This window comes from Acinetobacter sp. YH12231 (assembly GCF_013417755.1).
GTDB lineage: Bacteria > Pseudomonadota > Gammaproteobacteria > Pseudomonadales > Moraxellaceae > Acinetobacter > Acinetobacter amyesii.
In genome coordinates this window covers 115,343-173,013 of sequence record NZ_VPDJ01000003.1, presented here as the reverse complement: position 1 = coordinate 173,013, position 57,671 = coordinate 115,343, and the positions used below count along the sequence as shown (strand labels likewise).

Sequence of the window (57,671 nt, the reverse complement as noted above, 5' to 3'; positions counted from 1 at the left end):
ATTGTAAGTTGGAAGATGCATTAAAAAATGCGGAACTAAATTTGGAACATTGCTGTCGAAATGTGATGAGATGTTTGAAATAAAAATCAAGGTAAAATTTATGAATGCATTTAGCGAGTTTTAAGATAATCATAGTTAGAAAATATGATTAATTTGGTTGAGAATCTTTGCAATATTTTTCCATTGGTTTTTGATTTTTTGGAATTATATTTTCAATGTTTTTTATATTTTCTATTGCATTTTCTTTTGCCCGTTTCGCTTTTAATAATTCAGAATTCTCTGAAGCAATTTCATATTGTGCTTTACTCATTTTATAAGTTGCACATAAATTATCGGATATAAGCTTATGATTGCCAGAAATTAGAGCTACAGCTAGATCATCATGGAGTTGAATTCCTTTCTGATTATTTTTACTTATCAAGTGATCAAATTCAGTTTGAGTCAATTTTTTTTGCGTAAGATGGATGATTTGTAAATATTAAAAGTAATAAAACTGGCTGAAGGAAATGGCTAATTAGCTTAAAATTTTTCATAAACTTATCTTTTTCTAGTTGTAATTTTGATCCTACATTAGCATGTATTTTTTTTCAATCTGCTAAACTATACCTATCCATGAAATGATGAGTACATATGAGTTTAGCCAACCTGATTGATGAATTAAATCCTCAACAAAAACAAGCCGCAACAACAGAAGCACAGCATAGCTTGGTTTTGGCAGGAGCAGGTTGTGGTAAAACCAAAACCATCGTAGCGCGTGCAGCTTATTTAATTGATCAAGGCGTGCCTGCCAATCAAATTCAAATTTTGACTTTTACTCGCCGTGCGGCCAGTGAAATTGTCGCTCGTGTGGAGTTGGCTCTAGGTGAGCAAGCCAAAGGGTTACGTGCATCAACCTTTCATACTTTTTGTATGTACCTATTGCGCCGCATTCCAAAAGCCTTTGGCCTAGAACAGTTTTCGATTATTGATCGTGATGATCAACTCATGATGTTCCGCCTGATTCGTGGTCGTGATGATAAGAAAAACCCCAATCACTTGCCCAAGCCGAAAGAACTCTGTGATCTGTATTCCTTTGCGCGGAATACGCGCCAAAAACTCAGCATTGCTATGGAAAAGCAAATGCCTGAGTACTTTGCGTTGAAAGATCAAATCGCGGATATCATGAAAGAATACGAAGCCCGTAAACGTGCGCGTAGTTTTTTAGATTATGACGATATCTTGGCGATTGTGGCGAAAGCCTTGGCGGAATCAGATGGACTGGTCGATTATGTTGCTTCGATTTGTCGCCACATGTTGGTTGATGAAATGCAGGATACCAATCCGCTGCAATGGGCGTTACTTGAGCCACTAAAGGAACGTGTCAGTTTGTTCTGTGTCGGCGATGATGCACAGTCAATCTATGGCTTCCGAGGTGCAGACTTTGAAAATATTCATCATTTCAAAGAGCGGGTACCCGACGCACAGATTTTTAAACTTGAAAAAAATTATCGTTCAACCCAAGAAATTTTAGACCTGTCGAATTGGTTGTTGGATGAAAGCGAAATTAAATATGACAAACGCTTAGATGCCTATCGTGGTGAAGGGATTAAGCCGAAAATGCATATTTTCCCGAATGAGTTTGATGAAGCCAAATGGATTGCCATCGACATCAAAGAGCGTCATTACCTCGAAGGCAGCAAATGGTCGGATCATATGGTGCTTGTGCGTTCAAGCTTTGCTGCTCGTCATATTGAAGCGGCCTGTATTGCCGCAAATGTGCCGTATCGCTTTATCGGCGGCATGAAATTACTTGAAACAGCCCATGTCAAAGACTTGCTCAGTGTGCTGCGTGTAGTGGCCAATCCTTTAGATGATATCGCGTGGATGCGCTTTTTAACCTTGTGGAATGGTGTGGGTGATGTCGGTGCGAGTAAGTTATCGCAGCAGATTTTACTTGAGCCAGAAATGCAAGCCATTGCAACCAAGTTGGAAAAATTTGGCAAAGTGCCTGACCAAGCGATTCTGATGATGAAGCAAATGTCGGTGTTGAAAGATCAGGTCAAAGAATGTGTAAGCTTGGCTGTTCAAGCGATTTCTGAGCAGCTGGAAGAGAACTATAAAAAAGATTGGAATCGCCGTGTCGGTGATTTTGATCTGGTGAAACAATTGGCATCCAAACATACGCAGTTGAGTGAATTCTTAGAAGAATATGTCCTTGATCCAGTTTCCATTTCTGAAATTGAACGCCAATCTGACAGTGATGTCGTGACGTTAATTACTATTCATTCGGCAAAAGGAACGGAGCAAAAAGTCTGTTATGTGGCGAATGTGACACCAGGGCAATACCCGCATGCACGTGCCCAAGGCAATTTCGATGAAGTGGAAGAAGAGCGCCGCGTGTTATATGTGGCGCTGACACGTGCGCAAAATGAATTGATTTTGACTAAGCAAAACTTGAACCACTGGGCGCGTGAAACTGTCGATGAGCAAGGGCGTAAAGTAGAAAGTTACTTTATGAATGATTTAACTCGAAACCTATGTAGTTTGGAAACACATTATAAAACCCGTCAGCAAACCGTAAAAAGTGCGTTAATCGAAAGAAAATCGATTAATTTAGATTTTGGTATCGATCTCGATTAAAATAGATTTTTGACGTGATTTACACGCAAGTTAAAAAGCAAAATAGACAAATGCTTTTTGATGATGCTGTCTATTTGGAAGATTGAATGAAAATTTTAGTACGTAACTTAGAGCGTTCAGTTACTGAAGCAGAATTGGTTGAACTGTTTAAACCATTTGGCGCAGTAGAGTCTGCTGTTGTTGTTATGGATGCAAGCACAGGTAAATCGAAAGGGTTTGGTTTTGTCGAAATGCCAAATGGTCGTGAAGCTGTAAAAGCGATTAAAGGCCTGAATACTTTGAAAGTCAAAGGTGCGGGTATTCGCGTAAAAGCGGCTGAAGATAAGCCTAAAGCATAAATTCAAAAAGGAGCGTAACGCTCCTTTTTTTATCGGTGATCTATGAAAAAATGCTACTCAGCTTTGTCTATTGTTGCGCCATCTGGTTCGAACATTGCGTGTGGGCTTAAAACGCTTGAAGTCCGCTCATGGCAGCCCGAACATTTGCCTTTAAAAGATTTAGTGATCGTGGAAAATCAACGCTACTTACATGAAAGCGGAGATGAAGATATTGGACGTGCAGTGGCGAAGGTCGATGTATATGACGTTCATGCATGGACTGAAACAGAGGTAGAGCAAGCGTAGGCGACATATTGGGCAGCAGGGTACTGGGCTTGGCGTCTGGAAAATATCAGGATGATTGATTGGGATATGCCTGTTCCTGCCAAGCGTGACATTTATTTAATTGAAATCGATCATCCATAATATTTATTGTGAATTTCCTAAAAATCCGTTTAAGCTTATTCATGTAGAAAAACGCCAAAATTTAGGGAATTGTTCATGTCTCGTGTTGCTCGCTTTCATGCTGATCGTACCAATCAAAAGTTATATTTTAGCCGTCTTGCATGTCAGCAAGCCGAGCAGACCGATCATGTTCAACAAGCTCAGGCTTATCGCGAAGCAGCGGTTTTTCATTTGCATGGTGCAGTACTTGCGTTTTTACAAGAGTTGGTGCGTTACTATCGTTTAAATGAGCCTGCGCCCACGTTAAAGTCGATTGAAACGCTGATGGCTGAAAAAGGTCAGGTATCACCTGAAGTGACTGTTATGCAGCAATTGGCAAAGCAGGGCTTTATTGCAGAGCTGAAACGCGCACATCGTATGTGTCAGTATGCACCTGAACCGTCTGCACCAGAGCCAGAAGATGAAACGTCTTCAAATTTAATTATTAAAGTCACTCAAACACCGCAAGCATGGTTGCCAGATACCGCTATTTTGCGTGAATGGCATCGTGATCTAACCCAATTGATTGATGGATTTCGTAACGAGATGGTGGAGTTCTAATTGGACTATTGCTACTTGAAATAAATTTATTTAACCCGATATAAGATTATCTAAGTAATACAAAGTGCAGATGCCTTTATCACCATGTTGCGCATGGAGGGATATATGTCTATAGAACAGTTGAAAGAACTCTTTGGGAACCAGGAAGCAATTTTAGAGCTGGTTCAATTGGAAGGTGGTGAGTTGGCATTGCGTAATGCAGGCTCAGAAAAAGAGCCTTTGGTGACTATCCAATTCAATGAAGAATTACGCAATATTTTGGGCGATCAAATGAGTGTGATCGCTCAGCAAATGATTCAGGCTGCATTGTTTGGTTTGTTAGAAAAACAAGTGGATGAATGGCATGCCGAAGTGGTTGATGAAAAGCCCAAATATATGAGCTAATCATATAGCTGCTGACTTTGCGGATCATGATAATGAAAACGCACCTTTCGGTGCGTTTTTTTATGCCCAAAATGACACTTAGACTGTGCCCAGTTCAGTAGGTGAGATCAGTATCGAACCTAAAAATACAATAAAGACCCCGATGAGCTGTAAGAAAAAAGGATTTTTGGCATCTTGCCAATACAGAATCAGAAAGACGATGGAAATGGGATAAAACAATAGACAGCCCAGTCCCCATAAAATACTGGTTTTAAATGCAGCGATGAGAAAGCCCAGACCGCCAATTAAAATAATGGCAAGGCCTAAATAGAGGATGTACATGTTTTTCTCGTTTCTTGTTTGAAGTATTTAACATGATGCTTCGTTTGATGCTCATTTTATCAATATGTTTTTTAAATTCAATTATTTGTAATTTTAAAATTACTGAATTATATCAATTAAAAAAAGGCGATGCTTTAATGCATCGCCTTTTGGGTTTTGCTCATAAGAACTTAATTAGGCACTTAGTTTAGTGTGTCGGAGTTTGGTGATGGGCAATTTGGATTTGATTTAAAATATGATTGCTCATATTTTTCGCCATTTCCTCTTTGGCATAATAAACCTCACCGATATTGTCACGACGAATGACTTCAGCTTCTTCTTTACTTTCCGCACACACCAATACTTGGATAGAAGGATTCAGCATTTTGGCAATATCGACAATTTTATGAATATCTAAAATATCCATAGGTGAAATGACCAAAAGGCGTGCGTGTTGAATATGGGCCTGAATTAAAACACCCGGTTCTGTTGCTACACCGGATACCGCAGCGATGCCTTTTTCCCGCAAGTTTTCCACGATTTCACGGTTTTCTTCAGCAATAACCACTTTAATGTTTTCATTCATTAATTCACGGGTAATGCGACGACCGACTTCACCATGACCAATCAGTACCACCTGATCACGTAGATAATCCTGTGAGACCTCATCCGGCAACATGGCCAATGGGTCACTACTACGTTCCAGTAAACGGGCCAAATTCGAGCGCTCACGGATGAGTCGCTGCATAGGCTCGATTGCAGAAAATACAAATGAATTCAGCGTAATCGAGATTAATGCACCTGCCAGTATCAGGTTTTGTCCTTCCATAGAAAGGAGGTTTAGAGATACACCCAAGGTCGCCAAAATAAATGAGAACTCACCAATTTGCGCCAAGCTTGCCCCAACGGTTAATGCGGTATTGATGGGGTAGCGGAAGAACAATACTAATGCCATTGCAGCGATGGTCTTACCAATCATGATAATACCGACCACAGCTAAGACGTGAAGCGGTTGTTCAATCAAGATCCGTGGATCAAACAGCATGCCGACGGAGACGAAAAACAGAATCGAAAAAATTTCACGAAGCGGAAGGGTTTCTTCTTCTGCACGGTGACTAAAGTCAGACTCTTTGACCACCATACCGGCAAAAAATGCGCCCAGTGCCATGGATACACCAAATACCTTGTAGGCACCAAAGGCAATAGACACGGCTGCTGCAACCACAGTGAGCGTGAATAATTCACGTGAGCCTAAGCGTGCAACCACTTGCATAATCATTGGCACTAAACGTTTACCAATGATCAGCATGAAGGCAATAAAGCCAGCAACTTTGAGTAAAGTTAGACCTAAGGTCAGCCAAATATTTTCATCAGCACTGCTTTCTGTGAGCGGTTGGCCGCCAAGCAGTACGGCAGTAGCAGGCAGAAGGACCAGGACCAAAACCATCACCAAGTCTTCAACCAAGAGCCAACCCACGGCAATTTTACCATTGACGGAGTTGAGTAAACCGCGATCACCTAAGGCTTTGAGTAGAACGACAGTACTTGCACACGACAAACTTAAGCCAAACACTAAGGCTGAGCCCATGCTCCAGCCCCAAAGCATGGAAATTCCCATACCGAGTAAGGTCGCCACTGCAATTTGTAAAATGGCACCCGGGAGGGCAATACGACGGACTTGCATCAAATCATTGAGTGAAAAGTGCATACCCACGCCAAACATCAGGAACATGACACCGAGTTCGGCCAATTGGTTAGCGAGATGGATATCGCCAACTACCCCAGGTGTGTTTGGGCTAATAATAATACCGGCAATCAGATAGCCGATAAGGGGAGGAAGTCGCAGGCGTGCAGCAATATAGCCAAAAATTAAGGCAAAACCAAAGCCAACAGCAAGTAATATTATGAGTTCTACATCATGAGGCACTAAAAACTCCTTAAGCCTAAGTTAAGGGTAAAAAAGACAAGCACAAAAAGTGCCAAAAAGCATTTTGAAAGTTTAGCAATTCGAATAAAAAAAATGCAAAAAAAAACGACCTAAGTAGGTCGTTTTTTTCAAAAAACTAAAATTATTTGATTTTAGCTTCTTTGAAGATTACGTGTTGACGGATTTTTGGATCAAATTTTTTGATTTCCATTTTTTCCGGCATAGTACGTTTGTTCTTAGTGGTAGTGTAGAAATAACCTGTACCAGCAGAAGAAACTAGGCGAATTTTATCACGCATGTTCGTAGCTCCTTAGATCTTTTGACCTTGAGCACGTAGGTCAGCAACAACCTTTTCGATGCCCAATTTGTCGATAATACGCATACCTTTAGTAGTTAGACGAAGACGTACGAAACGTTTTTCGCTTTCTAACCAAAAACGGTGGTGATGCAGGTTCGGCTCGAACCGGCGTTTAGTTTTGTTGTTGGCGTGTGAGACGTTGTTACCAACGACTGGACGCTTGCCGGTAACTTGGCAAACCTTAGACATGGTGTAACTCCATTGATTTAGCCAACAGCAAATCTGTATGGCCAGTCAAAAAAAACATTGAATTCATTCAAGGGGCGTTTTATATCAAAAATGCGCTTAAAAGACAAGCGATTTTGCATAAAACGAACGATCACCTAGTGTGATCGTTCATGCCTTGATCGTTTATCGAAGAAGTGTCTTCGAAATCAGTTTGTGGATCGGCTTATTGAACGGTGGAAGAATGAATTTCAAACTATAGAGTTTTGGATTCGACATCACCGAGCGTTCATGCGACAAACTGAAGAAACCTTCTGGACCATGATATTTCCCCATACCCGAAGCCCCCACACCGCCAAACGGCAGGTCATCTTGAGCAACATGGGTTAATACCGTGTTTTGTCCGAAATGTCCTGAATGGGTACGTGTTGCGACATAGTCGGCACGTGCCTGATCAAAGTCGAAATAGTATAAAGCAAGTGGACGAGGACGGCTATTAATAAAAGCAATAACCTCGTCAATTTGATCATATTCCATGATCGGAAGGATCGGACCGAAGATTTCATGCTGCATAATTTGCATGTCTGGAGTGACACCCGTTAAAACAGTCGGTGCAATTTTACGTACAGCGTCCACATCTTCATTTTGTGGGTTAAAACTGATGATTTGTGCGCCTTGATCACGCGCATCTTCTAAATAACCTTGTAGGCGGTTGTACTGCTTGTCATTAATAATCGAGGTGTAGTCCTGATTTTGGGCAATACTTGGGTACATGGCTTCAACGCACACTTTATAGTGATCTAAAAATTCAGCTGTTTTACCACGAGGTAAGAACACATAGTCAGGTGCAACACAAGTTTGACCTGCATTCCAAAGTTTACCAACAGCAAGACGCTGTGCGACATCTGCTAGGTCAATAGACGGATGAACCAATACAGGTGACTTTCCGCCTAATTCTAAAATCACCGGAACTAAGTTTTCAGACGCTGCCGCCATGACGGTTTTACCGACATTGGTCGAGCCAGTAAAAATCATTTTGTCGAAGGCAAGGTGACTAAACGCATCTGAAATTGGGCCACCACCGTTGACGACTGCGACCAATTCTTGAGGAAATGCTTCTGCGAGAGCTTTTTCGAGCACATCACCGAATGCCGCAGAGGCACTCGAAATTTTGATCATGGCATGGTTGCCCGCAGCCAAAGCACAAATCAGTGGGCCTATAGAAAGAAGCAGTGGGTAGTTCCATGGCGTAATAATGCCGACGACACCAAGCGGTTGATATTGCACCCATGCTTTTGCAGGTTGATGAATAATTCCGACATGGCGTTTGGATGGTTTCATCCAGTCTGTCAAATGCTTGCTATAATATTTGATGTGTTCAAGACATGTGAGCAACTCACCAATCTTGGTTTCACCAATAGAACGGTTACCATAGTCTTGATTAATTGCATCAGCAAATTGATCTTGATACTTAACTAAGATACGCTTAAGCCGAGCCAAACGGTCTATACGTTCCTTCGCTGTAGGCGATGGGTAACGTAAATACGCTTGTTTCTGCTGTTCCAACATATTGTTGAGATGCTGGTGATCAAAAGAATGTGGTGTCATTGAAGTTGTTTTTGTTTGACTATTCATGTCGCACGACCATATCCAAATTAGCGATTAATTAATTTTTAGAGCAAATACTCTAAATAGTCAAGTTACTTTATGTGTTAGTGTTCTAATGCTTTGAAATAAATGGTTGTTTTAGGATGTCTCACACCAAAACCTTAAAAACGAAAGAACGTATTTTGCAGCTGAGTTTGCAGTTGTTTAATGAGCGTAGCGAGCGTTCAGTGACAACCAATCATATTGCTGCTGAACTGGGAATGAGCCCAGGTAACTTGTATTACCATTTCCGAAATAAAAGTGAAATTATTAAGGAATTAATGGAGCAATATCAGCATGAAACGCTAGAAATGTTAGCGCTTCCTGATGATCGTCAGCTTGATGCCAATGATAAAATTCGCTATTTCCAAGTGTTAAGTAGCCAATTATGGGCTTATCGCTTTTTACATCGTGATGTTTATCACTTGGTCGAAAATAATGAAGATTTCCGCAAAATGTATCCACGTTTTGCCGGTCAAGTCATGCAACAAGGGCAGAAAATTTATCGTGCCTTTGTTGACGCAGGCTTAATGCAGATGACCGATTCTGAAATTGAGGCCTTAACCATTAACTTGTGGATCGTGCTGACCAACTGGACCAACTTCCTTTATATGTCTGGCCATATTACTGACTCAAACACTTTGGAAGAAAAGTGGGTGTGGCAAGCACTACGACAAATGGTGTTCTTAGAAGGTGCATATCTACGTGGTGAAAGCCGTGAAACCTATGAGCGATTGCTCGAAACTTTAGGGCCGTCGGACTTATTTGCAAGTCTTTCAAACGCAAAGCATCAGGTTACTGAATAAGACTATTTAGTCTGGCTTTAAAAAGCGTTAGAATACTCGGCTCTTTTTTCAATTTAACTGATTAGTGATATAAACCAACATGAATATGTCGACCGCTAACACAGCACGCTTACTCATTACCTGTGAAGATAAACCGGGGATTGTGCAAGCTGTATCGAGCTTTTTGTATCATCAGGGAGCAAATATTACCGCACTTGATCAATACGCGACTGAAGCTCAAGGGGGGCGATACTTCATGCGTGTTGAGTTCGAATTGGACAATTTACAAAGCCGTAAAGAAAGTCTAACTCAAACATTTGCGAGCAATGTTGCTGAGCGTTACAACATGCACTGGCGTTTAGCTTTAGTCAGTGATGTGAAGAAAGTCGGTATCTTGGTGTCTAAAGTTGACCATGCATTGCTTGAGCTGTTATGGCGTCATGCACGTGGTGGTTTGCCATGTGAAATCACCAAAGTCGTGTCTAATCACGATGCTTTACGTGAATCTGTAGAAAATTTCGGTATTCCGTTTGAAGTGGTTCCCGTGAACAAAGAAAACAAACGTGAAGCTTATGAGCAAATTGATCAATTGATGCAAGGCAATGATTTATTGGTTCTTGCTCGTTATATGCAAATTTTAGACGAAGAATTTGTTCAAAAATGGGAAATGAAAGTGATCAACATTCACCATTCATTCCTCCCAGCCTTTGTTGGTGCGAACCCATATAAGCAAGCGCATGAAAAAGGTGTGAAGTTGATTGGTGCGACAGCGCATTATGTGACTGCTGATCTTGACCAAGGGCCGATTATTGAGCAAGACGTAGAGCGTGTAAGCCACGACTTTACTGTTGAACAATTGCGTGAGTTAGGTCAGGACGTAGAACGTAATGTGCTCGCACGTGCAGTCAAATGGCATCTTGAAGATCGTATTATTGTCGATGGTAATAAAACTGTTGTATTTCAATAAAACGAGATGAATTTTTGAATAAAAGGGCATACTTTAGGTATGCCTTTTTTATATTATGATTAAAAAAAGTCATTAAAACTGACGAATTAATAGTTGCAAATGAAAACACTTCTCATTTATTATTGCCGTACTTTAATTGTGCTAACCGATGAGCATGATTGTATTTTTGACAAAATAAATGCAATCGCTTCTTCAAGGTAACTGAGTTTAATGAGTCAATCTCCCGCTCCAATGATGCAATCACCTAACCCGATGAAAAAGAAAATCATTACTGCGCTTCTCGCTGTTGTGGTAGGGCATATGGGAGTATTGTGGGCGGTCAGCAATATGAAAGCACCAGAACTTAAACCGATTGAAAAAGATCCGATTAAAGTTCGTTTTGTGAAGATTGTTGAAGAGAAAAAACCTGAACCTCCAAAGCCAAAACCAGAACCGAAGAAAGAGCCACCAAAGCCAAAAGAAGTTAAAATTGTAGATAAGCCTTTACCACCTCCACCGAAGAAAGTGGAAAAAGTGGAACAGGTGAAAAAGAAAGATGCGCCGAAACCAACTGTTGAAGCGGTCAAAAACGTACCACCAACACCTGTTGTTTCAACTGTGGTTTCTGAAACGAAAGTCGTTCGTGTTGAACCAACACCTCCGGCACCTGTTGCACCACCACCTGCGCCTCCAGCACCACCTGCGCCACCGACACCTAAAACAGTCAGCATCGGTAATGGTGTCAGTTGGATTAAGAAACCTAATGTTCAATTTGAAGATGGTGAATTAAAAGCGTCGTGTACAGTTGAAGTTGCGATTGCAGCAAGTGCTGAAGGTAAAGTCGAATCAGCAACGATTAAAAACTCGACTTGTGGCGCTGCTGTGAACCGTAAAGTGACTGCAGCAGTGAAGCGTGCGCGTTTATCCAAATATATTGATAATGGTGTTGCAACTCCGACGCGAGTTGATCAACCATTTAACTTTAAACTTAATTAAGATTCCGGCTAACCCATTAGGAGTTCGAATATGAACTTTTCAGTTTATTGGCAACATGCAGATGCAGTCAGCAAAACACTGTATTTCGTGTTACTTGCAATGTCGATTGCGACTTGGACGATCTTCGTTCTTCGTATTATGGGCACACGTCAGCTCAAACAAGTGGCGTATAACCACCTTGCAGATGCACTAAGCAAACTGAAAGCGAAATTTGCTCCTTTGGCTTTTGAACAACGTAAGGCTGTGGCTGAACAAGCATTACTACGTCAAATTTCGGTAGAAAAAGCTAATGCTGAAAAAGGCGTATCTGTATTGGGTACGATTGCTTCAATTGCACCGTTCGTAGGTTTGTTCGGTACAGTGTGGGGTATTTTCCATGCCCTTGTAGCAGTGGGTAAAAGCGGTCAAGCGGGTTTAGCGCAAGTGGCAACTCCAGTCGGTGAAGCTTTGATCATGACCGGTCTTGGTTTGGCTGTGGCGATTCCTGCGGTATTGGCTTATAACATCTGTGTTCGTTTTAACCGTACACTGTCGAATGAATTGCAAGATCAAGCGCATGGTTTATTGATTGATACTATGTTGCAACAAGAATCTGCAGCGAAGAAAGAAGACGTGAAAACTGCACAGCAAAGTTTAGCTGGAGGTCAAGCTTAATGGCTTTTCAATTGGGTGAAGACAACGATGCTGGCATGAATGAGATGAACCTCATTCCGCTCATCGATATTATGTTGGTATTGATGATCATCTTCTTGGTGACTGCGACTGTTGCCAACCCATCAATTCCATTAACCTTGCCACAAACGACTGCAGAAGTGATTGATCTGCCGCCTGAAAGCGTAACCATCAGTATTAACTCAGCGGGTGATATCGCTTGGAATGGTGATATTGTGACGCTCGAAGATTTAGAAAGTCGTCTAAATACAGCTGGTCAGCAAGAACGTAAGCCTGCATTGGTCTTAAAAGCCGATAAAGAATCACGTTATGACACAGTTGCACAAGTGATGTCGCGTGCGAGTGGAGCCGGACTCAGCGATATCGCCTTTGCCAGTGATAACTAAGCACTGAGCAAAGATAACTAAAAAAAGCGACTGAAATGTCGCTTTTTTTATGTCTCTATTTTGAAAAGACGTCGTACAAATAGATCACTCAGATTTGAGTAGGTCTTGAAATTTGCTACGTAATTTCATGAGTTTAGGTGGTATTGAGAAATTACAATAGCCTTGGTTTGGGTTACGTGCAAAGAAGTTCTGATGATATTCTTCGGCAGGGTAGAAGGTCGGCATTGGACTCAGTTCAGTCACGATATTGATGCCTTCAGCTTTTAATTCTTCAATACGTTGTTCAGCGATTTGCTTTTGTGATTCGTCTTGATAGAAAATCACTGAGCGATACTGTGTACCGACATCATTGCCTTGACGGTTCAGCGTAGTGGGATCGTGGGTTGCGAAAAATACATCCAGCAATTGGCTAAAACTGATTTGGCTGTCATCAAAATTGATCTGAATGACTTCTGCATGTTGGGTATTTCCCTCACAGATTTGCTCATAGCTTGGATGCTGAGTAATTCCCCCTGCATAACCACTGACAACTGTTTGCACGCCCTGAAGTTGTAGAAAAACTGCTTCTACACACCAAAAGCATCCACCACCAAATACCGCTTGTTGCATAGTGAAATCCTATCTTGTTCCCTGATGTTTAATATGGGGTTATAGCTAAAAACTGCAATGTACGTCTGTATATTAATCACAAGTTTATGTGCATTAAATGTCTCTGGCATGACTGAACAGTGAATAAAAAAGTCTGCCGAAGCAGACTTTTAAAATGATTTAACGCGGTTGAACGGCGCTTTCATATTGAATTAATAAATTGCCATGACGGTCTAGTAATTTCAAAGTTTTTCCAAAAACTTGATAATGCGTTACCTTTTCGAGTGCTGCATGGTACTGTCGGTCTAGCCCATTGTTATTGAGACAAGCCATCTGTGTCGCTGCAATCGGGCCAAACGTTATGGTGTCTTTGCCAGCATTATAGCCGCCCATTATACGATTACAGCCGTCTGCACCTGAGACACGTTTTGAAGCCGCATCGAATTGAATGCTTGGAATATTATGCGCATTGGGTGATGTTTTAATTGGGGTGTTACCAATTTGAGTGGCAATCCAAGTACGGTTTTGTAATAGGTTTAAATTTTCAGTTATGGTGTTGTCTTGTGCAGGCATTGTTTCACAGCCTGTCACCACTAAAGTTGAAACCAAAGTTGCAGCAACAAATATTTGTTTTAGCATCGGAATTTCCCCGTGGAGGCATTTCAACTATCTAAGCAAATATCGCACAGATAAGCTAGCCATATTTGTATCAATATTTAAGAATTACAATTGATTGGCGCTTGGATTAGACTGTGAATGCGGCAAACCTTGTCGGATTAACTTCGAATATTGTTCACTGCTCAGTTGCTTAATTTGAGAGACGCGGGGGTTAACATGGGCTTTTTGATACCATGTTTTCATATCCCAATTTTGGTCTATGGCATGAAGGTCATGCAAATAATTCGGCAAATAACCCGATGCGAATAAGCGGTAATCGGTTGGAAGCTGATGTTTGGAAACCGCTTGAATCATGTCAAACACCAGTGTTGTACAATTACTGGTGAGCGTGTTGTACCATTTGGGTTGAGTCTGTAGTTCATCGGCTTTATGCAGATATTCAATAAACAGCGCCTGCATTTCAGATTTTGGCATGTTTACGGGGAAGAAATAGACCTGTTCACCGCGTGTGTTGCTGCGGGTATAGATGATATCTTTTTCATCTGATGCAATGAGGCTCAGTTCATATTTACGGAAAAAACCACCAATCGCAGAGAATTCTTCATTTTTCTCTTTGCGAATTTCAATCGAAAACGTCAGCGGTGGTCGGTCAGCAAAATCAAAACTGACCAGTGTATGTGCAATTTTCGGCCCCATCCAATACGAGGTAATGATGTTGACGCCATTGATTTGACTTAGGTCATATTGGCGGGTTTCCCAACGCGGGGTATAGCTGCCATCGGCATGCCAGTCGAAATTACGCACATTGTGTAAGGTGACCAGATTGCCTTGCTTTTCATAATGCAGAATTTCTGCCACTTCAGGATTCCATTCACGATCTTGGCGTGCCTCCATGCCAAAATACCAAAATAGACCACAGATAAAGCCCACAATATAAATCAAGACATCTTTACGACGGCTAAAAAAGTGTTGGGTAATATAGATGCCTAAAATGCTCAGGGCAAAAGCGATCCAGATCCCAATGATAATGCGGCTGCCTAACCAGCCTGCCGGTTGCTGTATCCACAGGGCGGCACAGAGCCAAATCGAAGAACAGAGGACAAACACACTAAATAGAGAATGAAGAATACTTCGCCCTATTTTTTTGAAGATTGCTTGTTGGTCACTCTGTTGCATATTTTTCTTTTAGCTTAAGATTTTTCTTTATTTTCGGTAAGTTGCGAACTCAAAAGCAATCCCAGTTTTGTCGTCGATATGTTGTTCTGACGCCACTTTTTGAAAGTCCGCAGGAATTTCAGGATAATGCGCATCACCTTGAACATCCAGTTCAACATGCGTGAGTTCTAAACGGTCTGCGATCCCGATGGTTTGCTTAAAAATTTCACCACCACCAATAATAAACAAACTCGTTGGTTTTTCTGAACTCGCGACATCAGCAACAGCTTGCGTTAACGCCTCGTCGATACTATATGCGACTTTGGTGCCTTCAAATGACCAAGTGTTATCTCGTGTAATTACCCAATTGACACGCTTCGGAAGGGTACGTCCCATAGACTCTAAGGTTTTGCGTCCCATGACCACTACACCGCCTTGAGTGATGGCTTTAAAGTGCTGTAAATCGGCAGATATATGCCACGGCAAATCATTACCTTTACCAATGCAGCGCTGCTGATCCATAGCGACAACGTGCACGATTTCTAAATTTTGAAATGCCATAGTTTGAACTCAAATAGCCGAAATATTTGCCGTCTATTAGAATGCAAAATCCCGCTTGAGGTAAAGCGGGATTTTGCTTTTCACTTGGGATTTCTAAAAATTAAACCGCAACAGGGGCTTTAATCGCAGGATGTGATTCATAACCTACGATTTCAATATCTTCAAATTTAAAATCGAAAAGATCGGTAATTTCAGGATTGAGTTTTAATTGGCACAGACCCATTGGTTCACGGGTCAATTGCAACTGCGCTTGTTCGAAATGGTTGGCATATAAATGTGTATCCCCACCGGTCCAAACGAAGTCGCCTACACCTAGACCACAAACTTGCGCAATCATGTGTGTTAACAGGGCATAGCTGGCAATGTTAAACGGCACACCCAAAAAAACGTCAGCACTGCGTTGATATAATTGGCAAGATAATTTTCCGTTTTGAACAAAAAATTGAAACAAGGTATGGCATGGTGGCAATGCAACATTACCGGCCTCATTTGGATTCCAACCCGACACGATTAGACGACGTGAGTTAGGATTGGTTTTGATTTCATTGACCAACCATTTAATTTGGTCAAAACCATCTTGTTCATATAGGCCATCGGCTTTTTTGGTTGCACCGAAATTACGCCATTGATGACCGTAAACAGGACCTAATTCTCCGGCAGGACGACCGAAGCGTGCAGTTTGTTCTGCTGTAGACCATTCATCCCAAATCGAGACTTTATTGTCTTGCAAATATTGAACATTGGTATCGCCTTTAAGGAACCACAACAGTTCAATCACGATAGAGCGGAAATGAACTTTCTTGGTGGTGAGTAAAGGGAAACCTTGAGAAAGATCGAAGCGCATTTGATGACCAAATACAGAACGTGTTCCCGTACCCGTACGGTCGCCCTTGTCGCCGCCGTTGTCGAGAATGTGTTGTAAAAGGTCTAAATACTGGCGCATGTCTCTCTCATAATTTGCTAAATTTCTTGTGGCACATATTAGCTTGTTTTGCGTGTGGAAGGAACTGTGATGGGCGCTTGAATATAGTCAGGTTTAAAAAATCCAAAACATACGGTGTTTATTGGGTGATGACCAAATTTTGCAGGCAACAAGCGCTGAGTTGCCTGAGCTGAAGACGTCTATTTATAACAACTACATCAAGTGTTAACGAGACAATATGTCTGTTAAATCAAGCATGAGCTTAGGAAACTTAAGCTCTATTTTTTACATATTGAGAGATGCTTCTTTCGCAGTGTTGAAAAAAATACAGATAAGTTTGATTAAAAAATAAACGTGATTTTTCTCATTATGAAGAGGTGATATTGAACAACTATTTTTGATTAAGAGTTTGATATAAAAAATAAATCTATTTGAATTAAAAATAGACGGTCGTATTTAAATGTGAAGATTTGTTTAAGAAATCTTACATTTTTTACATGAAAAAACATGATTTACGCGGTACTATCACCCTCGTTAAAATTTTTGAATGCCTAAATATAGGCGGGAGTGTGGGTTAAAGAATGGCTTATGATCACAATGTAAACTTGAGTGAAGTGCATGCTCCAGTTCAGGCAAATATCATAATTCGTTCTCAGGCGAGTAAAAATACGGGCAAGTCCAATACCACTCAAAAAGCAGCGACTAAAAATGTGGTATCCCGCAATGGTCAGCGTATCGATATCGATCGTTTGACTGGATTTTTACAAGGCATTACCCGCCAAAGCAGTACTCAGAAATGTGCCCGCAGTGTTCGTTTAGCACTTGAGTCCGCAGGGGCACGTTTTAACGGTCACCCCGTTGCCGCAGCAGATTGGGGCAGCACATTACAAAAAATTGGTTATCAAAAAATTAATTTAGCGTTTGATCGACCAAAGAAAGGCGATATTTATATTATCGACCGCAATCAAAGTAGCCGTTATGGTCATATCGCAGCATATTCAGGTAAGGATTGGGTGTCTGATTATCGTCAAGCGGGTTATGCGGTCTATCGAACTCCAAATGTGAAATACAGCTATTACCGCTTAGCGGATTAACAGCCCATGGCTGCAAAAAGGTTAGTCTTCAAACCTTTTTGCACGCTGACTGTAGATCGAGACGATAAATAATCCAATTGCCGCAAAGCCCATACATTGCAGCGCTAAAATCCAGCGTTGCTCATTGGGTAGAAAATAAATTAAGCACACTAAACATAAAATTGGCAAACTAGCCAAACCGCATTTTAATGACGGAGACAGTGTTTTTAGTTTGTCTTGTCTGAGCTTATAAAGCAGATCAATCATCAAACCAATGGCTAAACTTATGCCCGCAAAGCGGGGATCAAGTTGTTTTTGTTCAGCGCATAGAAAAATAAGCACACAGGTACTGATACAAATGAAGAGCTTGATTTGTCGGTTACAGCGCTCAGAGTACCAAAACGTCAGCATTTAAACTTTACCTTGGGGTGAAGTTTTCTCGTTTTTATTCAGTAGAGAAATCGGGGAGAGCAGGCAGATCGCCAAAGCCATAAAGCCAATGCCTTGAGCACCCGGAATCAAAATTTCACCCTTATTCATGTTGATAAAAACCAATGCTAACAGCAGTGCAATCGGTATCCAGGTCAATAAACGATAGAGCAAACCTGTTGGGTTTTTTGCTGCAAAATGAATCTTGCAATAACGACAAATCAGGAAAATGACGCCTGTACCCATGAACATTAGAATGGCTTGAAGTGTTAGGGGTTCCATCCAATACAGAACACTGGTCAGTACGACCATCGCAATAAAAAACAAGATTTTTTTAAGTACAGAAACGCTGGGGTTAAACCAAAATTCAAGCATGGATCGATAGTTTAAAAATAAGCTGAATAAACTTTAGCACAGATCAGTTGTCTAATTCAGTCACTTCATGTGCAGTAAATACGTATGAAGGGATAAATTTCAGCGCATAAAAAAGCGAGGCTTAGACCTCGCTTGCTTAAAGACAATTATAAAATATTAATGATTTTTTTGTGGACCCCAGTCATAGATTTTTTTCTGGTAGGCATACCACATCATCCATAGTCCAATCAGAATCATCGGAACTGTCAGGAACTGACCTTTACTCATCCATCCAATGAACAGTTGACCATTGTCCGGCTCACGGAAGAATTCAACGGTGAAGCGTGCAATACCATATCCGATGAGGAACAAGGCTGAAACGGCATAACGTGGACGAGGTTTTGAACTAAACCACCACAGCACGATAAACAGAATTAAACCTTCACAGAGTGCTTGATAGAGCTGCGACGGATGGCGCACCAACTGAAGTGGATCGGTTGGGAAGATCATACCGAAAACAAAATTAGGGTCAGTCACTGCACGGCCATATAGTTCGCCACCAATAAAGTTACCAATACGACCAAACATCAAGCCTGTCGGAACGCAGGGTGCAATAAAGTCGAGGGTTTGAAACCAGGTCATTTTATATTTTTTGCACCACAGTAACATGGCAATCATGACCCCAAGGAAACCGCCATGGAAGCTCATGCCACCTGTCCAAACTTGGAACAGCCAAAGTGGGTTGGCAAGGAATTGATCGAAACCATAAAAGAAGACATAGCCAAAGCGTCCACCAATCACGACACCTAATGCACCGTAGAAAATCAGGTCAGAGACCATTTCTGCGTTCCAGCCGTCACGTTGTTTTGCACGGTAGGTTGCCAAGCCCCATGCAAATAAAAAGGCCAATAAATACATCAGACCATACCAGTGGACTTGTAGTGGCCCCAGTGATATCGCCACAGGGTCGATATTTGGATATGTCAGCATTGCTGTTCCTTGTCATTATGTTTTGCACAGATTTTAGCTGAATGTGCTGAAAAATGTTGTACATTCAATGTGTAAAGATATTGAGAGTTGAATATGTGCATTGTGGCTTTTGCTTGGCAGGTCTTGGATGACATGCCACTCTGCCTGATTTCGAATCGTGATGAGTTTTATCATCGACCGACGACAGGCCTAAAGCAATGGGTAGATAGTCCGATTATTGCAGGGCAGGACTTACAGTCTGGTGGAACATGGATGGGGATAACAGCTCAAGGGCGTTGGGCGATTGTGACCAATTTTCGTGATGGTCGTGATCAGACCGCATATTCCACTTCACGTGGTGCTTTGATTCAGCAATTTTTAGAATCTGAGCAAACGCCCATTCGGTTTGCGCAAGCACTGGAACAAATCCAATGTAATTATGCTGGCTTTAATTTATTCGTTGGCGATGCCACTCAAGCCGTTTATATGAGTAATCGCGGTGAAGCGCCACAAGTCTTAGCCAAAGGGGTGTATGTCACATCTAATGGTTTAATGACTGAACATTGGGAAAAGACCCGACATTTACGTAAACGTTTCACGCAAGAATTTTTGCCGATGCTACAAAGCCAGCAACCACAGGCGGACATAGACGCTGCTGCGTGGGATATTTTGGAAGATGAACGTAAAATCATTCCATCATTGTTACCCAATACTGGGATTCAGGCGGAAATGGAACATTTGTTGTCTTCAACCTTTATTCAAAGTCCAGTGTATGGCACCCGCTGTTCAAATTTATTATGTATCCGGGATTCACAGTGGCATTGGCAGGAAAAACAGCAGCAGGGTGAGCAACAAGGACAGATCACCCAGATAGAAGTGCATTTAAAGCCATAAAAAAAGCCGACGATTCGTCGGCTTTTTTTTTAGAGATGTCTTATGCGGTTTTTTGCGTTGGCTGAGCTTGTTCTACCGCTTCGCCAGCAATCACACCACCATCTTTACGGGTGATGACTACGGTCGCTGAGCGAGGACGTGAAGTCGCTGCTGCATTGGTTTGTGATGCAGGCCAGTGGCTGGTCGGTTCAGAATAGGATGCTGAATCTTCACCGGGATGTTGCACATTGATAAAAATCGCTTTGTAGTCAGGTGTCATCGTCACACCTGTGATTTCACACTCTTTTGGTCCAGTCAGGAAGCGACGTAAGTTTTCATCATTCAGCTTTGCCCCCACAATGGTTTCTTGACCCGATGAGGTCGTAGCTTTTGTGCCATCACCGACTTGACCTGGAAGTGCAGCAAGCATCATACAGTTGGTGGTATCGGTATAAGCACCGTCATCGGTTTGAATCCATAACACACCACGTGGGTCGAACCACATCCCATCAGGTGATGACAAGTCATTATTGTCATTTAGACCAGATAAGTTAATGTTGCTCGCCATTTTTGCTTCAGCACCAAACAGGTAAATATCCCAAGTAAAGCTGAGTGCTGTGGTTGTATCACCATCTTCACGGAAACGGATAATATGACCGTTGACATTGCCTTTACCACCTTCAGGGTCGGTGTAGTTACGAGGGTTGGCAGCATCTAGTGCATGCGTCGTACCACGGTTCGAGTTATTGGTGAGGGTCACATAGACTTCACCATTGTCTGGATGCACAGCGACCCATTCAGGGCGGTCCATTTTGGTAGCACCGACAGCATCTGCGGCAAGACGTGCGAAGGTCAGAACATCTGCTTGTGAGCTAAACGGATACACGCTGTTGCTTTGGTTTAAACCATTGACGTTATAGCTCAATTCAATCCATTGACCTTTGCCATCATTGTTAAATTTGGCAACGTATAACTTACCGTTGTTCATGTATTTGTCGCCCGCGGCATAGCCACCGTTGACATCTTTTTTATTCCATTTTTGGTCTGATACAAATTTATAGATGTATTCACCGCGCGAGTCATCGCCCATGTAAAACGCAAGGTTGTCATCTTCACGTAAGCGACTTGCACGGCAGTCTTCATGTGCAAAGCGACCCAGTGCTGTACGTTTTACTGGGTTTTCACGGCGGTCAAATGGGTCGATTTCGACAATCCAACCAAAGGTGTTTGGACCATTACGATAATCTTCTGCTGCCTGAGTACCGGTAACATTCGCTGACCAACGGTCATATAAATCTTGTGACTCATTACTTCCAATCGCCGTTTCCCAACCATAGCGTGAGTTTGCACCCGCTTTTAGGCCATAACGGTTGAGTGCCACAATTTCAGCAGGACTACGTTTGGCATCATCGTCTTTTGCACGAGCGAAGTAACCAATGAAGTTTTCTTCTGTTGTCAGGTAAGTGCCCCAAGGGGTATAGCCATTACCGCAGTTGTTGTGTGTACCACGGGTTTGCTGGCTATTGGTTGAAAATTTCGTGCAAACTAAGCTTGAGCCTGCTACAGGGCCTTTAAAGTCCATTACGGTCGATGCGGTAATACGACGGTTAAATGGAGAATTTTGTACCAGTTTAACGGCTTGAGTCTTGCTGTCTTTTTCAATTTGAATCACAGAAACACCGTGTGCATTGACTTCACGGATGACTTCATCTTCAGGGCGACGACCATCCACTTTGGTTGGGCCTTGTGGGTGTAAGAAGGTTGGATTGATGTATTCATGGTTCATCACCAACAAACCTTGGTCAGACTGCTTGGCATCATAACGTCCAGAGGTGGTATTTAAACCAAAGAAGCTCATACCGTCATGGCAGTCACCAGAGCGGAATTGGAAGCTCGGGCCAGAAGGAACATTGTTATCATCCCACGCTGGGTATGCAGGGTTAATCGAGTCACCCATCGCATATAGCACATGCGCTTGATAGCCTTCAGGAACAGTCACAATATCGTCTAAATTTTTTTTCACCGGTGTGAAATTGAACTTGGTCGGTTTTTGATTTGGATCAGTGACAGGTGGTTTGGTATTGCTATTTGAACCTGAGTCATTGTCATCATTACACCCCGTTAATGAAGATGCCAATGCAAGTGCGACGGCACCACTCGCAGTCTTGGTAATCAAGCTACGACGGCTGATGCGCTGTTCTAAAATGTCACGAAAATGAAGGTTATCCGAAGTGTTGTTATCAAGTTCTTGATCTTCGTTATATGGCATGTTTGTCATGAATTTAAATCCTGGCAAAGGTGTGCTGGGTAAAAGTTGATCACATAAAACTATAGATAAAATATGACAATGCTTTGAAGCTAATGTTGCAAACTGATGAAATAGGCGTTTAGATTTCGCTGCATGAAAATTGCAAAACATTAAATGGGCGCATAAAAAAAGAGGCTATCTCAGCCTCTTAGGTGTAAAACTCACCAAAATTGTCGAAACATCAGTTTGTTTAAGTTACAGATGTACGTCGTTTTTCAATCAGCTTGCCAAAGAACAAACCCAGCTCAAAGAGCATCCACATGGGAATGGCCAGCATGATCATCGAAAGCGCATCGGGTGGCGTGGCAAACATGGCGACAAAAAAACAGCCGACGATAATAAAACGACGCTTCTCCACCAAGGTTTGAGTAGACACCACTCCGATCAAAATCAAAATTAGCGTGATGATGGGAATTTCAAAGGTCAGCCCAAACACCAAAAAAAGCTTTAAGCAGAAACTTAAATAACTATTGATATCCGTCATCGGGGCGACTGTTTCAGGGGAAACACTCATAAAAAAATGTAGGATGGAGGGCAGAGCAACCCAATAGGCAAAGGCAATTCCGACATAGAAGAGGACGATACTGCCGAATAATAAGGGCATCGCCAAATGCCGCTCTTTTTCATACAGTGCAGGTTTGATGAAGGCCCAAAGTTGATAAATCACGAAAGGCATCGCGAGCATAAGCGCGACAAAGAAATTCAACTTGAACGGCGCCATAAAGGTGGCGGTCACATCCGTTGCGATCATGGATGAGGTCATCGGCAACTGCGCACGCAGAGGCTCTGACATCAATTGATAGCTTTGATTGGCAAAGGGCAATAAACAAAAGAACAGAATCAAAATGAGCCCTGTAATTTTGATCAAATGCCGACGCAAAATCACCAAATGTTTGGTGATCGGCATTTCTTCCAAATCAGGCACAGTGTTCTGTGAATTATTCAGTGAAAGATCTGTCATACGGCCACCTGATATTCTGCTAATGCTTCGGTCGAGCTTAATGCAGCAGATTGATCTGTTTTAATTTCGTGCTTTATTTTCATTTGGGGTGTAACCATGGCAAAGATCGTGCTCTGACCACGTTCGATGTATTGATAACGTGGGGATAAATTTTTATTGTCAGGTAGGACTGCTTCTTGTTGTTTTTGCGCAGTCTGTTCTATGGGATGTTGCGTTTGTTGCAATTCATTCATCTGCGCCTGCATATGCGCTTCGAGCTGTTGAATACGTTGCATTTCTTTTTGCATTTCTTCACGAAGTTCGGACATGCGAAGTTCACGGTCAATATCTGTTTGCACGTTACTGATCAGTCGTTTAACTTTCCCGTACCATTTGCCTGCAAAGCGGATACCTTCAGGCAGTTTTTCCGGGCCGAGTACGATCAGCGCAATAATGCTGAACACCAGTAATTCGCTAATACCAATATTAAGCATTATGACAACTCCTTAGCTTTGAACTGAGGAATTGGTTTTATTTTGAGCTTCATGCTCTAGCGTGCGAGGCTCATTAAGCTGTGTATTTGCTGCGTCTTCATCACGCATCGACTTTTTGAAATCTTTGACCGCGCCGCCGACATCTTTGCCCAAGTTTTTTAGCTTAGAGGTACCAAAGAGTAAAATCACCACAATTGCAAAAATCAGTACATGCCAAATCGATAGTCCAGCCATCTTGTTATCCTCTTGTTGGTCTGCACAACATTTCAGCAGTTGTAGATGACAGTGAAGTGACCAAGATGTTGCAGTTTAAAGACAGCCGCGAAGCTTATGTTCAGTGTTACTATGCATAGATTGAGCAGTGAGGGTGGTGTAGTGGCGTTTCTTCTTCCGATATTGGGTTTTTTAAGTGGTCTCGGATTGGCATCATTATCAGGAACATCATCGCTCAAATCGATTTTCTCTAGCTTACTTGCACGCTGTTTTATTCCAGCCGTGATCATCTACAACATGGTGTTCTATCAAGCAGGCAGTTTAGCACTCATGCTTTTTAGCTTTAGTGTTGCCGTGCTGATGTTTTATTTATTTCGCTGGCTGTTAAAAGATAGTTTACGTGCCTTGTGTGTCAGTTATTTGAACTTGGCTTGGCTGGGTTTTCCTTTTGCCTTAGCACTGTTCGGCCCTGAAATAAGTGCAGCGATGGTGGCTTTGTATGTCGGTGGCTCTATCTTTGGCAATATGTGGGCCGTGACAGCCGTCAGTTCAGCCCAACTCCCATGGTCGAGCGTGATTCAAAAAGTGGCGATGTCACCCCCTGTATTTGCCTTGATGATTGCAGGTGTCTGTCGAATAGTTGGACTGCAGCATTTAGAAGAACATCAGATCTTAGATTGGCTCTATCAAGCTGCAAAAATAGGAATGAGTTTCACAGGGATGTGCGTCTTAGGCATGTGGCTGCGCCAAACTAAGATACAGTGGCGTGATCTGATTAACAGTAGTCGTATTTATGCGATGAAACTCACCGTTGGCGCGGTGATCTGTAGTTTGAGTTATGCCTTTCTTCCGATTCCCCAGATCGAGAAATATATTGGGGTGATGTTCATGCTGTTCTGCTTACCCCCTGCAGCGAATATTGTGGCTTTAGAAACGCATTATCAAGGAACAGGCACTTCGGCACGTTATATTGCTTCAGGCACGATTATGAGCTGTATCGTCGTCAGTTTTTATGGGTTAATTTTGCATCTTTTTTCGCTTTAAAATGAAAAGTGAATTATAGATGCCAGCAAAGGGTGACTACTTGAGCTGTTTGCGAATCTGCCAATCACGCACGAGGGCATATATCATCGCGATACCTATCAGCCCTGGAAATCCAACCTGACCTTGCGACAGATTAAGCATGATCGACAGTATGATCAACACTGCAAAAATAGCGTAAGTGGTACGAAAGCCTGAGGTGAGCGGGTAGGTCAGTTGCGCCTGGCAATGAGGGCAGCTTAATTTTTGAAAACCAAGAAAAGAGCGTGTCGGGATTTCAGTTGAAGTGTGATGGCAAGTGTTACATATGATCTGTATCGGTTGAAGTGCCATAATTATTCTATTTTTATTCAGGGATTGGAGTTAATCTTTGGCATTGAGATTAACTCCAATGCAAATTATTTCAAACTTGCTTTAAATAATTTCATCGCCTGACCACGATGGCTGATTTTATTTTTTTCTTCTTTTGATAATTCAGCACTAGAAACGTTTAGTTCAGGCAGCCAAAACAGTGGGTCATAGCCAAAGCCATTTTCACCGCGTGCTGCTTCCATCACTTCACCGCGCCAAATCCCTTGGAAAATTTGTGGGAGTGGGTCTTCTGCATGTTGGACCAAAGCCAAGACACATACAAACATCCCTTCGATGGCTTCACTCTCTTTACGGAGTGGTTTGAGGTCAGCAAGCAACTTGGCATTGTTAGCGGCATCATTGCCATGTTCACCTGCATAGCGCGCAGAGTAAATCCCTGGTGCGCCACCGAGTACAGGAACGCAAATGCCAGAATCATCTGCAATGGCTGGCTTGCCTGAAATTTTCGATGCGTGACGCGCTTTGATAATGGCATTTTCAACAAAGCTTAGACCGTCTTCGATGGCATCTTCAATGTTCAACTGACCTTGTGGAATCACTTCAACAGGAAGATTAAGCTCGGCAAACATTTTTTCAAATTCTGCAATTTTGCCTTTGTTATTACTTGCAAGCACCAAAGTGCCTTGAGATAACCAATCAGTTGAAGCCATGTGAATATTCACCATAAAACAAGATTTGAGGCTATTTTAACAAGATGCTGTGGCTGACAGGCAATAAAAAAGCACCCGAAGGTGCTTTTTAAGATTCAAAAACTTATTGTGCTTGAATCCATTTGTCCGCACGGTCACGTGCTTGACGGATTTGGTCTTGGCTTAAGTTCGCTGCTAAAGCGGTTTTTTTGCCTTCAGACAAGCTAATCACTTTGTTGTCGAGCATGCCATCACGGGTAGAAAGCTCATACCATTGGTATGCACCCATGTAGTTTTTCTTTTGCTCTTCCATCATGGCTAAGTTAAAGCTTGCGCGGTTATCACCACGGCTGGCTGCTTTTTCGAAATATTGACGAGCAAGCGCTTCATCTTTTTTAGTCCCAATGCCATCAGCGAGCATACGACCCACATTGAGCTGAGCTGCAGATAAACCTTGATCGGCAGCAGCTTTGTACCATGCAAAAGCTTGACGTTCATCTTTTGCAACGTCTTTACCTTGTTGATATTTAGTGCCTAAGTAAAACTGAGCACCAGGCTGACCTGCTTTAGCAGCTTTACTTAAGCTGTGAATATCCATAATTGAATATTGTGCAGCTTGGCTAGAAACTGAAGATGATGGAGCAACATAATCCGCATGGGCTTGTATGCTAAAAAGTCCAATCAGTAGCGTCGTGCTTAATAATAATTTTTTCATAGAGCGCTCACTCGATAAATTGCGACTTCACCAAATAGATTTGGGAGACGTTTACTCAGTAAACTATCTTGTTGATCCCCATTCACGGCAAGTCGGTTAATAATCCGGATGTTATTTTCAGCACACAGCGCTTCAAAATCACGGAAAGTACATAAATGAATATTGGGCGTGTTATACCACATATAGGGTAACGCGTCTGAAACAGGCATCATTCCTTTTAATGCAAGGAAAGAACGAGTCTTCCAATGTGCAAAGTTTGGAAAGGTGATAATGGCCTGTTTCCCCACACGCACCATGTCTCTTAAAAGAACGTCTGGTGCATCTACAGCTTGCAAGGCTTGTGCCATAACCACATAGTCAAAAGACTGGTCGGCAAAGCGACTTAAACCTAAGTTCAAGTCCTGTTGGATGATATTTAACCCGCGACTGACCGCAATTGCAATCTTTTCTTGATCAATTTCTAAGCCATATGCACGAATATTGTGCTTTTTGCTCATATGTGCAAGCAGTTCACCGTCACCACACCCTAAATCGAGTACGCTTGAATCTGGTTTAATCCAACGTTCAGCCAGTTGATGATCAATACGCATTAGTTGGTCTCCTTCGGTGTTTCTTGCAGGTGTTTTACACCGCCTAGGAATGCACGTAAGCTTTTCACATATAACGGAATCGGGAACAAGAAAGAGTCATGACCTTGTTCAGCATCAATATCCACATAGCTCACAGGCTTATGATTACTAATTAATGCATCTACAATTTCTTGCGAACGAGCAGGGGTAAAACGCCAGTCCGTTGTAAATGAAACAACTAAAAATTGACACTTGGTTTTAGACATCGCGGTTTTTAATGATTGCTCATATTCACGTGATGGATCGAAATAATCTAAAGCCTTGGTCATGATCAAATAGGTATTGGCATCAAAGTTACGGCTAAATTGCTCACCTTGATAACGCAAATAACTTTCGACTTGGAATTCGACGTCAAAGCCATACATAAATTTACCTGACTTTAAGTCACGGCCAAATTTTTGTTTCATGGCTTCTTCAGAGAGGTAAGTGATATGACCCACCATACGGGCCAAGATCAAACCACGCTTAGGATAACTATCATTTTCTAAATAACGACCATCATGAAAATCTGGGTCAGACAAAATAGACTGACGCGCCACTTCGTTAAAGGCAATGTTTTGCGCAGACAGTTTTGGTGTGCTGGCAATAATCACGCACTTTTGTAAACGATCTGGATAGTCCACAGACCATTGTAAAGCTTGCATACCACCTAAAGAGCCGCCAATCACCGCATACCACTGCTGAATCTCTAAACGATCAGACAACATGGCTTGGGTTTTGACCCAGTCACGGACAGTCACTAATGGAAAATCAGGACCATAAGGGCGATTGTCATTTTCAGGATTTGGAGAGGTCGGTCCAGTAGAACCGCTACAGCCGCCAATATTATTTAGTGCTACGACAAAGAATTTTGACGTATCAATAGCTTTGCCTGGTCCAATACATGCGTCCCACCAACCCGGTTTACGGTCATCTTCATGATGATAACCTGCTGCATGATGATGGCCTGACAGTGCATGACAAATCAAAATTGCATTAGATTTGTCTGCATTCAGTTCGCCATAAGTTTCAACCATGAGCTCAAAACGTGGGAGTATGCGATCGCATTCGAGCTCTAACGGCTCTTCAAAAATAAACTTTTGTGGGGTAACTAAGCCCACTGAGTCAGCTGGAAAAGACACAGGAATAATTCGCCTTAAATCTTTAGTATGAATAATAAAAGGATACCACTTGAGGGTATCCTTCTAAAGTCATTTTATTGCTATTTGATATTTATAGCATTGAATTAGACTGCAGCAGCAATCACTTGTTCAGTACTCAAAACACCTTGTTCAATTAAACGGTTAGTGCTGGCAATAATCGCCTCGATAGATGCGGTCACGATGTTGTCATGCACACCTGCGCCGAATGCAGACTTACCTGTACCTTTCACTTGAAGCTCAATTAAAGCCAAGGCTTTAGCATGTGCGCCTGAACTGATGCTACGTTCTTCATAGTTCAAGACATCAATCGGTAACTGCAAGGCATTTAAGATAGCAGAGATTGGGCCGTTGCCTTCACCACGTAATTGCTGGATCTCACCGTTCACTTCGACATCAAGCTCAATGACTTGTTTGCCATTTTCATCATGTAAGCGGTAGTTTTTCGCCGCATAATGCGTGTCTTTGGCAGCCACATACGTGTCTTTAAATAAAGACCAGATTGCTTGCGCAGAAATCTCAGTACCGTCTTCATCTGTTTTTTGCTGTACGATTTGCGAGAACTCAATTTGAATACGACGAGGCAACACCACGTTGTAATTTGATTCTAACAAGTACGCAATACCGCCTTTACCAGACTGTGAGTTGACACGAATCACGGCATCATAGTCGCGGCCCAAATCTTTCGGGTCGATTGGCAAATAAGGCATATCCCACATTTCTTCGTTCTTTTGGAACTCGAAACCTTTTTTAATGGCATCTTGGTGTGAGCCAGAGAACGCGGTGAAGACCAAATCACCAGCATACGGATGACGAGGGTGTACCGGCAAGCCTGTGCATTCTTCAATGATTGAAATGATTTCGTTAATGTTTGAGAAATCTAAGTTTGGCGCAACACCTTGGGTATACATGTTCAATGCAATCGCTGCAACGTCCACGTTACCTGTACGTTCACCGTTACCAAACACACAGCCTTCGACGCGGTCAGCACCAGCCATAATGGCCAACTCAGAAGCGGCAATACCACAGCCACGGTCGTTATGACAGTGCACAGAAATAATCACACCGTCACGGCGTTGAATGTTACGGTGCATCCATTCCACTTGGTCTGCATAGACGTTCGGACCTGAAACTTCAACCGTTGCAGGCAAGTTTAAAATCACTTTGTTCTCTGGAGATGCTTCCCAAATTTCAGTGACCGCATCACAGACATCTTTAGCAACTTCTAATTCTGTTGCAGTAAAACACTCTGGACTGTATTGGAATACAAATTCAGTTTCAGGCTGTTTTGCAGCGTATTCTTTGACTTTCGTTGCGGCATTAATCGCTAATTGTTTTGCACCAGCAACATCAACATTCAACACTTTATTGCGGAAAGTTGGAGAATTTGAGTTGTAGATATGCACGATTGCGCGTTTTGCGCCCTGCAATGATTCAAATGTGCGTTGAATCAGATGATCACGCGCTTGAACCAAAACTTCGATGTACACATCATCAGGAATATGGCCGCCTTCGATCAACAAACGAGTGAAATCGAAGTCGATTTGTGATGCAGAAGGGAAGCCGATTTCAATGTGTTTGAAACCAATTTTCACAAGCATTTGGAACATTTTGAACTTTTGTTCAATGTTCATTGGCTCGAAGATCGCTTGGTTACCGTCACGAAGGTCGGTACTCATCCAGATCGGCGCTTTATTGATTTCGTTATTTGGCCATTGACGGTCTGGTAAGTCTACACGTTGGTACATGCGACGGTATTTTTTGCTTGGATCTGCCAACATCATGTGAAAACTCCTTATAGCACCGTGGATAAATGTCGTGGATAAACGGCAAGGTACTACTTATATAGATTGTGTCTATTCTAGCAATTTACAAGTTTAATTTCGGAGTCTTTAGTCGAAAGTCGAAATAAATCTGTAAAGATTCACATGACTTAGCTTTACCGTAAGCTCGTAAATGTATAACTAAATATTAGTCCATATATTCCGGAAATAATTTCCTATTTTTGCGTCAAGATGCCATTACTGGAAAATATTTTTCTATAAAATTAGCTTTTTTGAAAAATATAATCTTTATTAATCTCATCGACGGTGGCTGTTCCCATCAATGCCATCGTAATCTCAAATTCTTCTTTCAGTATTTTGAGTACATGTGCAACGCCTAAAGCACCCGCTGTAGCTAAACCATAAATGCAGGGACGGCCGACTAATACGGCAGATGCACCCAAGGCTATCGCTTTAAATACATCTGAACCACGACGAATACCACCATCATATAAAACTGGGAAATCCAGAGGCACAACTTTTTTAATCAGTTCTAAGGCGGTGAGAGGGGAAATGCAACCGTCCAGTACGCGCCCACCATGATTCGACACAATAATGCCTTGTACACCGTGTTGCAGGGCAAGTTCAGCATCATGTGGACTGACAATGCCCTTTAAAATAATCGGTAATGAGGTGTTTTGACTGAGCCAAAGGATATCCGCCCATGTCGGCGCGATTTTCATCAGACCTTGAAATAATGGGTGTTCATTTTGCTTGCTTTGAGGTTGTTGAATAAAATGATGAGGCTGAGGTTCATACTTAGGAAGTTCAAAAAACGCATGTCTCTCTCGGTCACGAATTCCTGAATGTGGAGAATCAACGGTCACCACAATCGCTTTAAAACCATGTGCTTCTGCCATTTTGACCAGTGATAATGACTTTTCGCGCTCACCTTGCCAATACAATTGGAACCATTTGAATGGATTGCCCTGCTTTAACTCACGCATATCTGTATTGGTAAACGTACTGAGGATCATATTGCTGCCAAGGACTTCGGCGGCGAGGGCTGTTGCAGCTTCAGCATCAGGATGAAATTGTTGTTGATGTCCGATCGGGGCAACAAAAATAGGGTGCGGAAAGCGCTGTCCTAATATCTCAATTTGGGTATGACCTTGGGTCAGATCTCTGAGCATACGTGGTAGAAGTTGTATCTGTTCAAACTGAGACAAATTGCCACGTACACTGTGTTCATCCATAGAACCACCTTGTAGGTATTGCCACACCATGTGTGACAGGTGCAGTTCAGCCTGTTTTTCGTAATCGGCAATGGTTTGTAAATGAGCAGGAATCTGAGTCAGTGGTTGCAATGGAGAATGTTGACTCATAGAACTGCCCATTGACGTAAAAGATTATGGTAGTGATTCGTCAGTTGTAATATTTCTTTGCTATCGCCTAAATTTTGTCGTAATTGCATAATGGTCTGATCTAAATTAAAAAGCATGCTTCTTTGCCAATCATCTTTGACCATGCTTTGTACCCAAGTACAAGCTGCTATACGGGAGCCTGAAGTCACAGGTTCAACACGATGTAGACTGGTCGCTGGATAAATAATTGCATCGCCAGCATCTAACTTAACTTCATGTTCACCATAAGTATCCTCAATGATCAGTTCACCACCTTCATATTCATCGGGTTCTGATAAAAAAATGGTCATTGAGACATCTGTACGCACAGTTATATTTTTTTCATGATAGTAATGGATTGCATTATCGACATGATTACCGTAGTGACCGGTATCTTGGTAGCAATTGAAAAGCGGAGGCAAGATTTCTTTAGGTAATGCAAAAGATTGAATGAGCAGACTTTCTTTAATTTGCGGTAATACTTGCTGACTTAACTGCTGATAGAGCTGACTGTTTGAATTGATTTGTAAATTTTTTTTGATGTTTTGAGCTTGTGCTCCGGCCGAACTTTTTCCTGAAACCCACTGATTATCTTGGTTCATCGCTTGTCTGATGCTTTGAACGTGTTGCTTTGAAAGGACATGAGGGACATGAAGAAGCATAATTTAACCTTAATCTAATTTTAATCAAATCTACATAAGATAAGCATAAATAAAAAAGCCTTAATACAAGATTAAGGCTTTTTTTAGAATATTTAATTTAGAACTTAAAATTAAATGTTAAGCGATAGTTACGTTCAGCACCTGCGATGTAACGTAATCCACCACGGTTGATGCTGTTAATGTAGTCTTCATCAAATAAATTGTTGATGTTGAATTGAATCCCTACATTTGGTGTTGCTTGGTAACTAACCATTGAGTCAAATACCCAGTAGTCAGGGATGACAGCAGGACCGACCTGATTGCCATCTTTGTTTTTAGTCATTTCACCATTGTAACGCGCGCCGCTACCAATGCTCCATTTATCCATATTGTAGGTCGTCCACAATGTGAATGCATCAGAAGGCGTAAATGGCATATTACTTGAACCATCTGCTGAAACTTGCTGGTTACTCGCAGCTTGGGTTACATTTTTAATGTCTGTTTTTTGATGTGTATAACCAGCAATAACTTGCCAATTGTCATTTAAGTTACCAATCACGCCAAGTTCAACACCTTTAACTGATTTTTCACCAGTTTGGTAGTATTCTTCACCATCTTTTTCCAACTCATTTGTGAGTTCAGTTTGGAAAAGTGCACCTGTTAAGAGTAAACGGTTGTCAAAAAATTCCCATTTAGCACCAACTTCAATGGTTTCAATTTCTTGAGGATCAAGATCTAAGTTGTTATTGCTGCTCGCTGAACCAGATGGGGCAAATGCATTGGCATTACCAATACCGTCACCACCTGTAATAGTACCCGGTGCTTGTTGTTGGATGGCGTAGTTAGCATACAAGCTACCGTTTTCAGTTGGTTTATATAGTGCCCCAACTTTCCAGTTGAATAGGTTGCCGTCATCTTTAAAGCTTTGTGCAACATAATTTGCCGGTTGACCTGAAGCAGCCGTATTCACAAATGTATCGGCATCAAGTTTATAACGATCTAGACGAACGCCACCATTCACAGAAAATTGTGGTGAAATTTCAATAGTATCGAAGGCAAAAATAGAGTAGGTATCCATTTGAGCTTCAGAATCACCATTACCATTGGTATTTCTGACTAAAGCGGTATGTACAGTGCCTTGTGGGTTATACAATGAACTTGTACCGGTAACCGTAGCAGTCCAACCACGTGTTTTCATTTCTTCACGTGTAAATTCAACCCCTGTACTGACATCATGTTTTAAGCGACCTGTATTGAAACTTGTAACCAAGCTAGTTTGGTTAGTTATAATTTCATTTTCAGTATCACTATTATTTGCATTGCCTGAAACGCGCATCGCAGTAGGATCATTCAGGTCAGTTGACGTTGTAGTGAAGGCATTACCTGAGAATGTCGTTAAATATTGATGCTCTGTTTTGCCCCAACGAGAAGTATTTTTGATTTTCGTATTTTCTGATAAATCATACTCTAAACGAGCAGTTGCCATGTCCGCAGTGACATCATCAAAATCTTCAGGTGCACCATAATAATTTGAAGTATCAACTTTATGGCTATTTAGATATGGCGCAAGACTTTTAATACTTGCATTCGTACTTTTATTTGCATCAAACCCTGGTAAACCTACAGTTGGGATACCACCATCCAAGACATTGTCTTGTTCAATATGTAGATAGTCTAAGAAAAAGCGAAGATCTGTGCCTAAACCAAAGCCTGCTGAAAGTGCAGCAGCCCATTTTTCATTTTCAACACCGTCACGACCAATACCGTCTGAGTTTTCACCCATGGCATTAAAACGGATGGCCGTTGTATCGTTTATTGCTTTATTAATATCCGCAGTTGCTCGGTAATATTCATCTGAGCCGAAACCAAGAGTTGCATTGTTAGCGTCTTGAAGTTTTGCTTCTTTTGTTGATAAATTAATTGAACCTGAGGCAGCTGTACGACCATTATCTGTACCAACAGGGCCTTTAAATACTTCAATTTGTTCGTAATTAAACATGTCTCGAGTAACGTTACCCAAGTCACGTACTCCATCGATGAAGATACTATTTGCTGTATCAAATCCACGCATGGTAACAGCATCACCAGTATTCATTCGTCCGTTTTCACCTAGGGAGAATGTGCCGACACCAGGAACGTTTCGAAGTGCTTCTGTTAGGGTCGTTGCATTTTGTTCTTTTAATACTTTCTCAGGGATAATGGCCATAGTCTGAGTCGTATTTAGTTGAGATTGCGTAAACTTATCTGAAGACGCTTTTTCTACTTTATAATTCTCTTTATTTACAGTTTGATTAATCGTCTCGAGTTGGACAGCTTTTTCTTCAGCCATTACATTGCCTGCAATGATTGAAAGTGATGAAGCAATTGCTGAAGAAACAATTTTCTTACGTGTTTTAATGAAGGCCATTTCGAACCCGATTTGGAATAGTGAATTTGTATGCGAATAATAATGATTCTTATTTTTTCTTACATCTTTATGTAATTGTAAATGGCGATAAATAATCGTATCGTGATAGCCCTATTTAATGTAATGATATAACAAGTATTAATTAAGGCTATGTTTTATTTGAATATTGATAAAATGTATTGTTTTTTTATGTTTAATTGAGATTATAAATATAGACATGATTGTGAATTAAATAAGAAGTAATCGTAATTGTTAGTGCAAAAAAACCTGCCGAAGCAGGTTTTTTATTATGCGGTTATTTAGAATTTAAAGGTTGTACTTAATTGTAAACGGCGGCCTTCCTGAGTATTGCTATAATGGTTGTAATAGCTATCCGCGACTTTCTCGTAATCGTTAAAGTTTTTATCAAAGACATTGTACAGAGCAACCCCAATATCCCAATTTGGGGTGACATTAAAGTTTGAACCCACATGTAATAGCGCATATTCTTTGTAGTTACCTAAAGCGTCATACACTTGTTGATTAGCTGTCGTGAGATTGTCATAAGTTGATGTGAAGCGTGCACGTTCACTTCGATACTCACCACGCGCCCATAAATTCACAAAGTCAGCAGCTTGCCATTTAAGTGAAGCATTGACCATATGTTCTGGTGTGTCATTAAGTACAGGATTACCTAAACTACTATCTTTAATTTCAGTTTCAGTCCAAGTGTAGTTCAGACCAAATTTCCAATTGTCGGCAAATGCCCAGTTTAAACCGGCTTCAATACCATAAACTTCAGCTTCTTCGGCATTCACAGGACGAGTCACATTCCATGAATCTGGTGTGCCACGGTTATAATCCATCACCCACGGCGTTCCCACCGACGCCATGAATGCTTCACAGTCCGCTTTAGACCAATTAATACCCGAAGTTGTTGTGTTATCAGTATTACAGCTAATTTCTTTATTGCCCGTCATAATTTTATCTTCAATTTGGCTAAAGAAAGCTGTTACGTTGAAGTCAAAATTATTATTGGTAGAAAAGTATGTACCAAACTCAAAGTTCTTGCTGGTTTCAGGTTTTAGATTTGGGTTGCCAAAAGTTGGTGTACGACCCTGACCACTGACATTGACCACACCATCAGTTAAACGTTCTAAACGTGGGGCTTTATAACCTTCACTATATCCGCCTTTGAAGGTCCAGTTTTCATTTGCATTCCATACCAAATATGCACGTGGTGTCCAAAAGTCACCAAACGTATCGTGGTCGTCATAACGAAGACCAAGTGTTAATGCAAGATTGTCGTTCAGCGACCAAGTATCTTCGGCGAATAGACCCAATTGCTCAAAAGAAACTTCTTTTTTTACACGCAAACCATCACTGATACTGGCTTCCCACCATTGACCGCCTAGAGTAATACGGTGGTCTTCAAAATGTTGAGTGGTAAATTTAGTATCAAAAATCGTATCTTCACTTTCTAACACACGAGGAGTGATGGCTGTTGACATTCCTTGTGCACGTGCAGGAATTAAACGTCCAACCGTTTCTGTTTGAGTATTGATAATACTTGACTCAAGTTTGCCAATAGCATTATTCCAAGTATGTGCGAGGATCATTTTCTCACGGTTATATTCTTGAGCATCACCATAACCACCGTTTGCGCCAAGCGTCCCTAATTGACCTTTGCTATTGTCATACCATTGTTCAGTTTTTTCATATTCAACTGAAATATCATGGTCGCTGTGCGGTGTCAGGGTTAAGCGAGCACCGATAGTTTCTAGATCTGATTTAGTTGGGCTATTTCCGCCACTAAGTTCAGCACCAGTATCATCGTCATCACTACGTATTAAATCTGATTGATCACGTTCCGCTTTACGTGCACGGATTTGTAAGCCCAATAAATCTTGAATGATTGGCCCTGTTAAAAATGCATCGACAGCGCGTTGGTTACCAAAGTCTGAGTGATTTGGCAGTACTGTCCCTTCTAGCGTGACCGAACCAGTCCATTCAGGTGAAACTTTTTTGGTAATGATATTGACCACACCACCAATTGCATCAGAACCATATAAAGTAGAAGCTGGTCCGCGGATGACTTCGATGCGTTGGATAGCCGAAACGGGCGGAATAAAACTATTATTCGACTCACCAAATCCATTAGGGGCAATGTCACCTGTACTATTTTGTCGGCGGCCATCAATTAAAACCAAGGTATATTCGGCGTCCATACCACGAATACGAATATTTAATCCGCCGGTTTTCCCTGCTGTAGGGCTAATATCGACACCTTCTACATCACTTAGGGCATCTGCTACTGATGTAATACATTTATTTTTTAAGTCTTCAGCCGTAATCACGGTAATTGAAGCAGGAGCATTCTTGATCTTTTGTTCAAAGCCCGCTGCAGAAACAACAATGGTTTCCATCTGTTGAGCTTGAGATTCAGTCGTTTCAGCATGTGCGAAACTCGTAGTAGTTACAATTGCCCCAAATAAAGCAGCGGAAAGAGGGTTGAGATTAAATTTACTCATAAAAGAATACCAAATATGTACAAGATAAATATATGAAAATAAATTAAAAAAATATCATTAAGAATAATAGTGAGAAAGTTTCTCATTTTCAATGGTGAATTAAAAAATAATCAATATTTCTTCGAAAAAAGCTGAAAAATTCTAAAAATAAGAGGGCATCCATGCCTGAATTTATAGTGTTATAATCCATTTTTGTATATCTTTAATTGTTGTCATATAATGTGGCACTTTTTTTTAAAACTGTTTTAACTAACAAATTATCGAGGAAGCCATGCAAGTAACTTCTGAAGCGGTTTCGGGCGTTGCCCGTCGTTTAAATGTATCTGTACCGACGAGCCGTATTAACGAGCAGTTTGAAGCTCGCTTGAAACGCACTGCCAAAACTGTGAAGATCAACGGCTTCCGTCCAGGTAAAGTACCTGTAAACGTTGTTCGTCGTGAATACGGTGCTGGTATCTATCAAGAAGTTGTAAACGACATCATTCGTGACACAGTATTCGAAGCGATCCAACAAGAAAAAATCAATGCTGTTGGTATGCCAAACATTGAAAAAACTGAAATGAAAGATGATGCTTTAGTTTATGAAGCAACTGTAGAAGTTTATCCAGAAGTTGAAGTTAAGTTCGAAGGTCTAGAAGTTGAACGTAAAACAACTTCAGTTGACGACAAAGACGTTGAGAAGATGATTGAAAATCTTCAAAAACAACGCGCTTCATGGGTTGAAACTAAAGGCATGGCTAAAAAAGACATGCAAGTAACTTTCGACTTTGAAGGTACTGTTGATGGCGAGAAGTTTGAAGGCGGCGCTGCTGAAGACTTTAAACTCGTTCTTGGTTCTGGTCGTATGATCCCTGGCTTCGAAGACGGCATCGTTGGTATGAAGAAAGGCGAAGAGAAAGTTATCGATGTAACTTTCCCTGAAGACTACCAAGCTGAAAACCTTGCTGGTAAAGCTGCTCAATTCAAAATCACTGTTAAGCTTGTTGAAAAACAAAAACTTCCAGAAGTTGATGCTGAATTCTTAAAAATCTTCGGTCTAACTGAAGAAGAAGGCGTTGAAAAGCTGAAAGCTGACGTGCGTAAAAACATGGAACGTGAAGTGAAAAACGGTCTTCGTAACCAAGTGAAAGGTGCAACTTTTGATGCGCTTGTAGCTGCAAACGAAGTAGAACTTCCAGAAGCAATGGTTGCTCAAGAAATTGACCGTCAACGTCAACAAATGATCCAACAATTCACTCAACAGTTTGGTGCTCAAGGCGCTAAAGCGTTTGATTCAAGCATGCTTCCAGATGACCTATTCAAAGAGCAAGCTGAAAAATCAGTTAAACTTGGCGTATTAGTCAGCAAAGTATTGGCTGAAGCTAAACTTGAAGTTGATGCTGAACGTGTTGATGCTTACATCGAAGACATGGCTTCTTCTTACGAAGATCCTAAAGAAGTGATTGAATACTTCAACAACGATAAACAGCAACGCGCTCAAATCGAAGCTGTTATTCTAGAAGACCAAGTTGTAGATCACATCTTAGCTTCTGCTAAAGTAACTGATACAACTGTGAGCTATGAAGACTTATTGAAAGAGCAACAAGCTCGTCAACAAGGCTAATTTCTAGCTTTCAAAAAAAGGCGCATTAAGCGCCTTTTTTTATCGAAATTTGCCCCCAAATAAGTTGTCCTGATTTCACAATGCTTATGAAAAAAATATCTGTTATTTAATTGGGAATCTTTTGCAATTTCGACAAATATCCCTCATATTGTGAATTATGGGTTGAGTCAGAAAAATTTAGGAATAAATAACGTATGTATGTTCCAACAATTGAAAACGCACTAGTGCCAATGGTGGTAGAACAGTCATCTCGTGGCGAGCGTTCTTTTGATATTTATTCACGCCTTTTGCGTGAACGTGTGATTTTTTTAACCGGTGAAGTTGAAGACAACATGGCAAATTTGATTGTTGCCCAAATGTTGTTCTTAGAAGCAGAAAACCCAGATAAAGATATTCATTTATATATCAACTCACCAGGCGGTTCGGTTACTGCAGGTATGGCGATTTACGATACCATGCAATTTATTAAACCTGATGTTGTGACTTACTGCATGGGGCAAGCAGCATCGATGGGTGCATTCCTGCTTAATGCCGGTGCTAAAGGCAAACGTTACTGTCTTGAAAATGCCCGTGTCATGATTCACCAACCACTCGGTGGTTTCCGTGGTCAGGCATCTGACATTGAAATTCATGCACGTGAAATTCTATTCATCAAAGAACGTTTAAATCGTTTAATGGCAGAGCATAGTGGTCAAGACTACGAAACTGTTGCTCGAGATACTGACCGTGACAACTTTATGACAGCGCAAGCTGCGAAAGAATACGGTCTTGTGGACGAAGTTTTATCTAAACGCCCATAAGTTTTAAAGAATTAATTATTGGAGTGAATATGTCCGAACATCCTCAAGGACAAAAGCATTGTTCATTTTGCGGTAAAACGCAGTCTGAAGTCGGGAAACTGATTGCAGGTGAGGACACGTACATCTGTAATGAGTGTGTGGACGTATGTCTTGACCTAGTTCAGACCAGTCAGCAAGTTGAATCAAATGACTGGGCAACTCGTCCTTTACCAAAACCGCATGAAATCCGTGCTGCGCTTGACCAATATGTGATTGGTCAAGATGTTGCGAAAAAGACCCTCTCTGTTGCGGTATACAACCACTATAAACGCCTAAAAGTTGGCAACAGTGGTAAAAAACCAGAAGACGGTGTAGAGATTTCGAAAAGTAACATCATGTTGGTTGGACCAACAGGCTCAGGTAAAACACTGCTTGCTCAGACACTTGCGCGTCTTTTAGATGTGCCATTTGCGATGGCAGATGCAACGACTTTAACTGAAGCTGGTTATGTGGGTGAAGACGTTGAGAACATTGTTCAAAAACTCCTTCAAAAAGCCGATTACGATGTAGAAAAAGCGCAAAAAGGCATTATCTATATCGATGAAATCGACAAAATTACCCGTAAGTCTGAAAACCCATCAATCACTCGTGATGTATCGGGTGAAGGTGTTCAGCAAGCGTTATTGAAAATGATCGAAGGTACGGTTGCGTCGATTCCGCCTCAAGGTGGTCGTAAGCATCCGCAGCAAGAATTTATTCAAATTGATACTTCAAACATCCTGTTTATCTGTGGTGGCGCATTCTCTGGTCTAGAGAAAATCGTACAGCAGCGTCAGGAAAAAGGTGGTATTGGCTTTACAGCTGAAGTGCGTAAGAAAGATGAAACTAAAAAACTATCTGACTTATTCCGCCAAGTTGAAGCGACAGATTTGGTTAAATTCGGTCTGATTCCTGAATTTATTGGTCGTTTACCTGTCATTGCTACCTTGGAAGAACTCGACGAAGAAGCATTGATGCAGATTCTGACTGAACCAAAAAATGCATTGACACGTCAGTACCAATATTTATTTGAAATGGAAAATGTTGACCTCGTATTTGAAGACTCAGCATTGCGTGCCGTGGCTAAAAAAGCCCTTGACCGTAATACGGGTGCACGTGGTCTACGTTCGATTTTAGAAAATTCATTGCTTGAAACGATGTATGACCTACCAAGTCGTTCAGATGTGGGTACGGTTGTCGTCAATGAAGCGGTGATTAATGGTGAAGCGGAACCTGAATTTAAATCAGAACGTCAACCAAAGAAAACTGAAGAAGCTGCACCGAAGTCAGATTTAAAAGTTGTGAACTCTAAATCTGCTTAAGCGCTATTCGTCTGAAACGTGTGTAAATCCAAGATTTGCACACGTTTTTTATTTCCAAAAATAAAAGCAGAATGTTAATCTCAGCAGGATGGCGTGGATGCCTGAATGTAAAAAACTGAAAACAAAAGTGTAAAAATAAAAAAAGACGCAGTGAGGGATAATCATGCGTGGAGTTGCAATTCTACTTTTAAGCAGTGTAGCGCTGCTGGGTTGTCATGGAAAATCAGCCGTTGAGCAAACGTCATTGGCTTCGACATTAAAGCCTGTGGATCCTGAAAGTACACCGGGTCATATTGAGCAATATCGATTGGGTATGTTTACCATTGGTGGTTGGGTCAATCAGAAACAAGGCCGACATTTTCAAGAAGTGAAAGCTCAGCATGATCAAGCAGCGATTGTGTATTTATATCGTCCAGACAGTAAATGGAATCGTCAAGAAATTGTGGCCAGCAGCTTATTTCTGAACAGTGAGCGTATTCCAAGTTTATTGAATAATCATTATTACTGGGTGGAGTTACCTGCGGGGAATTACCGCTTATCATCGAGTCGCCCTTTGGGGGTGAATCATTTTCAAAAACCTAAATATTTAGACTTTGATGTTGAAGCAGGTCAAACTTACTTCATTAAATATGATGAAGAGAATTTATCCAGTAAAAGAACGGTTTCAGGGCCATTGCTGCTCATGCCTGAAAAAATTGGTCGAAATGAAATCGCATTTACAGAGTTGAAATCCAACAGTTTTAACTTTGTGGCAGAAGATCAAAACACTGGAAAAGTGCGGAAAATTGCGCAGAAGTTGAAAGCACCTCATTATGATCCTGCGGAAGATGTGCAGTTGACCAAGCCTTTTAAACTGTGGAATCCATTAACTTGGTAATGTAATTAGCTCGTGTTTTTGAGTGTGTGAAAGCATTAAATAGCGAATGTCATTCGACAGACAGTCTAAATATTGACAATAAAAAAGCACCCGATGGGGTGCTTTTTTTTGATCTTGAACGTGGCGAAATTAGTTCGCAGCAGCATCAACTACTGGGATTTTACCAATTTTTGCTTGCCAGATTTTTGGTGCAGTTGCGTGAACAGAAGTACCATTTACGTCAACAGCTACAGATACCGGCATGTCTTTTACAACAAATTTGTAGATCGCTTCCATACCTAAGTCAGCAAATGCTACAACTTCAGCTTCACGAATCGCTTTCGATACTAAGTAAGCAGCACCACCAACAGCCATGAGGTAAGTTGCTTTGTTGTCTTTGATTGCTTCAACAGCAGCAGGACCACGATCCGCTTTACCAATCATACCGAACATGCCAGTTGCTTCAAGCACTTGACGTGTGAACTTATCCATACGTGTTGCAGTTGTTGGGCCAGCTGGACCAACAACTTCGTCACCGACTGGATCAACAGGGCCAACGTAGTAAATAAATTTACCTTTTAGGTCAACTGGAAGTTCTTCACCTTTGTTTAACATGTCAACCATACGTTTGTGCGCAGCGTCACGACCTGTATAGATTGTACCGTTAAGAAGTAGTGTGTCACCCAGTTGCCAAGAGTTCATTTCTTCTTGAGTGATGTTATCTAAGTCAACACGTTTAGACGTTGATGAATCCCAAGTTACCGCAGGGTAGTCTTCAAGGCTAGGCGCTTGAATATGTGCTACACCTGAACCGTCTAATTGGAAATGTGCATGACGAGTTGCAGCACAGTTAGGAATCATACCTACTGGTTTACCCGCAGCATGACATGGGTAGTCTTTGATTTTGATATCAAGAACAGTCGTTAAACCGCCAAGACCTTGAGCACCAATACCTAAAGCATTTACTTTTTCGAAGATTTCGATACGAAGTTCTTCGATTTGGTTTTGTGGGCCACGACGAAGTAATTCGTCCATGTTGATTTCTTCCATCAATGCTTCTTTTGCAAGCATCATGGCTTTTTCAGCAGTACCACCAATACCGATACCGAGCATACCAGGAGGACACCAACCTGCACCCATTGTTGGAACAGTTTTAAGTACCCAATCTACGATAGAGTCAGAAGGGTTAAGCATTGCAAGTTTAGATTTGTTTTCTGAACCGCCACCCTTAGCAGCAACAGTAATATCAACTTTATTACCCGGAACGAGTTTGTAGTGAATTACAGCAGGGGTGTTGTCTTTGGTATTTTTACGACCAAAAGCAGGATCAGCTAATACTGATGCACGAAGAATGTTTGAGTTTTCAAGATAACCTTGACGTACACCTTCGTTAATTGCATCGTCTAGGCTCATGGTTAAATCAAATTTAACGTCTAAGCCCACTTCAAGAAATACGTTCACAATACCCGTATCTTGACAGATAGGACGATGGCCTTCTGCACACATACGAGAGTTAATTAAAATTTGTGCAATCGCGTCTTTTGCGGCTTTGTTTTCTTCACGGTCATACGCACGGCTCATCGCTTGGATGAAGTCCTGTGGGTGATAGTAAGAAATGAACTGAAGCGCATCTTTTACCGATGTGATCAAGTCATCTTGCTTGATAATAATTGTCATACAAATATCTCTTGAGCGGGCTGATAGCTAGCGGGCTAAATTATAAGACAAAAACACAGTTGTGTGGGTATTTCGCTTAATCTTTGGCCGAAAGTTTAATAGGCTTAAACAGTGCCATGTTTCGCTGTCATAAATGGCCTGAAAATGACGTTTTAACTGTCATATTTCATGAAATATTTGTCACAAAACTAGAGGGGGAGATATGTTTTTATTTTTAAATTGTTGAAAATAAATGATATTTGTTATTTTTAAATATTTCGTATTTGTCATATAACTGTCATAAAACTTTTACATAATGACGTCATCAAAGTTAGAGTGTGAAATATATGGTTACTCCAGTGTTGTCAGTTATTGGTTTTTCTCTGTTTATCGCAGCAACTTGGTTCTACGGTCAACAAGAAGATCAAGCCTAAAGCTTTATCTTCTTTTTTTGCTTTAAATTTTATAAAAATAATATTCTTCTTCAAATCTTCAAATCTTCAAATCTTCAAATCTTCAAATCTTCAAATCTTCAAATCTTCAAATCTTCAAATCTTCAAATCTTCAAATCTTCAAATCTTCAAATCTTCAAATCTTCAAATCTTCAAATCTTTAGTTTCAATGATCAATTTTGTGTAAAAGTGCTTTAAAATTGAGTCTAAACGCGACAACATTTGATTATTTAACATATTGCCAAACATCAGGATCTTCATAATTTTCATCGATATGGTAGCCTTGTACTATAACTTCTTTTTCATCAATTTCTCTTGATTTTTTATTTCTTATCAGCTCATTTGTAAATGCTTGTTCTAACTCTTTTGACGTCATTTTGTAAGTATCAATATTATTCTCTGAATCATCCATTGAATTTCTTTCATCATAACGAATCGTATTGAAAGCATAACGAACTATATATTGTTCTTTACCATCTTCATTTTTTTGAGTTTGTTTTATACTTAGATTTAAAAGGATACCATTGGCATATAACCGATAGCCTATCGAGTTTCCTGTAACGTTATTAATTATTTTTTTCCATTCTTCATCAGTAAATATATAAGCCGGGTCAATGACATCACCTGATTGCATTAGGTATCGAATATTATCTTCCTTTGCTATTCGTGCAGAAAAACGATAGAAATAATTTTTCCATCTTGCCTCATTCAGTCGCTTCATTAAAGCAACATAAGCCTCATAGGCTTGTTCAGGACGTACAAACTCTTCTTTGTTTAAGCCAGCATCAATATCTATACCTTCAATACCTTCTTCTTTATGAAAAGATGTTCCTAAAACATTAAAAACGTGATCAATCAGTAGGCTATTTGCACCATTTTCAATCTTAATTTGACCAAGGTTCGGTGCTGAGAAGCGAAGAGATGTAAAACTCGCTACAGGATGGTTATCAACCTCCCCTTGATTATATTGAGCAAAATCTTTAAAACCTTGTGGACCAAAATGTATTAAATAAGGTTGCTGATTCATTGCATTGTTCTCTGTATTTTTTGTATTAGGTTGACAACCTAAAAGGAGGAAGCCGAATATGACGACGAAGAAAAAATTGAAATAGGACCTAAATTTTTCCATCATTACTGTCCTTACCAACTTTAAAATCAGCTTTACTATTGCCCCATCCTGCAATGATTGCGAGTTCTTTTTCTAAGAATGATCGCCCTATATCACTAAGCATTAACCGATGATATTTTTTTGCTGCTTCCGTAATCCACTCCATACGGCTGTCATAATTGGCGACTTTAGTGTTTGCTAATGGTTCGCTGTATACTGTTTCTGGTACCTTATCGAGTACACCTGCGTGTCGCCCCTGATATTCTCTTTCCATGCTTTTGATATTATAAGAACTCGGCAGAATACTTTTCGATTTTCTAACAGATTTAACACTTTCAACGAAGTAATCGCTCGACAGGACTAAGGTACTATCAGGTAAGCGAGTAAAGCTTTGCACCGTTGCTTGAGCTTGTACCTTCCAGTCTTTCCATACTAATTCTTGTAAAATATTTCTTTGCTCTTGTACTGCAACCACCATGAGGTGATCGAAAAGATTTTTACTAGACAACTTAAATCTATTTTGTCTTGATACATTCTTTTTTATAAATACTTTTTCAATTTTAGGTAGATATTCAAAAGCACTTTTAATTTCTGGAGTGCTTTTTAAGTGTTTAATTATGGGTAAACAACTTGACCAAGGAACGTTTATAACTTCTTCCTTAATATGAGTGAATTTGGAAACATCACGTTGAATTCGGCATTGATTGAAAGAGGTTGAAGACATGCTCCAAGCATAATGCCAAGGTGCAATATCCATAAATAACCATAAGTTACCTTTTGCAAAAGTATGTACAGGATCACGAATTACCCCTAGTGGAATCCATTTATACCCCCATGTAGTTAAACCATGTTTAAAAATGGCAGCTACGGTTTTTGAAGCAAATGCACCTAAGCCCATCCAATAGTAACGGCCAACCAAATCCTTGTTTCCATGTTTTTCTTTTTCTAGATAAATATTGGCATAAACTGAAGCAATACGTCTCGCCCTAGCTTCATATCCAGGCTCTAATTTATGTAAATTTTTTCTTTTATCTTTTAAATTAGATAGGCGTATCAGAGCTTCTTGTTGTTGTATTTCCCAAAAAGTTAAGCAATCACACTGTGCGGTTTTACAGCTGTTTTCTGTTGTATTTGTATTACCTTCCCAATCTAAACTTCCCACTATTCATCCCCATCATTCGGTTCAGCTTCTAACTTCATCCAATTCAAATCCAGCTTTAAGCTTTCTTCTTGTAAGGAGTTCACTCGTTTAGAGCGCCCTTTATTATCAGCTATAGCTGTCAACTCATCAGACCCGTTTGAGATTTTATAATCAGCATTTTTCAAGGGCTCACCAGAGGGTAATAACATCTGAAATTTTTCGTTATAAGCTTCGTAAGCTGGTAACCCTTTAAGATTTACACCTACTTCAGCCCCACTTTTAAAGATGTGTTGCCCTGCTTTAGCCTCAAATTTTGCAGGTGTAATCAATGTAATCCCATTCTTATTTAGTATGATTTGAGAACCACCAGCCATATATTACCTGTTTTTATTAAATTCAAAAATTAAGCTCGAAATTGACTTAATATATAAAACGAATATTTCAAAATTTTTTAATTTAGATATGACTTTCATCATTGCCCTTCAACTGAAGGATAGCATCGTTGTTACAGCAGATAAAAAAGTGGTTGTCATAAGTGAGGAAAAAATAGACAGCTTTAACGAATGTTATACATTAAAACTTCATACTTGGGATAATGGAATTATTATTGGAACAGGAGAGAGCTATGTAATACATCGGTCCATAGTTCTTTTCAAACAACTAGCGTATTCAAATATTCATAAACTACCTCAATGCTTAGAAATATCAAAACAAATCAGAGAATTAGAAATAGGGAAAAATCACTATCAGGTCGAGAATACCAAACTTCTTTGTAGTAGCTATAGTGAAAATGGAGCTCAACTTTATAAGATAGAGCGTTTTGATAGTGCACAACCTCTTACATTCACAGAGATTGAACCAATGGATATCACAGTATGGATGTTTGACCCCAATATTGAATTAATTTCCACAGATCTACAGAATCTATATACAGATTTAAAAGACTATGCAGCGTTTTCTAATCAAGCAGAATGGATCAATTACTATCTTAACCGTATCGCTCCGATTTACAAAAAGCAAAGCCAGCAAGATTCACTGATGAGTCAGAGCTTTGATTTCTTTTTTCAAGCGAAGAATGAATACATTATTGGTCATGTACCAAATACTCAAAATTCAGCCATAGAATTTAAAAGAAATTTCTACTAATTCTGAGTCTTTTCAACATAATGGCAGTTATACAAAACAAAAAACCACCCAGTCTTTCGAAAGGGTGGTTAAGAACTCGAAACTAAAATTAAGCTTCTTGTTGTTCGGATTGAATCGCCGTTAATGCAATGGTAAACACGATGTCATCGACCAATGCGCCACGAGACAAGTCATTTACAGGCTTGTTTAAACCTTGCAGCATTGGGCCAACACTGACTACATTTGCAGAACGTTGAACTGCTTTATAGGTTGTATTACCTGTATTTAAGTCTGGGAAAATAAATACATTGGCACGACCAGCCACTTTCGAGTCAGGTGCTTTAGAGCGTCCCACACTTTCCACCGATGCAGCATCGTATTGAAGCGGGCCATCAATGAGTAAATCTGGACGACGTTCTTTGGCAATACGTGTTGCTTCAGCCACTTTCTCGACATCTGCGCCTGCACCAGAAGTACCTGTTGAATATGAAATCATCGCAATACGTGGGTCAATACCAAAGGCTTTTGCTGAATCTGCAGATTGAATCGCAATCTCTGCAAGCTGTTCTGCATTTGGATCTGGATTAATTGCACAGTCACCATATACATAGACTTCATCCGGTAACAGCATAAAGAATACTGAAGAAACCAATGAATAATCAGGTGCGGTCTTAATCAATTGGAATGCAGGACGTACAGTATTCGCCGTAGTATGTACTGCGCCTGAGACTAAGCCATCCACCTGATCGAGTGCAAGCATCATGGTGCCTAAAACCACGGTGTCTTGTAGCTGTTCGCGTGCTTGTAGATCATTGAGTTTGCCTTTACGCAGCTCAACCATTTTAGGCACATAGTTTTCACGAATCAGATCTGGATCAATAATTTCCAAATCATGTGGAAGTTCGATATTACGTGCTTTTGCAACTTCAATCACGGCTTCAGGTTTTGCCAATAAAATACAGTGTGCAATGCCACGTGATTGACAAATGGCAGCCGCCTGAATGGTGCGTGGTTCATCACCTTCAGGTAGAACAATTCGTTTTTTCGCAGCAATAGATTTTTGTACCAATTCATGACGGAATGCAGAAGGGGACAAGCGTGGTTGATATGAACCATTTAATACTTCAGTAATCCATTCAGCATTGATGTGGCTTGAAACAAAGCGGGTCACTTGTTCTGCACGTTCTACGTCATCGACAGGAATTTCATTGCCTAAATTTGAAAGTTGTTGTGCCGTTTCAAAAGTGCTTAAAGGCGTATGTAAAATCGGTAAGCCTTGCTTAATCGCAGTTTGGCAGAAATCCAAAACTTGTGGGTTCGGTTGATGGTGTTCAGTCAAAACTAAACCGGCAAGTGGAATACCATTGCTACTTGCAAGGCTAGAAGCCAACAACACATCAATACGGTCAGAGGCGCTGATAATCAGTTCGCCTGCCACAAATTTGTGAAGTTCATGTTCAATATTCGATGCAACTAGGCTGCTATGTAGTACGCGGCGATGAGCGGCATCGCCTTGGTTGATCCATTCCGCTTGAATATGCGTCGCCAAGTCAGACATGCGCGGTACGCTGAGCGTATTACTAAATGGAACGAGGCCAATAACAGGTAGCTGTGTAGAACCAATTTGCGGATTACTTTGTTGTAATTCGAGTACAAATTTATTGGTGTCACTAATTAAACGCAGATTTGGATCAAGTGTGACAGGAATTTGCGCAGACTCTTCTGGCAAGCCACGTGTGCGCATAAACAAAACACCCGCAGTACGTTCAGATGCCGCACCACCAAATTGGCGTAGTGAACTGTCAATTTTCTCAGCCGTTTTCGTGGCATTTTGAATATCTGCTGTGCTGACAATAATCACTTTGGCATCGAGTGCTTTTGCTAAAGTCGCATTCAGTTCTGAGGCAAAGTTATCTCGGCTGTTTGGAACCAAGCCTTCAACAATAATTAGGTCATGCTTTTTTGCAATTTCACGGTGCAAACGAACCGCTTCTTCGAGCAGTTCATCACTTTCATCATGACTGAGTTGTTTCACGATGGTGGCATGGTGAATGGGTTCTACCGTTTCATTATTAAATAAATGACGATAAAGAGCCGTTGTACGGTCTACAGTATCTGCGACATTTTCCTGTGAAAATGGTTTCAGAAAACCTGCTTTGACCCCTTGGCATTCCAAAGCATAAATTAAACCTAAGCATGCAGATGTTAAACCTACACCTTCCCCAGTTGGCACGAGTAAAATTGTTTTCATACGGTGTCTAAATTAAAGCTAAAAATTAATATTGAAGGCGAAGGGGCTGATGCGATTGCTTATGCAATCGCAGCTTCAGCATCAGGCTTTTTTGTAGCAGACGCTGTCACCTCGTCTACAACATGCTCAGTTTCTTTGGCAATACGGCCTTCTTCATCGGTAGGAACAACCCAAATTTGTGGGCCAGTACCGTGGTCAATACGACCTTCCGTACCGCGTTTTAGGTTGTCATTTAATTCTTTACTCAGGTTGAAACCAAAGTGTGGTAAGTATGAAACCGTTTTTTCACGAATGTAGGCAGAATTTTCACCAATACCACCGGTAAAGAATAAACCGTCAATACGTGGTAGACCACAGCTGAGACCTGCTAAAGATTTTGCTAAACGGTAGCAGAATACTTCAATGGCAAGCGCGGCATCTTCGTTGCCTTGTTCCGATGCTTCGATCAATGTACGCATGTCATTTGAAAGATCAGACAAACCGAGTAGGCCTGATTGGCTGTTCAGCATTTTGTCGATTTTGTAGATATCCCAACCTAAGTTGCTCGCAAGGAAGCTGTGAATACTTGGGTCAACATCACCACTACGTGTGCCCATGACCACACCTTCAAGAGGTGTTAGACCCATTGACGTATCTACAGATTGACCATTCCAAATCGCACAAGTCGAGCTACCATTGCCTAAGTGAGCAGTTAACCAGCCACCTTGTTTAAAGCTGCCTGCCAACATTGAGCCACGCTCAGATACGTAGGCATGGCTTGTACCGTGGAAGCCATAACGACGCACGTTATGCTGTGTGTACAAGAATTTTGGTAAAGCATAGCGGTATGCATGAGACGGCATGGTTTGGTGGAATGCAGTGTCAAATACGGCTACTTGCGGAAGTTCAGGGAACAAACGCATGGTTGCTTCGATACCCACCAAGTGAGCCGGGTTATGCAATGGAGCAAGTGGAGTTGCTTCACGAATACGTTCAATAATTTCTGGTGTTAATAGCTCAGCTTTGGTTAATGTACCGCCGTGAACAACGCGGTGACCAATCGCTTGAGGATTATGGTGAGCCAAACGCTCTAAAATAGTTTCGAGGGCTTTTTCATGGTCAGCATATGGAATAGACAGCTCAAGCGCATCACCACCTGTAGTGACCCCTTTAATACGTGCATCAGCAGAACCTAGGTTCTCGGCTAGACCAAAAATACGATCTTCACGGCGCTCAGAAACTAACGCATATTTGATAGAAGAAGATCCGCAGTTAATTACTAATACTGATGTAGACACGTTTAAATACCCGAATTCTAATTGAAATACTTATCCATAATATTGATCTGATTGCAGTTGTATTGATTGATGCAATTTAGATCTGTGATGATGTTTTATCATGGGTTTTTTTATCGTCCTAGATAGACTTTAGGAGATTAGACTTAAGCACTATCGACCCTGAGCACAATAATAATTAAAATTTATCAGTTCATAGTTTTCATTTATTAATAAAATAATCCTCAAAATTTATACGATTTAAGGGATATACATAGAACATAACATGCGGTTGCTGCGCTGTAATCCTCAAATTGTTGCAAAAAGCAGGTAATTTGAACTTTTCTTATTCTTCTTAAGCATTTAATTGTCAAAAAATCTGTTTTCGATTCTATATCCTGTGTGTTTGCAGGCTTATATTTCAATATGTGAACCCTGGGTCTAGTTTTTTAAATCGCCATAAAAAAAGCTGTGCCTTTAATCAGAAAAGCACAGCTTTCATTGTCTTATTGGGTGTTATTGGCGAATTTGACCATCACCAAACACAATCCATTTTTGAGAAGTTAGACCTTCTAGACCGACTGGTCCGCGTGCATGGATTTTATCGGTTGAAATACCAATCTCAGCACCAAGACCATATTCAAACCCATCCGCAAAACGCGTTGAGGCATTGATCATCACTGAACTCGAATCTACACGCGCCAAGAACTGACGAGCCAGACTAAAGTTTTCGGTAATGATCGAGTCGGTATGGTGTGAGCCATATTTGTTGATGTGCTCGATCGCTTCATCTAGGCCAGTAACGACTTTCACTGCCAAAATCGGGCCTAAGTATTCGGTGTACCAATCTTCTTCAGTTGCAGGAACAATCGATTCACCCAAAATGCGCTGGGTTTCAGCACAGCCACGAAGTTCAACTTTTTTCTCAGCATAAAGTTCAGCAATGCGTGGTAAAAACTCTTCAGCGACATTTTCATCGACGAGCAAGGTTTCCATGGCATTACATACGCCATAACGGTGTGTTTTGGCATTAAGCGCAATAGGTAATGCTTTTTGCAAATCAGCCTGAGCTTCCACAAAAACATGGCAGTTACCATCAAGATGTTTGATAACAGGCACACGTGCTTCATTGGTGATACGTTCGATTAAGCCTTTGCCACCACGAGGTACGATCACATCGACATATTCAGGCATAGTAATTAATTGGCCAACCGCAGCACGGTCTGGGGTATTAAGCACTTGAACGGCATGCTCAGGTACACCTGCAGCAGTTAAGCCATGTTGAATCGCTGCCGCAATTGCTTGGTTAGATTCCAAAGCTTCAGAACCACCACGTAAAATAATCGCGTTACCTGATTTAAGCGCTAAAGATGCGGCTTCAAGCGTTACATTCGGGCGAGATTCATAAATCATGCCGACAACACCTAGCGGCACGCGCATTTTGCCCAGCTGAATACCTGTCGGACGAAAGGCCATATCGGTAATTTCGCCAATCGGGTCAGTGAGTGCGATTACATCTTTTAGACCTTGAAGCATGCCTTTAAAGCGTGTGGGGGTAAGTTCTAAGCGATCAAGTAGAGCACTATCCAAGTTGTTGTTATGCGCTTTGGTCATATCCACTTGGTTAGCTGCCAAAATTGCAGTTTCACTGTTTTGTAAAGCAGTATAAATTGCTGATAAGGCATTATTTTTAGTCTGGGTAGAAGCCCCTGCGAGCACACGTGATGCTGTGCGTGCTTGCTGTCCTACCGTTTGCATGTATTGTTCAATAGACTCTTGCATAGCGGTTTGATCACTTAGAAATTTCAACTCGATATTAACAGCCTGTGACTGAACAATGAAGCACTTAAGTGCATATTCGACTGTACATGCTGACCAGAATTAACATTTTGAAATTGTTTTTAGAACAAAAGTAGATAAGCGGCGGGGATATCAGTTGCTTGTAAAATGAACCTCTGTATAGAATGAAACAATAGCGACATTGAAGTCGTACAAATAACGATTAAAGAGCAGGACGCTAAGTCGAGCAGAGTCTCTAAATGAATTCCTGACAATAAAAATAAGGCAGGAATGGAGGAAAGGAATATGAATTCCATTATCCAAATGGATCCCACCGTACAGGAAAGTACGCATTACAGTTTTTTCGATCTGTATGACAAGCAAAGCTTTAAACAGCCTGCCAGAACGACATGGATTGATGGCTGGAAGGTCGAATATATGGCCATTGCACAACCTGAAACCATTCATCGCACCCCGATTGTTATTATTGGTGGGGCATTTCAAAACTTTAATTCCTACAAATATTGTGTCGAACAATTATTTGCGGCAGGCCCAATTATTTTAATTGATTTACCCTCCATGGGCTCAAACCAGCAAATTACCAATGTCGATACTTCGGTGTCGGCAGGGACTTTAGAGTTGGGTGATCTGGCACAGATGTTAGGCGTTTGGTTGGATATCGTCGGGCTAGAAAAAGTATCCGTGATGGGGATGTCGCTCGGTTCAGTGGTGGCTGCAGGACTGGCGGATCAACGTCCTGAATTGATTGACCGCATGATATTGATGGGCGTAATGCAAAAAACGCGCAAGAGCTGGCGCATGTTGCTTGAAGAATCCTTGCATTTGATGAAAGAACAGCGCATGGATGAATTTGGTCAAGCGGTGATTTTGTATTTGGTTAATCATGCCAAACTGGATGTGACGCGGATGTCACCGACAGCAAAGCGTTTGTTCTTTAGACAAATGGCTGAATTCACCAATACCGAACAAGAGCGTTATGACATTAACTGTAACCGTTTGCTGCGTTTGCAAGACGTGCCGATTCCACAGTGTGATGTATTGGTGTCTTGCGGGCAGTACGACAGTTTTACTTTGCCACATGAAAATGCGGGCTTTGCCTTGCAATGTCCGAATATGCAATTTGCCATGATTGCCAATGCGGATCATTTACCGCAGTTGCAACGCCGTAAGGAAACCATGAATTTGTTTGCAACTTATCTACGCGGTGAGTCTATTCAGCAGTTGGATGGGATCATTCCAATGAGCCGAGAGCAAATGCAAAATATTGAACGCCGTGGCGAAGCGCGTGTAAGTGTACAACAGCCATTCACGCATTTATCTCATCGCCATTCAGACCTCGTGGTTGAAACTCAAATTACGGATTTAAATTATTTCGGCGTGTTGCTGAATGTACAGGCTGAAATGTTGGACTCCATGCACGCATATCCTCGGGATTTGGCATTACATCTAGAAGACGAAGAAGGTGAGTTTAAAATTGAATGTCTCATCTTTGACGTTGTAGATACGCAGGTTCGTGCTTTGTTTAAGCATGGTAGTTTTGAGTTGGCGGAGCGTTTATTGCGCTTTGTACAACGCCAAAAAGAAGATGTGTTGTTATTAGAAGCCGTAAGTTAAAACATGAACATATAAAAAACAGCGCGTTAGCGCTGTTTTTTTGTTTTGGCATGGACCATCCAAACCAAATCGCCACAGTGCTGCTCTGCATCGTGGAAAGGAATCACTTGTTCTTGTTGCTGTTGTGGAAAGTATAAGGCCGGCTGAACGACGTCTACTTCTTCAAATCCTGTATGACTGAAAAACTGCTGTAATTCAGCAGGGGATTGAAAATGAAAAGTAAAAGCGCTGCGAGACATGACTTTGAGTAATTTACTACTGGCCCAAATAAAACGTGCTAAACGGTTCTTGACGGGTTCAGGATAGATGTCGGTCAGATAATGTAATTCCTGAAATGAGGCGCCATATTCGGTGATCCCTTGCAATAATTTATTCAGTAGCGTTTGATCAAAATAATTAATTAGCCCTTCACTAATCACCACCAAAGGACGTTCAGGGTTGAAACTCTGAAAAATACGTTCAAAATCTTGTGTGAAAATGTCGCCAGTTAAGACCTCGGGGGCATGCGGGTCAATCTGTTTGAGTGCCTGTGTTTTGATTTTTGCCATATCCGGCAAGTCGAGTTCACGATAGTTAATTTCAGGATGCTTGGTGCGAAAATTCCAACCACGCGGGGAAAGGCCACAGGCAATTTCGAGGACTTGTAGCTGAGGGTGTTGGGTAATGAGTTGATCTAAATGTTGATCGATCATGGCATGGCGCTGTTTAAGCGTCGAACGCATGCTACCGCCCACATTCTTTTCTGCCCAGCTTTCTAAAGGATGGACTAAACGTGCTAAAAATTTACCTTTACGTGTGGCAAAAACGGGATGCGAAATCCCCATGCTGTACCAAATATAGCCGGTGTAATGTGCAGTAAAGGAAATGTGTCGATGTTCCGATAAACTTTGTGTCATGTCGTCCTGACCTAATGTTGTTTTTATTGGCAATTTTTGTATAGCGCCGAAGCACTTATTTTGTCTTCATCATAAATCAAAAAGGAGCACCTTGTCGTGCTCCATTTTCTAGAATTTTGAAAGTCTTGGATTAGCAATATTGATTTTTAAAATCCACAATACGGTTACGCACGTTTTGCCAGTCCGCTCCGAGTTCAATGCTTTGTCCAATCTCAATTTGTGGGATTTTACCGCGCATACGTTCTAAGCGTTCCTGATTTGGAAGAGCCAAGTTTTGAATTCCATCAAGCGCAATGCATGCAGATTCACGGTTATTACATACGAGGCCCATATCACAACCTGCATTTAATGCTGCTTGGATACGAGCATCTGCGCCGCCAGCGACACAAGCGGCTTGCATGCTTAAATCATCGGAGAATAAAACGCCATCAAATTGGAGCTCTTGACGTAAGACTTTCTGAATCCAATACGGTGAAAAACCAGCAGGGTTAGGATCAATATTTTCATAAATCACATGCGCAGGCATTAAGGCATCAAGCTGTGGTTGCAGTTGAATAAAGCTTTGCATGTCTTTTTGATAGATTTCTTCATAACTACGATGGTCAATGGCAGCAGCAACATGTGAGTCTGCTTTCACCGATCCATGGCCTGGGAAATGCTTACCTGTAGATGCCATCCCCGCACGTTTCATACCTTTTAAGAAAGCACTTGCCAATGGAATAATGTCTTGCATATTTTTGGCAAAACCACGGTCACCAATCACATCACTGACATCATTTAAATCCAGCACTGGTGCAAAACTGAAATCGATGCCGACCGCAAGGACTTCGGCTGCCATCAACCAGCCACATTGTTCAGCCAGTTCAACTGCTTTTTCAGGTTCAGTTAAGTAAAGTTCACCAAACTTACCCATAGCTGGTAGGAGTGTGAAGCCTTGCTTTAAGCGTTGTACACGACCACCTTCCTGATCGACGGCAATTAAAATATCAGGACGAATTTGACGCATATGGTCGGTCAGGGCACGAACTTGTTCAGGAGATTCAATGTTGCGACCAAATAAAATCATGCCGCCAACTTGTGGTGCCTGTAATAGTTCAATATCTTCTTGGGTAAGTTCTGTGCCAGCAATGTCGAGCATTAATGCGCCAATCATATTCGGTGTCCGTGTTGGAATTTTTAAGGAAAAACAATACCTGAATTCTGCAATGATTTGCTACACTTTGTCAGCAGAGAATATGATAAAACTACACGACATAAACATATTAAGTTGTTTAAGATTTTGAATCTATTCAATTCAGGTCGAAAACCAACACGGTAATATTGGTCTTAATACCAAGGAAGTACAAATTATTTATGAAACTTCAAACATTAGCTTGTGCCGTTGCGATTGCGACAGGTGGATTCTTTTTCACTCATGTGGTGAATGACGCAATTGCTGCCAATAATACAGAAGCAGTGAGCGCGGGTACCATTCAGCCCACACAAGAGCAAGCCTTGGTCTCACGTCAGCTTGCAACATTGGTAGACCGTCAACACTATTTAAACCAGCGTTTAGATGCCAATACCTCTAACCGTATTTTAGATTTTTATATTGATAGTTTAGACCCTGAACATACGTTGTTCTTGGCATCGGATATTGAAAATTATAAAAAACGTTATGGCTCAACTTTTGGTGCAAATCTCAAAGCGGGCAATTTAACAGGGCCGTATGCCATTCATGCGCAATATCGTGAGCGCTTAAAACAGTTCTACACCTATATGTTGGAAGAGCTGAAAAAGCCACAGAATTTAAATCAACCGAATAACTACATCGAAACCGATCGTGAAAAAGCGCCATTCTTTAAATCGACAGAAGAACAGCGTGCGCATTGGAATAAAATGTTGGTCTCTCAGCTGATCAACTTAACCATCAGCAAAGAAGAAGAGAAAGCCAAACAAAAAGCGTTGAAAGATGACCCAACACTGGCAAATGGTCAAGACTTAACAGGTCCTGAAGACTTAACACCTGTACAGACTTTAACCAAGCGTTATACACGTCAGTTAGAGCGGATTAGTCGTTTAAAAAGCGATGATGTGCTTGATAAAACTCTGAATGCCATGATGCTGACGTATGATCCGCACAGTAATTACTTTCCACCTGTAGATGCGATGGAATTGAACCGTCAAACCACGCTGCAATTGGAAGGGATTGGGGTATCGATCCGTCCTGAACGTGGTAATGAAGACTACACCAAAATCGAGACGATTGTGGAAGGTGGGCCAGCCAGCAAATCAGGACAAGTGAAGTCAGGCGATCGCATCGTTGGTGTTGCCCAAGATGGCGACAAAATGGTCGATGTGATTGGTTGGCCGAGCAATGAAATTGTCGGACTGATTCGTGGTAAACGTGGCACCAAAGTGACTTTACGTTTATTGGGTGCTGGTGCGTCCATGAATCAAGCGCGAAATGTCACTATTGTACGTGATGTAATTCAAGAAGAAGATGCAGGCGTGCGTTCACGTACCGTTGAAATTGAACGTGAT

At 41.2% G+C, this 57,671-nt stretch carries 57 protein-coding genes and 1 pseudogene (2 of these 58 running past the window's edge); 21 read left to right on the top strand and 37 right to left on the bottom strand.

Annotated elements, in window-relative coordinates; translation table 11 throughout:
• A protein-coding gene (locus FTV11_RS02105; protein ID WP_180073301.1) for a glycerate kinase crosses the window boundary here: on the top strand, positions 1–83 show its end. It extends 1,048 nt beyond the left edge of the window; the window shows 83 of its 1,131 coding nt (coding positions 1,049–1,131); its start codon lies off the left edge, out of view; its stop codon occupies positions 81–83.
• A gap of 65 nt (positions 84–148) precedes the next feature.
• Here the strand turns inward: FTV11_RS02105 and FTV11_RS02100 are convergent, their stop codons facing one another.
• Positions 149–445, bottom strand: a complete 297-nt coding sequence (locus tag FTV11_RS02100; RefSeq protein WP_180062924.1) for a hypothetical protein — start codon at positions 443–445, stop codon at positions 149–151.
• 185 nt (positions 446–630) lie between these two features.
• Here FTV11_RS02100 and FTV11_RS02095 point away from each other — a divergent pair, with 185 nt between their 5' ends.
• The 5 genes and pseudogenes from FTV11_RS02095 to FTV11_RS02075 all read left to right on the top strand — a co-directional run bounded on the left by FTV11_RS02095 (position 631) and on the right by FTV11_RS02075 (position 4,325).
• On the top strand, positions 631–2,619 hold the full coding sequence (locus FTV11_RS02095) for an ATP-dependent helicase (RefSeq protein WP_168377891.1): 1,989 nt from the start codon (positions 631–633) through the stop codon (positions 2,617–2,619).
• An 86-nt stretch (positions 2,620–2,705) separates the two neighbouring features.
• On the top strand, positions 2,706–2,957 hold the full coding sequence (locus tag FTV11_RS02090; RefSeq protein ID WP_078189697.1) for an RNA-binding protein: 252 nt from the start codon (positions 2,706–2,708) through the stop codon (positions 2,955–2,957).
• Positions 2,958–2,999: 42 nt separating this feature from the next.
• Positions 3,000–3,362, top strand: a pseudogene (locus FTV11_RS02085) (ASCH domain-containing protein).
• Positions 3,363–3,437: 75 nt separating this feature from the next.
• A complete protein-coding gene (locus FTV11_RS02080) occupies positions 3,438–3,941 on the top strand; it encodes a DUF6586 family protein (protein WP_111884067.1) in 504 nt (167 codons plus the stop codon).
• Between the two features lie 105 nt (positions 3,942–4,046).
• Complete coding sequence (locus FTV11_RS02075; RefSeq protein WP_078192732.1) at positions 4,047–4,325, top strand: hypothetical protein; 279 nt, start codon at positions 4,047–4,049, stop codon at positions 4,323–4,325.
• Positions 4,326–4,403: 78 nt separating this feature from the next.
• On the opposite strand, the gene FTV11_RS02070 is transcribed toward FTV11_RS02075, so the two are convergent.
• The 5 genes from FTV11_RS02070 to FTV11_RS02050 form a co-directional block, all read right to left on the bottom strand.
• Entirely contained in the window at positions 4,404–4,646 is a 243-nt protein-coding gene (locus tag FTV11_RS02070) for a hypothetical protein (RefSeq protein WP_078192731.1), read from the bottom strand.
• 187 nt (positions 4,647–4,833) lie between these two features.
• Positions 4,834–6,552 (bottom strand): cation:proton antiporter, encoded by a 1,719-nt coding sequence (locus FTV11_RS02065; RefSeq protein ID WP_180073299.1) that lies wholly within the window; start codon positions 6,550–6,552, stop codon positions 4,834–4,836.
• A 142-nt stretch (positions 6,553–6,694) separates the two neighbouring features.
• Positions 6,695–6,850 carry a 50S ribosomal protein L33 gene (gene rpmG / locus FTV11_RS02060; protein WP_001205031.1) on the bottom strand — a complete coding sequence of 52 codons (156 nt, stop codon included), beginning with the start codon at positions 6,848–6,850 and terminating at the stop codon, positions 6,695–6,697.
• Positions 6,851–6,862: 12 nt separating this feature from the next.
• Positions 6,863–7,099: a 50S ribosomal protein L28 gene (gene rpmB / locus FTV11_RS02055; protein WP_000048256.1), complete on the bottom strand. Its 237-nt coding sequence runs from the start codon at positions 7,097–7,099 to the stop codon at positions 6,863–6,865.
• Between the two features lie 162 nt (positions 7,100–7,261).
• Entirely contained in the window at positions 7,262–8,710 is a 1,449-nt protein-coding gene (locus FTV11_RS02050; RefSeq protein ID WP_180073298.1) for a coniferyl aldehyde dehydrogenase, read from the bottom strand.
• Between the two features lie 116 nt (positions 8,711–8,826).
• On the opposite strand from FTV11_RS02050, the gene FTV11_RS02045 reads away from it, so the two are divergent.
• The 5 genes from FTV11_RS02045 to FTV11_RS02025 all read left to right on the top strand — a co-directional run bounded on the left by FTV11_RS02045 (position 8,827) and on the right by FTV11_RS02025 (position 12,507).
• The gene (locus tag FTV11_RS02045) at positions 8,827–9,528 is read left to right on the top strand and encodes a TetR/AcrR family transcriptional regulator (protein WP_168377888.1); all 702 of its coding nucleotides are present in this window, start codon (positions 8,827–8,829) and stop codon (positions 9,526–9,528) included.
• Positions 9,529–9,607: 79 nt separating this feature from the next.
• On the top strand, positions 9,608–10,474 hold the full coding sequence (gene purU / locus FTV11_RS02040) for a formyltetrahydrofolate deformylase (protein ID WP_078192727.1): 867 nt from the start codon (positions 9,608–9,610) through the stop codon (positions 10,472–10,474).
• A 210-nt stretch (positions 10,475–10,684) separates the two neighbouring features.
• Positions 10,685–11,449: a TonB family protein gene (locus FTV11_RS02035; RefSeq protein WP_111884065.1), complete on the top strand. Its 765-nt coding sequence runs from the start codon at positions 10,685–10,687 to the stop codon at positions 11,447–11,449.
• Positions 11,450–11,479: 30 nt separating this feature from the next.
• Positions 11,480–12,103, top strand: coding sequence for a MotA/TolQ/ExbB proton channel family protein (locus FTV11_RS02030; RefSeq protein WP_078192725.1), 624 nt, complete (start codon positions 11,480–11,482; stop codon positions 12,101–12,103).
• A complete protein-coding gene (locus FTV11_RS02025) occupies positions 12,103–12,507 on the top strand; it encodes a biopolymer transporter ExbD (RefSeq protein WP_078189686.1) in 405 nt (134 codons plus the stop codon). The genes FTV11_RS02030 and FTV11_RS02025 overlap by 1 nt, the downstream gene beginning before the upstream one ends.
• 84 nt (positions 12,508–12,591) lie before the next feature.
• Here the strand turns inward: FTV11_RS02025 and msrA are convergent, their stop codons facing one another.
• The 5 genes from msrA to thyA all read right to left on the bottom strand — a co-directional run bounded on the left by msrA (position 12,592) and on the right by thyA (position 16,372).
• Positions 12,592–13,116: a peptide-methionine (S)-S-oxide reductase MsrA gene (gene msrA, locus FTV11_RS02020; protein WP_180010195.1), complete on the bottom strand. Its 525-nt coding sequence runs from the start codon at positions 13,114–13,116 to the stop codon at positions 12,592–12,594.
• A gap of 159 nt (positions 13,117–13,275) precedes the next feature.
• Positions 13,276–13,734: an META domain-containing protein gene (locus FTV11_RS02015; protein WP_180073297.1), complete on the bottom strand. Its 459-nt coding sequence runs from the start codon at positions 13,732–13,734 to the stop codon at positions 13,276–13,278.
• A gap of 84 nt (positions 13,735–13,818) precedes the next feature.
• A complete protein-coding gene (locus FTV11_RS02010; RefSeq protein WP_180073296.1) occupies positions 13,819–14,889 on the bottom strand; it encodes a DUF4105 domain-containing protein in 1,071 nt (356 codons plus the stop codon).
• Between the two features lie 27 nt (positions 14,890–14,916).
• Positions 14,917–15,429 carry a dihydrofolate reductase gene (locus tag FTV11_RS02005; RefSeq protein ID WP_180010197.1) on the bottom strand — a complete coding sequence of 171 codons (513 nt, stop codon included), beginning with the start codon at positions 15,427–15,429 and terminating at the stop codon, positions 14,917–14,919.
• A 100-nt stretch (positions 15,430–15,529) separates the two neighbouring features.
• Positions 15,530–16,372, bottom strand: a complete 843-nt coding sequence (gene thyA / locus FTV11_RS02000; RefSeq protein WP_078189681.1) for a thymidylate synthase — start codon at positions 16,370–16,372, stop codon at positions 15,530–15,532.
• 560 nt (positions 16,373–16,932) lie between these two features.
• Between thyA and FTV11_RS01995 the strand changes: the two genes are divergently transcribed.
• Complete coding sequence (locus FTV11_RS01995; protein ID WP_078189680.1) at positions 16,933–17,445, top strand: peptidoglycan amidohydrolase family protein; 513 nt, start codon at positions 16,933–16,935, stop codon at positions 17,443–17,445.
• 21 nt (positions 17,446–17,466) lie between these two features.
• Here the strand turns inward: FTV11_RS01995 and FTV11_RS01990 are convergent, their stop codons facing one another.
• The 3 genes from FTV11_RS01990 to lgt all read right to left on the bottom strand — a co-directional run bounded on the left by FTV11_RS01990 (position 17,467) and on the right by lgt (position 19,197).
• The gene (locus FTV11_RS01990; protein ID WP_180073295.1) at positions 17,467–17,835 is read right to left on the bottom strand and encodes a hypothetical protein; all 369 of its coding nucleotides are present in this window, start codon (positions 17,833–17,835) and stop codon (positions 17,467–17,469) included.
• On the bottom strand, positions 17,836–18,228 hold the full coding sequence (locus FTV11_RS01985) for a hypothetical protein (RefSeq protein ID WP_180004560.1): 393 nt from the start codon (positions 18,226–18,228) through the stop codon (positions 17,836–17,838).
• A gap of 156 nt (positions 18,229–18,384) precedes the next feature.
• Complete coding sequence (gene lgt, locus FTV11_RS01980) at positions 18,385–19,197, bottom strand: prolipoprotein diacylglyceryl transferase (RefSeq protein WP_180073294.1); 813 nt, start codon at positions 19,195–19,197, stop codon at positions 18,385–18,387.
• Positions 19,198–19,290: 93 nt separating this feature from the next.
• Here lgt and FTV11_RS01975 point away from each other — a divergent pair, with 93 nt between their 5' ends.
• Positions 19,291–20,070, top strand: coding sequence for an NRDE family protein (locus FTV11_RS01975; RefSeq protein WP_180073293.1), 780 nt, complete (start codon positions 19,291–19,293; stop codon positions 20,068–20,070).
• A 40-nt stretch (positions 20,071–20,110) separates the two neighbouring features.
• On the opposite strand, the gene FTV11_RS01970 is transcribed toward FTV11_RS01975, so the two are convergent.
• The 4 genes from FTV11_RS01970 to tatA all read right to left on the bottom strand — a co-directional run bounded on the left by FTV11_RS01970 (position 20,111) and on the right by tatA (position 24,025).
• Entirely contained in the window at positions 20,111–22,327 is a 2,217-nt protein-coding gene (locus FTV11_RS01970) for a PhoX family phosphatase (protein WP_180073292.1), read from the bottom strand.
• Between the two features lie 220 nt (positions 22,328–22,547).
• On the bottom strand, positions 22,548–23,318 hold the full coding sequence (tatC, locus tag FTV11_RS01965; protein ID WP_180026020.1) for a twin-arginine translocase subunit TatC: 771 nt from the start codon (positions 23,316–23,318) through the stop codon (positions 22,548–22,550).
• Positions 23,315–23,791, bottom strand: a complete 477-nt coding sequence (gene tatB, locus FTV11_RS17255) for a Sec-independent protein translocase protein TatB (protein WP_180026019.1) — start codon at positions 23,789–23,791, stop codon at positions 23,315–23,317. The genes tatC and tatB overlap by 4 nt, the downstream gene beginning before the upstream one ends.
• A gap of 12 nt (positions 23,792–23,803) precedes the next feature.
• Positions 23,804–24,025: a Sec-independent protein translocase subunit TatA gene (gene tatA / locus FTV11_RS01955; protein ID WP_078189673.1), complete on the bottom strand. Its 222-nt coding sequence runs from the start codon at positions 24,023–24,025 to the stop codon at positions 23,804–23,806.
• Positions 24,026–24,166: 141 nt separating this feature from the next.
• Between tatA and FTV11_RS01950 the strand changes: the two genes are divergently transcribed.
• The gene (locus FTV11_RS01950; protein WP_180026018.1) at positions 24,167–25,048 is read left to right on the top strand and encodes a permease; all 882 of its coding nucleotides are present in this window, start codon (positions 24,167–24,169) and stop codon (positions 25,046–25,048) included.
• 36 nt (positions 25,049–25,084) lie between these two features.
• Here the strand turns inward: FTV11_RS01950 and FTV11_RS01945 are convergent, their stop codons facing one another.
• The 10 genes from FTV11_RS01945 to FTV11_RS01900 form a co-directional block, all read right to left on the bottom strand.
• On the bottom strand, positions 25,085–25,378 hold the full coding sequence (locus FTV11_RS01945) for a hypothetical protein (protein ID WP_180026017.1): 294 nt from the start codon (positions 25,376–25,378) through the stop codon (positions 25,085–25,087).
• A 65-nt stretch (positions 25,379–25,443) separates the two neighbouring features.
• Complete coding sequence (gene rdgB / locus FTV11_RS01940; protein ID WP_180026016.1) at positions 25,444–26,067, bottom strand: RdgB/HAM1 family non-canonical purine NTP pyrophosphatase; 624 nt, start codon at positions 26,065–26,067, stop codon at positions 25,444–25,446.
• A gap of 103 nt (positions 26,068–26,170) precedes the next feature.
• Positions 26,171–26,761: a tetratricopeptide repeat protein gene (locus FTV11_RS01935; protein WP_078189669.1), complete on the bottom strand. Its 591-nt coding sequence runs from the start codon at positions 26,759–26,761 to the stop codon at positions 26,171–26,173.
• Positions 26,758–27,351 (bottom strand): methionine biosynthesis protein MetW, encoded by a 594-nt coding sequence (gene metW / locus FTV11_RS01930; protein WP_067763682.1) that lies wholly within the window; start codon positions 27,349–27,351, stop codon positions 26,758–26,760. The genes FTV11_RS01935 and metW overlap by 4 nt, the downstream gene beginning before the upstream one ends.
• On the bottom strand, positions 27,351–28,511 hold the full coding sequence (locus FTV11_RS01925; RefSeq protein WP_168377871.1) for a homoserine O-acetyltransferase: 1,161 nt from the start codon (positions 28,509–28,511) through the stop codon (positions 27,351–27,353). The genes metW and FTV11_RS01925 overlap by 1 nt, the downstream gene beginning before the upstream one ends.
• Before the next feature lie 104 nt (positions 28,512–28,615).
• Complete coding sequence (gene leuA, locus FTV11_RS01920; protein ID WP_111884051.1) at positions 28,616–30,313, bottom strand: 2-isopropylmalate synthase; 1,698 nt, start codon at positions 30,311–30,313, stop codon at positions 28,616–28,618.
• A 263-nt stretch (positions 30,314–30,576) separates the two neighbouring features.
• Positions 30,577–31,677 (bottom strand): alpha-hydroxy acid oxidase, encoded by a 1,101-nt coding sequence (locus tag FTV11_RS01915; RefSeq protein ID WP_180007180.1) that lies wholly within the window; start codon positions 31,675–31,677, stop codon positions 30,577–30,579.
• Positions 31,674–32,357, bottom strand: a complete 684-nt coding sequence (locus FTV11_RS01910; protein WP_180007181.1) for a Fe2+-dependent dioxygenase — start codon at positions 32,355–32,357, stop codon at positions 31,674–31,676. The genes FTV11_RS01915 and FTV11_RS01910 overlap by 4 nt, the downstream gene beginning before the upstream one ends.
• A 97-nt stretch (positions 32,358–32,454) precedes the next feature.
• Positions 32,455–34,743, bottom strand: coding sequence for a catecholate siderophore receptor Fiu (locus FTV11_RS01905; RefSeq protein WP_180073291.1), 2,289 nt, complete (start codon positions 34,741–34,743; stop codon positions 32,455–32,457).
• A 299-nt stretch (positions 34,744–35,042) separates the two neighbouring features.
• Entirely contained in the window at positions 35,043–37,253 is a 2,211-nt protein-coding gene (locus FTV11_RS01900) for a TonB-dependent receptor domain-containing protein (RefSeq protein WP_180073290.1), read from the bottom strand.
• Positions 37,254–37,524: 271 nt separating this feature from the next.
• Between FTV11_RS01900 and tig the strand changes: the two genes are divergently transcribed.
• The 4 genes from tig to FTV11_RS01880 all read left to right on the top strand — a co-directional run bounded on the left by tig (position 37,525) and on the right by FTV11_RS01880 (position 41,873).
• Entirely contained in the window at positions 37,525–38,856 is a 1,332-nt protein-coding gene (gene tig, locus FTV11_RS01895) for a trigger factor (RefSeq protein WP_180073289.1), read from the top strand.
• A 194-nt stretch (positions 38,857–39,050) separates the two neighbouring features.
• Positions 39,051–39,656 (top strand): ATP-dependent Clp endopeptidase proteolytic subunit ClpP, encoded by a 606-nt coding sequence (gene clpP, locus FTV11_RS01890; RefSeq protein WP_078192707.1) that lies wholly within the window; start codon positions 39,051–39,053, stop codon positions 39,654–39,656.
• Positions 39,657–39,685: 29 nt separating this feature from the next.
• Positions 39,686–40,996 (top strand): ATP-dependent protease ATP-binding subunit ClpX, encoded by a 1,311-nt coding sequence (clpX, locus tag FTV11_RS01885; RefSeq protein ID WP_180073288.1) that lies wholly within the window; start codon positions 39,686–39,688, stop codon positions 40,994–40,996.
• Between the two features lie 163 nt (positions 40,997–41,159).
• Complete coding sequence (locus tag FTV11_RS01880) at positions 41,160–41,873, top strand: DUF2846 domain-containing protein (protein WP_180073287.1); 714 nt, start codon at positions 41,160–41,162, stop codon at positions 41,871–41,873.
• A gap of 129 nt (positions 41,874–42,002) precedes the next feature.
• Here FTV11_RS01880 and FTV11_RS01875 read toward each other — a convergent pair whose 3' ends face one another.
• From FTV11_RS01875 to FTV11_RS01860, 4 genes are all read right to left on the bottom strand, one after another.
• Entirely contained in the window at positions 42,003–43,529 is a 1,527-nt protein-coding gene (locus FTV11_RS01875) for a fumarate hydratase (RefSeq protein ID WP_180073286.1), read from the bottom strand.
• 657 nt (positions 43,530–44,186) lie between these two features.
• Positions 44,187–45,092 carry a hypothetical protein gene (locus tag FTV11_RS01870; RefSeq protein WP_180073285.1) on the bottom strand — a complete coding sequence of 302 codons (906 nt, stop codon included), beginning with the start codon at positions 45,090–45,092 and terminating at the stop codon, positions 44,187–44,189.
• Positions 45,076–46,233 (bottom strand): DUF2515 family protein, encoded by a 1,158-nt coding sequence (locus FTV11_RS01865; protein ID WP_180073309.1) that lies wholly within the window; start codon positions 46,231–46,233, stop codon positions 45,076–45,078. Before FTV11_RS01865 ends, FTV11_RS01870 begins: the two co-directional genes overlap by 17 nt.
• Positions 46,230–46,583 carry a DUF2345 domain-containing protein gene (locus FTV11_RS01860; protein ID WP_168378404.1) on the bottom strand — a complete coding sequence of 118 codons (354 nt, stop codon included), beginning with the start codon at positions 46,581–46,583 and terminating at the stop codon, positions 46,230–46,232. The genes FTV11_RS01865 and FTV11_RS01860 overlap by 4 nt, the downstream gene beginning before the upstream one ends.
• A gap of 88 nt (positions 46,584–46,671) precedes the next feature.
• Here FTV11_RS01860 and FTV11_RS01855 point away from each other — a divergent pair, with 88 nt between their 5' ends.
• Entirely contained in the window at positions 46,672–47,355 is a 684-nt protein-coding gene (locus FTV11_RS01855) for a hypothetical protein (RefSeq protein WP_180050478.1), read from the top strand.
• Positions 47,356–47,443: 88 nt separating this feature from the next.
• Here FTV11_RS01855 and pta read toward each other — a convergent pair whose 3' ends face one another.
• From pta to FTV11_RS01840, 3 genes are all read right to left on the bottom strand, one after another.
• A complete protein-coding gene (pta, locus tag FTV11_RS01850; RefSeq protein WP_180004548.1) occupies positions 47,444–49,585 on the bottom strand; it encodes a phosphate acetyltransferase in 2,142 nt (713 codons plus the stop codon).
• A 59-nt stretch (positions 49,586–49,644) separates the two neighbouring features.
• Positions 49,645–50,862 (bottom strand): acetate/propionate family kinase, encoded by a 1,218-nt coding sequence (locus FTV11_RS01845; RefSeq protein WP_180026008.1) that lies wholly within the window; start codon positions 50,860–50,862, stop codon positions 49,645–49,647.
• A gap of 492 nt (positions 50,863–51,354) precedes the next feature.
• Entirely contained in the window at positions 51,355–52,620 is a 1,266-nt protein-coding gene (locus tag FTV11_RS01840; RefSeq protein ID WP_078189652.1) for a glutamate-5-semialdehyde dehydrogenase, read from the bottom strand.
• A gap of 303 nt (positions 52,621–52,923) precedes the next feature.
• Between FTV11_RS01840 and FTV11_RS01835 the strand changes: the two genes are divergently transcribed.
• Positions 52,924–54,252, top strand: coding sequence for an alpha/beta fold hydrolase (locus FTV11_RS01835; protein ID WP_180026007.1), 1,329 nt, complete (start codon positions 52,924–52,926; stop codon positions 54,250–54,252).
• Between the two features lie 26 nt (positions 54,253–54,278).
• On the opposite strand, the gene FTV11_RS01830 is transcribed toward FTV11_RS01835, so the two are convergent.
• Entirely contained in the window at positions 54,279–55,148 is an 870-nt protein-coding gene (locus FTV11_RS01830) for a class I SAM-dependent methyltransferase (RefSeq protein WP_180073284.1), read from the bottom strand.
• Positions 55,149–55,278: 130 nt separating this feature from the next.
• Positions 55,279–56,301 (bottom strand): beta-N-acetylhexosaminidase, encoded by a 1,023-nt coding sequence (nagZ, locus tag FTV11_RS01825; protein WP_180034909.1) that lies wholly within the window; start codon positions 56,299–56,301, stop codon positions 55,279–55,281.
• A 200-nt stretch (positions 56,302–56,501) separates the two neighbouring features.
• Between nagZ and FTV11_RS01820 the strand changes: the two genes are divergently transcribed.
• A protein-coding gene (locus tag FTV11_RS01820) for a carboxy terminal-processing peptidase (RefSeq protein WP_180073283.1) crosses the window boundary here: on the top strand, positions 56,502–57,671 show its 5' portion. It continues 1,041 nt past the right edge of the window; only the first 1,170 of its 2,211 coding nucleotides appear in the window; it begins with the start codon at positions 56,502–56,504; its stop codon lies off the right edge, out of view.

Excerpts from the sequence above, each read along its gene's own strand:
- FTV11_RS02095 (WP_168377891.1), top strand. The coding sequence starts at position 631 with ATGAGTTTAGCCAACCTGATTGATGAATTAAATCCTCAACAAAAACAA.
- FTV11_RS02090 (WP_078189697.1), top strand. The coding sequence starts at position 2,706 with ATGAAAATTTTAGTACGTAACTTAGAGCGTTCAGTTACTGAAGCAGAA.
- FTV11_RS02080 (WP_111884067.1), top strand. The coding sequence starts at position 3,438 with ATGTCTCGTGTTGCTCGCTTTCATGCTGATCGTACCAATCAAAAGTTA.
- FTV11_RS02075 (WP_078192732.1), top strand. The coding sequence starts at position 4,047 with ATGTCTATAGAACAGTTGAAAGAACTCTTTGGGAACCAGGAAGCAATT.
- FTV11_RS02070 (WP_078192731.1), bottom strand. The coding sequence starts at position 4,646 with ATGTACATCCTCTATTTAGGCCTTGCCATTATTTTAATTGGCGGTCTG.
- rpmG (WP_001205031.1), bottom strand. The coding sequence starts at position 6,850 with ATGCGTGATAAAATTCGCCTAGTTTCTTCTGCTGGTACAGGTTATTTC.
- rpmB (WP_000048256.1), bottom strand. The coding sequence starts at position 7,099 with ATGTCTAAGGTTTGCCAAGTTACCGGCAAGCGTCCAGTCGTTGGTAAC.
- FTV11_RS02050 (WP_180073298.1), bottom strand. The coding sequence starts at position 8,710 with ATGAATAGTCAAACAAAAACAACTTCAATGACACCACATTCTTTTGAT.
- FTV11_RS02045 (WP_168377888.1), top strand. The coding sequence starts at position 8,827 with ATGTCTCACACCAAAACCTTAAAAACGAAAGAACGTATTTTGCAGCTG.
- purU (WP_078192727.1), top strand. The coding sequence starts at position 9,608 with ATGAATATGTCGACCGCTAACACAGCACGCTTACTCATTACCTGTGAA.
- FTV11_RS02035 (WP_111884065.1), top strand. The coding sequence starts at position 10,685 with ATGAGTCAATCTCCCGCTCCAATGATGCAATCACCTAACCCGATGAAA.
- FTV11_RS02030 (WP_078192725.1), top strand. The coding sequence starts at position 11,480 with ATGAACTTTTCAGTTTATTGGCAACATGCAGATGCAGTCAGCAAAACA.
- FTV11_RS02025 (WP_078189686.1), top strand. The coding sequence starts at position 12,103 with ATGGCTTTTCAATTGGGTGAAGACAACGATGCTGGCATGAATGAGATG.
- msrA (WP_180010195.1), bottom strand. The coding sequence starts at position 13,116 with ATGCAACAAGCGGTATTTGGTGGTGGATGCTTTTGGTGTGTAGAAGCA.
- FTV11_RS02015 (WP_180073297.1), bottom strand. The coding sequence starts at position 13,734 with ATGCTAAAACAAATATTTGTTGCTGCAACTTTGGTTTCAACTTTAGTG.
- FTV11_RS02010 (WP_180073296.1), bottom strand. The coding sequence starts at position 14,889 with ATGCAACAGAGTGACCAACAAGCAATCTTCAAAAAAATAGGGCGAAGT.
- FTV11_RS02005 (WP_180010197.1), bottom strand. The coding sequence starts at position 15,429 with ATGGCATTTCAAAATTTAGAAATCGTGCACGTTGTCGCTATGGATCAG.
- thyA (WP_078189681.1), bottom strand. The coding sequence starts at position 16,372 with ATGCGCCAGTATTTAGACCTTTTACAACACATTCTCGACAACGGCGGC.
- FTV11_RS01995 (WP_078189680.1), top strand. The coding sequence starts at position 16,933 with ATGGCTTATGATCACAATGTAAACTTGAGTGAAGTGCATGCTCCAGTT.
- FTV11_RS01990 (WP_180073295.1), bottom strand. The coding sequence starts at position 17,835 with ATGCTGACGTTTTGGTACTCTGAGCGCTGTAACCGACAAATCAAGCTC.
- FTV11_RS01985 (WP_180004560.1), bottom strand. The coding sequence starts at position 18,228 with ATGCTTGAATTTTGGTTTAACCCCAGCGTTTCTGTACTTAAAAAAATC.
- lgt (WP_180073294.1), bottom strand. The coding sequence starts at position 19,197 with ATGCTGACATATCCAAATATCGACCCTGTGGCGATATCACTGGGGCCA.
- FTV11_RS01975 (WP_180073293.1), top strand. The coding sequence starts at position 19,291 with ATGTGCATTGTGGCTTTTGCTTGGCAGGTCTTGGATGACATGCCACTC.
- FTV11_RS01970 (WP_180073292.1), bottom strand. The coding sequence starts at position 22,327 with ATGACAAACATGCCATATAACGAAGATCAAGAACTTGATAACAACACT.
- tatC (WP_180026020.1), bottom strand. The coding sequence starts at position 23,318 with ATGACAGATCTTTCACTGAATAATTCACAGAACACTGTGCCTGATTTG.
- tatB (WP_180026019.1), bottom strand. The coding sequence starts at position 23,791 with ATGCTTAATATTGGTATTAGCGAATTACTGGTGTTCAGCATTATTGCG.
- tatA (WP_078189673.1), bottom strand. The coding sequence starts at position 24,025 with ATGGCTGGACTATCGATTTGGCATGTACTGATTTTTGCAATTGTGGTG.
- FTV11_RS01945 (WP_180026017.1), bottom strand. The coding sequence starts at position 25,378 with ATGGCACTTCAACCGATACAGATCATATGTAACACTTGCCATCACACT.
- rdgB (WP_180026016.1), bottom strand. The coding sequence starts at position 26,067 with ATGGCTTCAACTGATTGGTTATCTCAAGGCACTTTGGTGCTTGCAAGT.
- FTV11_RS01935 (WP_078189669.1), bottom strand. The coding sequence starts at position 26,761 with ATGAAAAAATTATTATTAAGCACGACGCTACTGATTGGACTTTTTAGC.
- metW (WP_067763682.1), bottom strand. The coding sequence starts at position 27,351 with ATGCGTATTGATCATCAACTGGCTGAACGTTGGATTAAACCAGATTCA.
- leuA (WP_111884051.1), bottom strand. The coding sequence starts at position 30,313 with ATGATGTTGGCAGATCCAAGCAAAAAATACCGTCGCATGTACCAACGT.
- FTV11_RS01915 (WP_180007180.1), bottom strand. The coding sequence starts at position 31,677 with ATGAGTCAACATTCTCCATTGCAACCACTGACTCAGATTCCTGCTCAT.
- FTV11_RS01910 (WP_180007181.1), bottom strand. The coding sequence starts at position 32,357 with ATGCTTCTTCATGTCCCTCATGTCCTTTCAAAGCAACACGTTCAAAGC.
- FTV11_RS01905 (WP_180073291.1), bottom strand. The coding sequence starts at position 34,743 with ATGGCCTTCATTAAAACACGTAAGAAAATTGTTTCTTCAGCAATTGCT.
- FTV11_RS01900 (WP_180073290.1), bottom strand. The coding sequence starts at position 37,253 with ATGAGTAAATTTAATCTCAACCCTCTTTCCGCTGCTTTATTTGGGGCA.
- tig (WP_180073289.1), top strand. The coding sequence starts at position 37,525 with ATGCAAGTAACTTCTGAAGCGGTTTCGGGCGTTGCCCGTCGTTTAAAT.
- clpP (WP_078192707.1), top strand. The coding sequence starts at position 39,051 with ATGTATGTTCCAACAATTGAAAACGCACTAGTGCCAATGGTGGTAGAA.
- clpX (WP_180073288.1), top strand. The coding sequence starts at position 39,686 with ATGTCCGAACATCCTCAAGGACAAAAGCATTGTTCATTTTGCGGTAAA.
- FTV11_RS01880 (WP_180073287.1), top strand. The coding sequence starts at position 41,160 with ATGCGTGGAGTTGCAATTCTACTTTTAAGCAGTGTAGCGCTGCTGGGT.
- FTV11_RS01875 (WP_180073286.1), bottom strand. The coding sequence starts at position 43,529 with ATGACAATTATTATCAAGCAAGATGACTTGATCACATCGGTAAAAGAT.
- FTV11_RS01870 (WP_180073285.1), bottom strand. The coding sequence starts at position 45,092 with ATGATGGAAAAATTTAGGTCCTATTTCAATTTTTTCTTCGTCGTCATA.
- FTV11_RS01860 (WP_168378404.1), bottom strand. The coding sequence starts at position 46,583 with ATGGCTGGTGGTTCTCAAATCATACTAAATAAGAATGGGATTACATTG.
- FTV11_RS01855 (WP_180050478.1), top strand. The coding sequence starts at position 46,672 with ATGACTTTCATCATTGCCCTTCAACTGAAGGATAGCATCGTTGTTACA.
- pta (WP_180004548.1), bottom strand. The coding sequence starts at position 49,585 with ATGAAAACAATTTTACTCGTGCCAACTGGGGAAGGTGTAGGTTTAACA.
- FTV11_RS01840 (WP_078189652.1), bottom strand. The coding sequence starts at position 52,620 with ATGCAAGAGTCTATTGAACAATACATGCAAACGGTAGGACAGCAAGCA.
- FTV11_RS01835 (WP_180026007.1), top strand. The coding sequence starts at position 52,924 with ATGAATTCCATTATCCAAATGGATCCCACCGTACAGGAAAGTACGCAT.
- FTV11_RS01830 (WP_180073284.1), bottom strand. The coding sequence starts at position 55,148 with ATGACACAAAGTTTATCGGAACATCGACACATTTCCTTTACTGCACAT.
- nagZ (WP_180034909.1), bottom strand. The coding sequence starts at position 56,301 with ATGATTGGCGCATTAATGCTCGACATTGCTGGCACAGAACTTACCCAA.